This is a genomic window from Embleya sp. NPDC056575 (genome assembly GCF_042793325.1).
GTDB lineage: Bacteria > Actinomycetota > Actinomycetes > Streptomycetales > Streptomycetaceae > Embleya.
In genome coordinates this window covers 1-44,183 of sequence record NZ_JBHTVA010000081.1, presented here as the reverse complement: position 1 = coordinate 44,183, position 44,183 = coordinate 1, and the positions used below count along the sequence as shown (strand labels likewise).

Annotated in this window: 44 protein-coding genes; 32 read left to right on the top strand and 12 right to left on the bottom strand. The window is 72.7% G+C overall.

The features are described from left to right. Positions 1–23 precede the first annotated feature (23 nt). Entirely contained in the window at positions 24–2,156 is a 2,133-nt protein-coding gene (locus ACFRCG_RS41000; RefSeq protein WP_380041162.1) for a prolyl oligopeptidase family serine peptidase, read from the bottom strand. Positions 2,157–2,368: 212 nt separating this feature from the next. On the opposite strand from ACFRCG_RS41000, the gene ACFRCG_RS40995 reads away from it, so the two are divergent. From ACFRCG_RS40995 to ACFRCG_RS40975, 5 genes are all read left to right on the top strand, one after another. Continuing rightward, positions 2,369–2,563, top strand: a complete 195-nt coding sequence (locus tag ACFRCG_RS40995; RefSeq protein ID WP_380000028.1) for a DUF2304 domain-containing protein — start codon at positions 2,369–2,371, stop codon at positions 2,561–2,563. 91 nt (positions 2,564–2,654) lie between these two features. Next, the gene (locus tag ACFRCG_RS40990; RefSeq protein ID WP_380041160.1) at positions 2,655–3,284 is read left to right on the top strand and encodes a class I SAM-dependent methyltransferase; all 630 of its coding nucleotides are present in this window, start codon (positions 2,655–2,657) and stop codon (positions 3,282–3,284) included. 46 nt (positions 3,285–3,330) lie between these two features. Next, positions 3,331–4,233 (top strand): N-acetyl-1-D-myo-inositol-2-amino-2-deoxy-alpha-D-glucopyranoside deacetylase, encoded by a 903-nt coding sequence (gene mshB / locus ACFRCG_RS40985; protein WP_380041158.1) that lies wholly within the window; start codon positions 3,331–3,333, stop codon positions 4,231–4,233. Between the two features lie 10 nt (positions 4,234–4,243). Beyond that, positions 4,244–4,636 carry a DUF6113 family protein gene (locus ACFRCG_RS40980; RefSeq protein WP_380041156.1) on the top strand — a complete coding sequence of 131 codons (393 nt, stop codon included), beginning with the start codon at positions 4,244–4,246 and terminating at the stop codon, positions 4,634–4,636. A 355-nt stretch (positions 4,637–4,991) separates the two neighbouring features. Continuing rightward, positions 4,992–7,853 carry a VanW family protein gene (locus ACFRCG_RS40975; protein ID WP_380041154.1) on the top strand — a complete coding sequence of 954 codons (2,862 nt, stop codon included), beginning with the start codon at positions 4,992–4,994 and terminating at the stop codon, positions 7,851–7,853. Between the two features lie 107 nt (positions 7,854–7,960). On the opposite strand, the gene ACFRCG_RS40970 is transcribed toward ACFRCG_RS40975, so the two are convergent. Beyond that, positions 7,961–8,680, bottom strand: coding sequence for a hypothetical protein (locus ACFRCG_RS40970; protein ID WP_380041152.1), 720 nt, complete (start codon positions 8,678–8,680; stop codon positions 7,961–7,963). Positions 8,681–8,807: 127 nt separating this feature from the next. Here ACFRCG_RS40970 and ACFRCG_RS40965 point away from each other — a divergent pair, with 127 nt between their 5' ends. The 5 genes from ACFRCG_RS40965 to ACFRCG_RS40945 all read left to right on the top strand — a co-directional run bounded on the left by ACFRCG_RS40965 (position 8,808) and on the right by ACFRCG_RS40945 (position 14,192). After that, positions 8,808–9,758, top strand: a complete 951-nt coding sequence (locus ACFRCG_RS40965) for an ABC transporter ATP-binding protein (protein ID WP_380041150.1) — start codon at positions 8,808–8,810, stop codon at positions 9,756–9,758. 8 nt (positions 9,759–9,766) lie between these two features. Further along, positions 9,767–10,483, top strand: a complete 717-nt coding sequence (locus ACFRCG_RS40960) for an ABC transporter permease (protein ID WP_380041148.1) — start codon at positions 9,767–9,769, stop codon at positions 10,481–10,483. Between the two features lie 71 nt (positions 10,484–10,554). Continuing rightward, a complete protein-coding gene (locus ACFRCG_RS40955; RefSeq protein WP_380041146.1) occupies positions 10,555–11,772 on the top strand; it encodes a sensor histidine kinase in 1,218 nt (405 codons plus the stop codon). A 10-nt stretch (positions 11,773–11,782) separates the two neighbouring features. Beyond that, positions 11,783–12,388, top strand: coding sequence for a response regulator (locus ACFRCG_RS40950; RefSeq protein ID WP_380041144.1), 606 nt, complete (start codon positions 11,783–11,785; stop codon positions 12,386–12,388). A 211-nt stretch (positions 12,389–12,599) separates the two neighbouring features. Continuing rightward, entirely contained in the window at positions 12,600–14,192 is a 1,593-nt protein-coding gene (locus ACFRCG_RS40945) for a cellulose binding domain-containing protein (RefSeq protein WP_380041142.1), read from the top strand. Between the two features lie 219 nt (positions 14,193–14,411). On the opposite strand, the gene ACFRCG_RS40940 is transcribed toward ACFRCG_RS40945, so the two are convergent. Both ACFRCG_RS40940 and ACFRCG_RS40935 read right to left on the bottom strand, forming a co-directional pair. Next, positions 14,412–15,251, bottom strand: a complete 840-nt coding sequence (locus ACFRCG_RS40940; RefSeq protein WP_380041140.1) for a SirB1 family protein — start codon at positions 15,249–15,251, stop codon at positions 14,412–14,414. After that, positions 15,248–16,183, bottom strand: coding sequence for a GNAT family N-acetyltransferase (locus ACFRCG_RS40935; protein WP_380041138.1), 936 nt, complete (start codon positions 16,181–16,183; stop codon positions 15,248–15,250). The genes ACFRCG_RS40940 and ACFRCG_RS40935 overlap by 4 nt, the downstream gene beginning before the upstream one ends. Before the next feature lie 204 nt (positions 16,184–16,387). Between ACFRCG_RS40935 and fdxA the strand changes: the two genes are divergently transcribed. From fdxA to ACFRCG_RS40910, 5 genes are all read left to right on the top strand, one after another. Then, complete coding sequence (gene fdxA / locus ACFRCG_RS40930; protein ID WP_020556628.1) at positions 16,388–16,714, top strand: ferredoxin; 327 nt, start codon at positions 16,388–16,390, stop codon at positions 16,712–16,714. A gap of 87 nt (positions 16,715–16,801) precedes the next feature. Continuing rightward, positions 16,802–17,884, top strand: a complete 1,083-nt coding sequence (gene dapC, locus ACFRCG_RS40925) for a succinyldiaminopimelate transaminase (protein ID WP_380041170.1) — start codon at positions 16,802–16,804, stop codon at positions 17,882–17,884. 69 nt (positions 17,885–17,953) lie between these two features. Beyond that, positions 17,954–19,015, top strand: coding sequence for a succinyl-diaminopimelate desuccinylase (gene dapE / locus ACFRCG_RS40920; RefSeq protein WP_380041136.1), 1,062 nt, complete (start codon positions 17,954–17,956; stop codon positions 19,013–19,015). 55 nt (positions 19,016–19,070) lie between these two features. Next, positions 19,071–19,853 (top strand): TIGR00730 family Rossman fold protein, encoded by a 783-nt coding sequence (locus ACFRCG_RS40915; protein WP_380041134.1) that lies wholly within the window; start codon positions 19,071–19,073, stop codon positions 19,851–19,853. A 99-nt stretch (positions 19,854–19,952) separates the two neighbouring features. Further along, positions 19,953–21,359, top strand: coding sequence for an alkaline phosphatase PhoX (locus tag ACFRCG_RS40910; RefSeq protein WP_380041132.1), 1,407 nt, complete (start codon positions 19,953–19,955; stop codon positions 21,357–21,359). Between the two features lie 160 nt (positions 21,360–21,519). On the opposite strand, the gene folP is transcribed toward ACFRCG_RS40910, so the two are convergent. Further along, a complete protein-coding gene (folP, locus tag ACFRCG_RS40905) occupies positions 21,520–22,332 on the bottom strand; it encodes a dihydropteroate synthase (protein ID WP_380041168.1) in 813 nt (270 codons plus the stop codon). A gap of 202 nt (positions 22,333–22,534) precedes the next feature. Here folP and ACFRCG_RS40900 point away from each other — a divergent pair, with 202 nt between their 5' ends. Both ACFRCG_RS40900 and ACFRCG_RS40895 read left to right on the top strand, forming a co-directional pair. Then, positions 22,535–23,194, top strand: a complete 660-nt coding sequence (locus ACFRCG_RS40900; protein ID WP_380041130.1) for a DivIVA domain-containing protein — start codon at positions 22,535–22,537, stop codon at positions 23,192–23,194. After that, positions 23,191–23,784 carry a DNA-3-methyladenine glycosylase I gene (locus ACFRCG_RS40895; RefSeq protein WP_380041128.1) on the top strand — a complete coding sequence of 198 codons (594 nt, stop codon included), beginning with the start codon at positions 23,191–23,193 and terminating at the stop codon, positions 23,782–23,784. The genes ACFRCG_RS40900 and ACFRCG_RS40895 overlap by 4 nt, the downstream gene beginning before the upstream one ends. A gap of 53 nt (positions 23,785–23,837) precedes the next feature. On the opposite strand, the gene ACFRCG_RS40890 is transcribed toward ACFRCG_RS40895, so the two are convergent. Next, positions 23,838–24,635, bottom strand: coding sequence for an enoyl-CoA hydratase/isomerase family protein (locus tag ACFRCG_RS40890; protein WP_380041126.1), 798 nt, complete (start codon positions 24,633–24,635; stop codon positions 23,838–23,840). A 282-nt stretch (positions 24,636–24,917) separates the two neighbouring features. Between ACFRCG_RS40890 and ACFRCG_RS40885 the strand changes: the two genes are divergently transcribed. Then, complete coding sequence (locus tag ACFRCG_RS40885; protein WP_078976897.1) at positions 24,918–25,085, top strand: DUF3117 domain-containing protein; 168 nt, start codon at positions 24,918–24,920, stop codon at positions 25,083–25,085. Between the two features lie 125 nt (positions 25,086–25,210). Here ACFRCG_RS40885 and ACFRCG_RS40880 read toward each other — a convergent pair whose 3' ends face one another. Then, positions 25,211–25,846 carry an O-methyltransferase gene (locus ACFRCG_RS40880; RefSeq protein ID WP_078979442.1) on the bottom strand — a complete coding sequence of 212 codons (636 nt, stop codon included), beginning with the start codon at positions 25,844–25,846 and terminating at the stop codon, positions 25,211–25,213. A gap of 382 nt (positions 25,847–26,228) precedes the next feature. Between ACFRCG_RS40880 and sigE the strand changes: the two genes are divergently transcribed. The 5 genes from sigE (at position 26,229) to ACFRCG_RS40855 (ending at position 31,352) form a co-directional block, all read left to right on the top strand. Next, positions 26,229–26,846 carry an RNA polymerase sigma factor SigE gene (sigE, locus tag ACFRCG_RS40875; protein WP_101897113.1) on the top strand — a complete coding sequence of 206 codons (618 nt, stop codon included), beginning with the start codon at positions 26,229–26,231 and terminating at the stop codon, positions 26,844–26,846. A 104-nt stretch (positions 26,847–26,950) separates the two neighbouring features. Then, on the top strand, positions 26,951–27,571 hold the full coding sequence (locus tag ACFRCG_RS40870) for an anti-sigma factor family protein (RefSeq protein WP_380041124.1): 621 nt from the start codon (positions 26,951–26,953) through the stop codon (positions 27,569–27,571). A gap of 263 nt (positions 27,572–27,834) precedes the next feature. After that, positions 27,835–29,766, top strand: a complete 1,932-nt coding sequence (locus tag ACFRCG_RS40865) for a S1C family serine protease (RefSeq protein WP_380041122.1) — start codon at positions 27,835–27,837, stop codon at positions 29,764–29,766. A 239-nt stretch (positions 29,767–30,005) separates the two neighbouring features. Further along, positions 30,006–30,446: a Sec-independent protein translocase subunit TatB gene (locus ACFRCG_RS40860; RefSeq protein ID WP_380000034.1), complete on the top strand. Its 441-nt coding sequence runs from the start codon at positions 30,006–30,008 to the stop codon at positions 30,444–30,446. Positions 30,447–30,707: 261 nt separating this feature from the next. After that, the gene (locus tag ACFRCG_RS40855; RefSeq protein ID WP_379999780.1) at positions 30,708–31,352 is read left to right on the top strand and encodes a hypothetical protein; all 645 of its coding nucleotides are present in this window, start codon (positions 30,708–30,710) and stop codon (positions 31,350–31,352) included. Positions 31,353–31,461: 109 nt separating this feature from the next. On the opposite strand, the gene ACFRCG_RS40850 is transcribed toward ACFRCG_RS40855, so the two are convergent. Further along, the gene (locus ACFRCG_RS40850) at positions 31,462–32,610 is read right to left on the bottom strand and encodes an Mrp/NBP35 family ATP-binding protein (RefSeq protein ID WP_380041120.1); all 1,149 of its coding nucleotides are present in this window, start codon (positions 32,608–32,610) and stop codon (positions 31,462–31,464) included. Positions 32,611–32,708: 98 nt separating this feature from the next. Here ACFRCG_RS40850 and ACFRCG_RS40845 point away from each other — a divergent pair, with 98 nt between their 5' ends. The 3 genes from ACFRCG_RS40845 (at position 32,709) to ACFRCG_RS40835 (ending at position 35,398) form a co-directional block, all read left to right on the top strand. Further along, positions 32,709–33,587 carry an amidohydrolase family protein gene (locus ACFRCG_RS40845; RefSeq protein WP_380041166.1) on the top strand — a complete coding sequence of 293 codons (879 nt, stop codon included), beginning with the start codon at positions 32,709–32,711 and terminating at the stop codon, positions 33,585–33,587. 65 nt (positions 33,588–33,652) lie between these two features. After that, on the top strand, positions 33,653–34,129 hold the full coding sequence (locus ACFRCG_RS40840) for a macro domain-containing protein (protein WP_380041118.1): 477 nt from the start codon (positions 33,653–33,655) through the stop codon (positions 34,127–34,129). 18 nt (positions 34,130–34,147) lie between these two features. Then, positions 34,148–35,398, top strand: coding sequence for a benzoate/H(+) symporter BenE family transporter (locus tag ACFRCG_RS40835; RefSeq protein WP_380041116.1), 1,251 nt, complete (start codon positions 34,148–34,150; stop codon positions 35,396–35,398). On the opposite strand, the gene ACFRCG_RS40830 is transcribed toward ACFRCG_RS40835, so the two are convergent. From ACFRCG_RS40830 to ACFRCG_RS40820, 3 genes are all read right to left on the bottom strand, one after another. Further along, complete coding sequence (locus tag ACFRCG_RS40830; protein WP_380041114.1) at positions 35,373–35,954, bottom strand: TetR/AcrR family transcriptional regulator; 582 nt, start codon at positions 35,952–35,954, stop codon at positions 35,373–35,375. The two genes, ACFRCG_RS40835 and ACFRCG_RS40830, sit on opposite strands and share 26 nt — an antisense overlap. A gap of 72 nt (positions 35,955–36,026) precedes the next feature. After that, positions 36,027–36,605 carry a DUF1003 domain-containing protein gene (locus tag ACFRCG_RS40825; protein WP_380041112.1) on the bottom strand — a complete coding sequence of 193 codons (579 nt, stop codon included), beginning with the start codon at positions 36,603–36,605 and terminating at the stop codon, positions 36,027–36,029. Then, positions 36,595–37,869 carry a magnesium transporter MgtE N-terminal domain-containing protein gene (locus ACFRCG_RS40820; RefSeq protein ID WP_379999795.1) on the bottom strand — a complete coding sequence of 425 codons (1,275 nt, stop codon included), beginning with the start codon at positions 37,867–37,869 and terminating at the stop codon, positions 36,595–36,597. The genes ACFRCG_RS40825 and ACFRCG_RS40820 overlap by 11 nt, the downstream gene beginning before the upstream one ends. A gap of 153 nt (positions 37,870–38,022) precedes the next feature. Here ACFRCG_RS40820 and ACFRCG_RS40815 point away from each other — a divergent pair, with 153 nt between their 5' ends. After that, a complete protein-coding gene (locus tag ACFRCG_RS40815; protein ID WP_380041110.1) occupies positions 38,023–38,802 on the top strand; it encodes a hypothetical protein in 780 nt (259 codons plus the stop codon). A gap of 123 nt (positions 38,803–38,925) precedes the next feature. Further along, complete coding sequence (locus tag ACFRCG_RS40810) at positions 38,926–39,876, top strand: hypothetical protein (protein WP_380041108.1); 951 nt, start codon at positions 38,926–38,928, stop codon at positions 39,874–39,876. Positions 39,877–39,903: 27 nt separating this feature from the next. Here ACFRCG_RS40810 and ACFRCG_RS40805 read toward each other — a convergent pair whose 3' ends face one another. Continuing rightward, positions 39,904–40,461, bottom strand: a complete 558-nt coding sequence (locus ACFRCG_RS40805; RefSeq protein ID WP_380041106.1) for a hypothetical protein — start codon at positions 40,459–40,461, stop codon at positions 39,904–39,906. 115 nt (positions 40,462–40,576) lie between these two features. Between ACFRCG_RS40805 and ACFRCG_RS40800 the strand changes: the two genes are divergently transcribed. The 4 genes from ACFRCG_RS40800 to gltX all read left to right on the top strand — a co-directional run bounded on the left by ACFRCG_RS40800 (position 40,577) and on the right by gltX (position 44,131). Next, positions 40,577–41,545 (top strand): HpcH/HpaI aldolase/citrate lyase family protein, encoded by a 969-nt coding sequence (locus tag ACFRCG_RS40800; RefSeq protein ID WP_380041104.1) that lies wholly within the window; start codon positions 40,577–40,579, stop codon positions 41,543–41,545. A 214-nt stretch (positions 41,546–41,759) separates the two neighbouring features. Next, complete coding sequence (locus tag ACFRCG_RS40795; RefSeq protein ID WP_379999804.1) at positions 41,760–42,101, top strand: STAS domain-containing protein; 342 nt, start codon at positions 41,760–41,762, stop codon at positions 42,099–42,101. A 181-nt stretch (positions 42,102–42,282) separates the two neighbouring features. Beyond that, positions 42,283–42,654 carry an ATP-binding protein gene (locus ACFRCG_RS40790; protein ID WP_380041102.1) on the top strand — a complete coding sequence of 124 codons (372 nt, stop codon included), beginning with the start codon at positions 42,283–42,285 and terminating at the stop codon, positions 42,652–42,654. Positions 42,655–42,763: 109 nt separating this feature from the next. Further along, complete coding sequence (gltX, locus tag ACFRCG_RS40785; RefSeq protein WP_380041164.1) at positions 42,764–44,131, top strand: glutamate--tRNA ligase; 1,368 nt, start codon at positions 42,764–42,766, stop codon at positions 44,129–44,131. Positions 44,132–44,183: the final 52 nt, after the last annotated feature.

The following is a 44,183-nucleotide window of genomic DNA, read 5'->3' as shown; positions in this document are numbered from 1 at the left end:
GGCGTCGTCGTGTGCGGCGGGCGTCAGTCGCTCGCGGGCCGGGCGAGCGAGCGGTGCAGGAACTCGACCTGGAACAGCAGCAGGTTCTCCGCGACCTGCTCCTGCGGGGTCATGTGGGTGACCCCGGACAGCGGCAGCACCTCGTGCGGATAGCCGGCCGCGAGCAGCGCGCCGCTCAGCCGCAGCGTGTGCGCCGCGACCACGTTGTCGTCGGCGAGGCCGTGCACCAGCATCAGCGCCCGTCGGGTCGAGGACACCTCGCCCAGCCGGGAGCCGGACACCAGCGAACCGCGCCGGTACGCCTCGACCTGCTCGGCGGGCATGCCGTAGTAGCGCTCGGTGTAGTGCGTGTCGTAGAGCGCCATGTCGGTCACCGGCGCGCCGGCGACCGCCGCGTGGAACACGTCGGGGCGGCGCAGCACGGCGAGCGCGGCCAGGTAGCCGCCGTAGGACCAGCCGCGGATGCCCACCCGCGTGGTGTCCAGCCACGGCCGCTCGGCGGCGACCGCCTCCAGGGCGTCCACCTGGTCCTGGAGGCTGATCGGGCCGAGGTCGAGGTGGACCGACTTCTCCCACTCGGGGGAGTGGCCCGGGGTGCCCCGGCCGTCGGCGACCAGCACCGCGAAGCCCTGGTCGGCGAACCACTGCGAGGTCAGGTGCGGGTTGCGCGCGGCGAGCACGCGCGGGCCGTGCGGGCCGCCGTACGGGTCCATCAGGATCGGCAGCCGCTCGCCGGACGCGGGGTCGAACCCGGTCGGCAGGATCAGCGCGCACGGGATGCCGCGGGCGCCGGCGCGGAGCAGTTCGACCCGGGGGGTGAGCACCGGGGTGGCCGCGTGCGAGGTGACCGCGGCGATCTCGGCGCCGCCGCGCAGCACCGCGACCCGGGCGCCGAAGCGCTCCGGCGTGGCGGAGACCAGGACCGTGGTGTCGCCGGCGCGCACCGCGGTGTGCACGCCGGGTTCGGCGCTCACCCGGGTGACCCCGTCGGGGGCGACCCGGTACACGTGGATCTCACCGATCTCCGGCGCGCTCGCGTCGGTGCCGGCCGACGCGGTGATCAGCACGTCCTCATCGGCCACGTCCAGGATCGAGCGCACGAACAGGCGCCGGTCGGTCAGCTCCTTGTCGGCGACCACCACACGCCGCGCACCGTCGGCGTCGACGAGGCGGACCAGCCGGCCGTCGGGCGTCCACGCGGGCACGCCCGGAACCAGGTCGATCCACACGTCGTCGTGCTCGCGGTGCAGCTCGCGGGTGGTCCCGGCGGCCACGTCGACGGCGAGGGTGAGCAGCACCTTCTGGTCGCGCGGTTGCAGGCTCAGGAGCGGGTCGCCACCGGCCGACCAGTGCACGCTCGCCAGGTAGGGGTAGGCGTCGTGGTCCCAGGTCAGCTCCGTCCGGGCGCCGTCGAGGCCGATCAGCCACGCGGTGACCTCGGCGTTGGCGGTGCCGGCCGCCGGGTAGGCCACCTCGCTCGGCGCCGCGGCCGGGTTGGCCGGGTCGCTGATCCACCAGCGGTCCACGGGCGCGTTGTCCACGCGCGCGGCGATCAGCGCGGAGCCGTCGGGGGCCCACCAGTAGCCCCGGAAGCGGTTCATCTCCTCGGCGGCGATGAACTCGGCGAGGCCCCAGGTGACGTCGTCGCCGTCGGGCTCGGCGAGCGCGCGATCGCCGGAGCCGTCGGCGCCCACCACCCGCAGCGTGCCGGCGGACACGTAGGCGATCCACTCGCCGGTGGGCGAGGGTCGCGGGTCGATCACCGGACCGGGCACGGCCAGCTCGCGCGGCGCCTCGCCGGCGGACAGCGACACGGCGAACAGCCGGCCCGAAAGGGTGAATACCGCCAGATCCCCCGCACTGTCGAGCGCGTAGCCGACGATGCCGGCCGCCCCCTCGCGACTGCGCTCGCGCCGGGCCCGCTCCTCGGCGGACAGGTCCTCGGCCGCGCCGCCGAGCAGCGTCGCGGGGTCGGCCACCAGGCGCTCGTCGCCGGTGTCCGGATCCAGGATCCACAGGCAGGTGGTGGAGTCGTCGGCGGCTTTGGACCGCAGGAATGTGATCCGGCCGTCGGCGAAGCCGAAGCTGCGTGGAGCGCCTTGGGTGAAGCGCTGCGTGCGGGCGTATTGCCGGGGAAATGTGATCTCCGAGCTCATGTGCCACAGCGTACGGGGACGTACGCACACGGGGAGGGGAGACCGGGGGAGAGTGGGACGGCCGTACGAACACCACCTCGCGCCCGCTGAACGAGTGAACGCGGTTCGTGACCGTTGGCTTACATTCGGTGTGTAGACATGTCCCTTTGGGCCCACAGGCCGGCTTCCCCGAGCACGAACTGCGGGTCCCTGCGCACAGGAGGTGCGTGACTGTGGTGGTGTCCGTCTCCGCCGTGCTGCTGCTCGGTGTCACCGTCGTCTTCTTCGTCCGGAAGTCGTCGCTCAAGCCGATGCACGCGATCATCTGTGCCCTGCTCGGCTTCTACCTCTCCGCGACGTCGATGGCCCCCTCGATCCGCGACGCGGGCACGAGCTTCGCGGGAGTGGTGAACGGGATTCATTTCTGACGGGTGCCGTTCGGGCGTGAGCCGCCGTCGGTGTGGGCCGTGAGGTCGCTGCCGGGTCGGCTGTGGGCCGGGGTTTGTAGGCTGGTCTGTCATGACCAATCGATGGCTGGCCAATACCGGTGGCACCCGAGGGCCCGAATACGCCGAGCGGTTTCGCCGGCTCGCGGCCGAGGGGCGTGACCTGCACGGCGAGGCCCGGTTCTGCGACGACCTGCTGCCCGAGCCCGCCCGCGTTCTCGACGCGGGATGCGGCACCGGGCGGGTGGCGATCGAGCTGGCCCGGCAGGGCCACGAGGTGGTCGGCGTCGACCTGGACGCGTCGATGCTGGCCGAGGCCGAGGCCGCGGCGCCCGGTCTGACCTGGGTGCTCGACGATCTGGCCGACCTGGACCCGCTGCGGCTCGGCGGGCGCGGGAGCTTCGACCTGGTCGTGGCCGCGGGCAACGTGATGATCTTCCTGACCCCCGGCAGCGAGGCCGAGGTGGTGCGCGCGCTGGCCGCGATGTTGCGCCCGGGCGGGATCCTGGTCAGCGGATTCAGCCTCGCGGGCGGCCCGGACGGGGTCGGGGCCACGATCACCGCCGCCGAGTACGAGGACGTGTGCGCGGCGGCCGGCCTGGTGCGCCGCACCCGCTACGCCGGATGGGACCGCGAGCCCTGGGTGCCCGGCGGCGACTACCTGGTCGCGGTGCACGCGGCGCCGCCCGGGCGCGGGGCCTGAACGGGCGGTCCCGGGGGTGTCCGCAGGCGCGCGTAGGCTGTCGCGCATGACCGAACGCACTGCCGAGAGCCCGCTGCGACTGCTGCTCGTCCATGCCCACCCGGACGACGAAGTGATCAACAACGGCGCGTCCATGGCGCGGTACGCGGCCGAGGGTGTGCACGTCACGCTCGTCACCTGCACCCTCGGCGAGGAGGGCGAGATCCTGGTGCCCGAGCTGGCCCATCTGGCGGCCGACCGCGAGGACGGGCTCGGGCCGCACCGGATGACCGAGATCGCCGACTCGATGAAGGCGCTGGGCGTCTTCGACCAGCGGTTCCTGGGCGGTCCGGGTCGCTACCGCGACTCCGGGATGATGGGTGTGCCGAGCAACGCGCGGCCCGACTGCTTCTGGCAGGCCGACGTGGAGGAGGCCGCCGCGCACCTGGTGCCGGTGATCCGCGAGGTGCGGCCGCAGGTGCTCGCCACCTACGACGAGCGCGGCGGCTACGGCCACCCCGACCACATCCAGGCCCACCGGGTGGCGCTGCGCGCGGCCGAGTTGGCCGCCGACCCGACCCACGCCGAGGGTGAGGGCGAGTCGTGGACGATCGCGAAGATCTACTACAACGTGATGCCCCGGTCGATTCTCAAGGCCGGCATCCAGCGCATGATCGAGGCCGGGCAGGACGTACCGTTCACCGCGGTCGAGGTGGACGAGTTGCCGTTCGCGGTCGACGACGACCAGGTCACCACCGCGGTGGACGCGGGCGCCCACCTGGAGGCCAAGTTCGAGGCGCTGCGCGCCTATCCCACCCAGGTCTCGGTGGAGGACGGCTTCTTCGCGCTGTCCAACAACATCGGCCAGAGCATCATGGCGGTCGAGCACTATCGACTGGTCCGCGGCGACCTCGGGCCCACCGGCCCGGACGGCCGCGAGGACGACCTGTTCGCCGGACTGCGCCCGTAAGGTAGCCCTCGTGCCAGAGAAAGCCGGCCGCGTCGCGGCATACGTCGTGCTGTTCCTGCTCGGCGCGGTGATCGCCTTCATCGGGGCGTTCACCCAGGCGGCCTACCCGCCCGCCGGGTTGATCGTCTCGCTCGCGGGGAGCGGCGGCCTGTTCGTCGCCGGCGGCTCGCTGCTGAAGGCCAAGGCCGGGGCCGCGGTGCCGGTCGGCGCCTGGATGCTCACCGTGTTGTGGCTGGCGAGTTGGACCAAGCCCGAGGGCGACTGGGTCTTCGTCAGCGGCTTCCTCTCGTACATCTACCTCCTGGGTGGCACCATCATCGGTGTCGCCGCCGCCACCTACCCCTGGGGCGGCATCAAACCCGTCCTTCTTTCGGGTGAATCGGTGAAGACACGGACGAGGTGAACCCCTTGCGCCGCCATGCTTGCCGACGGCGCGTGCCGAGAGGCACACGACGGTGCGGGGTAACGGTGTGGCAGGAGCGCAGTATTGTGTGTGCCGAGGTGCGGTACGTGTCATGCCCTGTCCGTGGGGCCGTCGCGGCCGACTCCTCCGGCCCGTCGTACCGGGCAACCTCGGTGGCCGAGTTCGCCCACGTGCCTTCGGCGGGGAGTACCAGATCCCTCGAAGGCCGTGTCACGACCCGCACGCGGCGGGTGTCAACGCACCGCCGTCGCACTTTCCCGGATACCGTCCGATCCCGGGCGGGGGCGGCCGTGCGCCGCCACGCAACCTTCAGCTGTCGGAGAGCTCGTTCTTCGTGAGTAACGACCAGCCCCCCACGCCCGACGACCCGGGCGCGCAGCCGCGCCGCGACGATCACGATGGTGATCCGCATCCGTTCTTCGGACGCGGGCGGCCGTCGTCGGCGGCGCCCGCCGCCCGCGAGCGATCCGCCGCGCCCGCGTCGTCTCCGCATCCGTCCCCCGATCCGTTCGGGGACGACGACGAGTTCGCGTCGTGGTTCGACGACGAACCGCCCCGGCCCGCGCCCGTCGCGGGGCCGCCGGGAGGTTCGTCGTGGCCCAGCGCGGACGACGACGTGCCGCCCGTCGCGCAGCCGCCCCGGCAGCCGGCCGCGCCGCCGGGACCGGGCGGCCTGCCGCAGCGGGTCCCCGGCGCCTCCGGAGCCAGGAGCCTGACCACCGAGGGCACCGGTGCGCCCGGACCCGTGCCGTTCGCGGACGCGCCGGTCACGCCGTATGTGCCGGGACAGCCCGGACCGGCGCCGGCGCACGAGCAACAACGGCCGCTACCGCCGAACACCGCCTACGGCGTCGCGGGCGAGCATGGCGCGGGAGCGTCGGGGCCGGGCCCGGACGAGGCCGGCCGCGGGGTGCCCACCGAGGGCCGGCCGGTCGTGCACCCGATCGATCCGGGCGTCTCGGACGCGGCCCGGTCGGCGCCCGAGGGCGGCGCGCTGCCGAACCGGGTGGGCCGGCGTCGGCTGATCGCCGGCTTCGGCACTCCGGAGGCCGGCCCCGCGCCGACCCCGCCGGCCGGGGGCGGCACGGACGCCGAAATGCCTGCGGACTCGGGCGACTCGGGCGATTCGGGCGACCAGACGATGACCACCCGGGTCAGCATCAAGATCCCGGGGTCGCGGCCGATCCCGCCGGTGGTGCTGCGCGGTCAGGCCCCGCTGCCCTCGCAGGAGGCGCCGCGGTGGACCCTGGACGGCGACTCGGACGGGCCGTACGAATACCGCACGATGCAGGAACAGGACGCCGCCGACCACGGGTTCCCGCAGTACGGCACGACCGACGCGGCCGGGACCGCCGCGGAGCACCCGGCCGGCGCCGAGGAGCGGACCGACGAGGCGCGCCCGGCCCCGGCCCCGCCCCGACGGCGCAAGCCGAAGGCGCTGATCGCGTGCGCGGCCGGGATCGCGGTCCTCGGCGGGGTGTACGGCGCGTCGCTGGCCTACGCCGGCGGCGGGGTGCCGCGCGGCACCTCGGTGCTCGGCGTCAACATCGGCGGCCAGTCCCGCGACGAGGCGGTGCGTACGCTCGAACAAAAGCTCGGCGACCGCACCACCAAGCCGATAACGCTCGACCTCGGCGGCAAGGAACTGCGGCTGGAACCGGCCGCGTCCGGGCTGCTCCTGGACGCGCGCGCGACCGTCAGCGAGGCGAGCAAGGGCGGCATGAACCCGCTCACCTCGGTGCCCGCGATGTTCGGCAAGACCCGGGAGACCCAGCCGCGCACCGTGGTGGACCCGGTCAAGCTGGGCGCCGCGCTGGAGGCGCTGGCCGCCGAGGCCGGCGGTGCGCAGGTCGACGGCGGGATCTCGTTCGCGAGCGGCCAGGCCACCGCGGTGCCGCCGGCCAAGGGCAAGGTGCTGGACACCCCCGCCGCGATCAAGCTGGTCGAGGCGGCCTTCCTGCACGGCGGCGGTCCGGTCGCGTTGCCGACCAAGGCCGCCGATCCCAAGGTCACCCAGGCCGAAGTGGACCGGGCGATGCGCGAGTTCGCGGTGCCCGCGATGTCGGGGCCGGTGACCCTGACGGCCGGTACCAAGTCCTTCAAGCTGAACCCGCCGGCGCTGGCCAAGTACCTCACCATGGTCCCGGACGCCGCCGGGAAGCTGCAGCCCAGGATCGACGCGAACGGTCTCCAGGAGGAACTGGGCCAGACCTTCTCCTCGGTCGGCGAGAAGCCGAAGAACGCCACCTTCAAGGTCGAGGGCAAGCTCGCGGCCGGCGCCAAGGTCACCGTCGTGCCGTCCGTGTCCGGCAAGGGCGTCTCCGGCGCCACGGCGGCCGACGCGGTGTTGTCCGTGCTGACCAAGTCCGGCACGGCGCGCACCGCGAAGGTCAACCTCGGCCCGGTCGAGCCCGCGCTGACCACGGAGGCGGCGAACAAGCTGGGCATCACCGAGGTGATGTCGACCTACACCACGAACTACCCGTACGCCGCGTACCGGTTGACCAACATCCACCGGGCCGCCGATCTGATCACCGGATCGGTGATCAAGCCGGGCGACACCTGGAGCCTGAACAAGACGGTCGGCGAGCGCACCGCGGAGAACGGCTTCGCCAAGGGCACGATCATCAACAACGGGCGCTTCCAGACCGACTTCGGCGGCGGCGTCTCGCAGGTGGCCACGACCACGTTCAACGCGGTGTTCTTCGCCGGGCTCAAGGACGTGATGCACCGCCCGCACAGCTTCTGGATCGACCGCTACCCGGCCGGTCGCGAGGCCACGGTGGCCTGGCCGTCGCTGGACCTGAAGTTCCAGAACGACTCGGGGAAGAACGTCTACCTGGAGTCCACGTACACCGACTCCACGGTGACCGTGACGCTGTTCGGCACCCGCAAGTACGACGACATCAAGGCCGAGCCCGGCAGCAAGTACGACGTGATCAAGCCCAAGTCGGTGGTGGACAAGTCGGCGGGCTGCGTGGAGCAGGCCGCGTCGGACGGGTTCAAGATCGACGTGACCCGGGTGTTCATCCAGGGCGGCAAGGAAACCGCCCGGGAGAAGTTCCACACCAAGTACGACCCGGCCGACAAGATCACCTGTGACAAGACCGGCGGCGCGGGCGAGGGCGAGGGCCAGGGCCGCACGGCCGACTCACCCCCGCCGGGCGCGATGCCGGTACGGATGTCGGACGACTAGGCCTAGCGGCTGCCGGGGCGGCGCGCGTATGAGGCGGGGCCGGATCGCACGACAGGCGATCCGGCCCCGCCTTCGCCGTGTCGGCCCCGCCCCGCGACGCCCTCGCCTCACGGCCCGGAGCGGCCCACGTCCCGCGACAGGTCGAGGGCCAGGAACCGGTCGACGTGTGCCAGCGCCTCGAAACGCGCCCCCGGCGCCACCTTCTCGTCGCGGGCCAGTTCGACCAGGAGCCGGACCGCCGTGCGGGTGTCCAGGTCGGCGTCGAGCGCCGCGTGGATCGGCCCGATCGCCTCGGCCGGCATCGGCGCGGACGGGGACTCGGCGCACGTGGCGGTCCGGGCGCGCAGTTCGGCGAGGACGGCCGTCGCGTCGGCCGCCCCGTGATACCCGGCGTGGTCCGCGCGCAGCGGCTCGTCGGCGGCCAGCGAGAGCAGGATCAGCCGCAACACGAGCGGATCCTCGGGGTGCGGGACCGGTCGGCGGGGCGCGGCGTCGACCACCGCGGCCGGATGCAGCACGTGCACCCGGGCGCGCGGCCCCTCGTCGCCGTCCTCGCCGAAGTACAGGTCGATCGCGCCGTCGGGTTGCCCCGGGGCGGGCAGCGGCATGTTGTACCGGCCGTAGCCCGCCGCGTCCGCCACCCGCGCGCGATAGGGCAGGTGGTGGACGGTCACGGTCAGGTGGTGTCGGCCGGCGACCCGGCGGAAGGTGTCGGCGATGATCGCCGCGCGCAGCGAACGGCTCGGGTAGGCCACTCGCACCCGCCTGCCGATCGAGGTGGTCACGAGTTCGGACTTGCCGGTCTGGGAGTCGGTCAGTCGCACCATGGCGGCCACGCTAGCGCCCGGGGGCGGCGGTTCGCGGGGGTTGGACACGGCACCCATGACATCTGTCATGCCCTGATCAGGAGGTTTCCCACTTCGCCGGCCGCGGGTGGTCGGCCAGGCTGGGCGCATGACGATCACGGCTGGGAAACAGACGACCGCGCCGGCCGTCGCGCTCGGCGGGGTGAGCAAGTGCTTCGGTGAACTGCGCGCCGTGGACGGGCTCGACCTCGAACTGCGCCAGGGGGAGACCGTCGCGCTGCTCGGGCCCAACGGTGCCGGCAAGTCGACCACGCTCGACCTGTTGCTCGGGCTGAGCCGGCCCACCGAGGGCACGGTCGCGCTGTTCGGCGGCGATCCGCGCGAAGCGATCCGGCGCGGTCGGGTCGGCGCGATGCTGCAAAGCGGCGGCCTGATGCCGGACGTGACCGTCGGCGAGATGATCGGCCTGGCCCGCGACCTGCATCCGCGCCCGCTGCCGCGTGCGGACGTGCTGCGTCGCGCCGGCATCGAGGACCTGGTCGACAAGAACGTCGACAAGCTCTCCGGCGGCCAGGCCCAGCGGGTGCGCTTCGCGATGGCGATCGCGGGTGAGGTGGACCTGATCGTCCTGGACGAGCCCACCACCGGGATGGACGTGGACAGCCGGCAGCGGTTTTGGGTCAGCATGCGCGAGCAGGCCGAACTGGGCCGCACCGTGTTGTTCGCGACGCACTACCTGGAGGAGGCGGACAACGTCGCCGACCGGGTGCTCGTGCTGCACCGGGGGCGGCTGCTCGCCGACGCCAGCGCCGCGCAGATCAAGGCCCGGGCCGGGCTGCGCCGGATCGCCTTCGACCTGGACCGGGCGGTCGAGCGGGACGAGGCCGTGCTGCGCGCCCTGCCCGGCGTCGCGCACATCGAACTGAGCGGCCACACCGTGCGCATCCGCAGCGGCGACGCCGACGAGACGGTGGCCGCGATCTACGCCGCCGGCCTGCGTCCGCGCGGCCTGGAGGTCGCCGGTCTCGGTCTGGAGCAGGCGTTCCTGGCGATCACCCAGCAGGCGGACGAGGCGGAAGGAAAGGGCATCCCGGCATGAGGACGTTGATGAGACTCGAAGTGCTGAGGATGTTGCGCAACCGGCGCTACCTGCTCTTCACGCTGGCGTATCCGGTCGCGATGTACCTGATCTTCGGCAGCCAGTCGGGAGACGTGGACGGTACCGACGTGTCCGCGTACGTGATGGTGTCGATGGCCTCGTTCGGCGCGGTCGGCGCGGTGCTCAGCGCCGGTGTGCAGCGGATCGCGGCGGAGCGGCAGAGCGGCTGGACCCGGCAGTTGCGGCTGACCACGCTCACCGGGCGGCAGTACGTGATCTCCAAGCTCGTCTCGGCGGCGGTGGTCGGTCTGCCCGCGATCGTGCTCGTGCTGGGCACCGGCTTCCTGCGCGGGGTGCGACTGGACGCGTGGCAGTGGGGCGTGATCGTGATCGCGCTGTGGTTCGGCTCGTTCGTGTTCGCCGTGCTCGGGATCGGGCTCGGCTACCTGGTCGCCCCCGACTCCGCGCAGCCGCTGTTCATGCTGGTCTACCTGGGCATGGCGGTGCTGGGTGGCATGTGGGTCCCGCTGAGCGGGTTTCCGCAGATCCTCCAGGACATCGGCCACGTGATGCCGACGTATCGCTACGGGCAATTGGGCTGGGAGGTGCTGGCCGGGCATCGGCCCCGCGTCGCCGACGTGGTGGTGCTCGCGGTGTACCTGGCCGCGTTCACCGCGCTGGCCGCCTGGCGCTACCGTCGCGACGAGCAGAAGGTGGCGGCCTGATCCGGGGCCGCTCGCCCGACGGGACGGTCCCGAGGCGTGGTGGGACCTGTTCCCGAGAAGGAGCGCGTGACATGCGGTGGTCGGACCCGACACGGCAGGACTCGACGCGTGGGCGGGCCATCCGGATGTCGTGGTCGTTGCTCTGGTTGTTCTTCCTGACCCCGGTGGTGCACGACCTGGCCACCGAGGGGTACGGGCCGGTACGTCTGACGGTGGGCTCGATCGGGCTGCTCGTGGTGGTGGTCTGCTACGTCGCGCTGGTGTTCGGCGGGGTCGGCTGGTTCGGCCTGTTCGGTCGGGTGGAGGCGGTGCTGCGCCGGGCGCTCGACACCGAGCGGGCCCAGTTGGGGGCCTGCCTGCTGCTGTGGGCGGTCTCGGTCGGGCTGATCCTGACCTTCGACGACGCCTGGCTCGGCCTGATGGTCTACGTCGCGGTGTCGGTCGGGGCCGGGCTGCGCTTCCCGTGGTCGATGTGGGGGATCCTGGGCTGCGCGGCCTCCGGGCTCGGGCTCGGTGTGCTGCTCGGCGCGGCCGGCAACGACCTGCTGGTCCTGGCGTTCGTCACGGTGCTCACCGGCGGGGTGATGATCGGGGTGCGCCGACTCCTGGAGACCCTGGTCGAACTGCGCGAGGCCCGGGAGATCGTGGCCCGGCTCTCGGCCAGCGAGGAACGCCTGCGGATGGCCCGCGACCTGCACGACGTGCTCGGCCACTCGTTGTCGCTGATCACCCTCAAGAGCGAACTCGCCGGCCGCTTCCTCCCCGAGCACGTGGACCGCGCGGCCGAACAGGTCGCCGACATCGAGCGGGTCGGCCGGCAGGCGCTGGTGGACGTGCGCGAGGCGGTGAGCGGCTACCGGCGGCCGACCTTCGCGGTCGAGCTGGCGGGCGCCCGGATCGCGGCGCGCGCGGTGGGCATCGAGCTGACCGTGGTGCCCGAGCAGTGGCCGGAGTGCCCGGACCCGGAGGCGGAGGCGGTGCTCGCCTGGGCGTTGCGCGAGGCGGTCACCAACACGATGCGGCACAGCGGCGCGCGGCGCTGCACGGTGCGCCTGGACACCGGCGCGACGTGGCGACTGGACATCCGCGACGACGGGCGCGGCGCGACGGGTGGTGAGGGCAACGGGCTGACCGGGCTGCGCGAGCGATTCGCCCTGGCCCACGGCACCATCGAGGTCGGCGGCGGGGAGCACGGGCGCGGGTTCGGGTTGACCGCTTCGGTCCCGGTGCTTCCCGGAAAGACCGCCGAGCGCCGGATTGCCCCCGGAGCACCGGAAGCGACCCGCTAACGTTCGGCCCGTGATCAACGTACTGCTCGCCGAGGACCAGGCCATGGTGCGCGAGGCGCTCGCCGCGCTGCTCGGCCTGGAGGAGGACATCCGGGTCGTCGCCCAGGTCGCGCGCGGGGACGAGGTGGTCGAGGCGGTGCGGGCGAGCGGCGCCGATGTGGCGCTGCTCGACATCGAGATGCCGGGACGGGACGGTCTGGCCGCCGCCGCCGAGTTGCGCCGGGCGCTGCCCGGTTGCCGGATCGTCATCCTGACCACGTTCGGCCGCCCCGGCTATCTGCGCCGGGCGATGGAGGCGGGCGCGGACGCGTTCCTGGTCAAGGACGCACCCGCCGCGCAACTGGCCGACGCCGTACGCCGGGTGCTGCGCGGCGAGCGGGTGATCGACCCCACGCTCGCGGCCACCGCGCTCTCGGTCGGCGCCGACCCGCTGACCGAGCGCGAGCGAGACGTGCTGCGCGCGGCGTCGGGCGGCTCGACGGTGTCCGAGATCGCCACCGTGCTGCGCCTGTCCGAGGGCACCGTGCGCAACCACCTGTCCTCGTGCATCGGCAAGACGCACGCCCGCAACCGGGCGGACGCGGTGCGCATCGCGCACGACAACGGCTGGCTCTGACCGGCGCCGGTACGGGTGTCCGGATCGCGCGGTCGCCCCGGTGACGTACGGGTCGCCGACGGAATGTGGGACCGGCATCCCCCGTTGTGGGACAACGGATCCTTCCCGCCGGTCGCCCCGGAAGGATCGATGGGACCGGGGCCCGAAGGCCGGTAGAGTCCTCGTGCCCGGCGGCCCGAGTGCCGTCGGAGAGGATGTCGGAGGAATGGGCATGGGGTCGCACCGGGCAGGCGGTCCCGAACCGGGCACCCGTCGTCCCCGTCGGGAACGCATCCGCTGGGCCGTCGCGAGCGCCGTGCTCGCCGCGTTGCCGGCCGCCTTGGTGGTGGCGCTGTCCGGGGACTCGTCCGACGCCGACCACCTGCTCAGCGCCGACTACGTGCGCACCGGATCCTGGCCCAGCGGCTACAGCGGCCAGTACGTGCTGCGCAACGCCGGCTCCGACACGGTCGAGGGCTGGACCCTGCGCTTCGACCTGCCAGCGGGAACGCGGATCGCCACCGTATGGAACGGCCGGCTCGAACCGGCGGCCGGCCGCTACACGGTGCGCAACGAGAACTGGAACCGGGCGCTGCGGCCGGGCGAGAGCATCGTGGTCGGCTTCGAGGTCCGCCGGGACGGGGTCGGCGTGCCGACCGCGACCGAGCCGGTCCGCGCCGACGGGCCGACCGCCTGCACGATCAACGACAAGCCGTGCGGCGGGTCGGCCGGGACCGGACCGGACGAGCGGGCCACCCCGCCCGGCTCGACGCCGGCCGCGAGCCCGTCCGCCGGCCTCGACCGGCACACCGGCACCCCGACGCCGACCGGCACCGGCCGGGGCGGCGGGACGACGTCGCCCCCCGCGGCCCCGCCGGTGACCACGTCCCCGACCGACGCCACGCCGCGGTCGGGCACGATCGAACACCTCGCGCCCTACCTGGACATGACTCTCGACCCCACCCGGGCCGGATCGTCCGGCGTGCGCGACCGCACCCTCGCCTACGTCGTGGACGGCGGTGGTTGCCGGCCGATGTGGGGCGGGGTGACGCGCCTCGACGACCCCGCGACCACCGCCCGGATCGCCGCGCTGCGCGAGGCCAGCGGATCGATCAGGGTCGCCTTCGGCGGCGCCGGCGGCACCGACCTCGCGGTGTCCTGCGGCAGCCCGGAGGAGTTGGTGGCCGCCTACCGGCAGGTCCTGGACGCCACCGGGACCGACGCGATGGATCTGGACATCGAGGGCCGCGCGCTGGTTCGCCCCGATGTGGTGCAGCGGCGCAACGCGGCGCTGCGGCTGCTCCAGGAGGACGCGCGGCGGGCGGATCGCCGGGTGGACGTCGGCTACTCGCTGCCGGTGCATCCGCTCCAGGGCCTGGGCGACGAGGCCAAGGCGCTGCTGCGGGACGCCGCCGCGCGGCAGGTCGACGTCTCCTACGTGAACATCAAGGCGATGAACTACGGCGCCGGGGTCGCGCCCCGGCCGCAGGGACGGATGGGCCGCTTCGCCGCCGACGCCGCGCACGCGCTCCAGGCGCAGATCCGCGAGGTGTGGCCGCACCTGACCCAGGAACAGGCCTGGCGGCGGGTGTCGGTGACGGTGATGATCGGCCGCAACGACGTGCCGGGGGAGGTGTTCACCTTGGAGGACGCGCGCCGGTTCGCCGACTTCGCGCGGCAGAACCACCTCGGACGGGTCGCGTGGTGGTCCGCCGCGCGGGATCGACCGTGCGCCGACGGCACCGCGACCGAGGCCGGCGCGGACCCCACGTGCAGCGGGACGGCGCAGGAGCCGGAGGCGTTCCTGCGCGCACTCGGCGGCTGAGCGCGCGGGCGGGGCCGGGGCGTGGCGCCGGCCACCGGCCCGGTGCGGTCGCACGGCACGCGGGGCCGGTCCGCGCGCCGGGTGGGGCGTGGCCGATTCCGGTGGGTCGGGTCGGGTGGGTTGCCGCCGGGCGCCGGTGCACCGAAGAGGCAACCTTATGGTTGTTCGATGCGAGGGCCTTCTCGACGCGGCGAGGAGTCCCGCCGGACGGGCGCAGGGCTAGTTCAGCCGGGCCCGGGCCGCCTTCGCCTCGGTGAGCATGCCGTCCGCGGCCTTGGGGTCGATATGCTTGACCAGTTCGGCGTACTCCTCCAACTGCCGCGCGCCGGCCGCGAATTGGCCGGTCCGGGCGAGCAGTGTGCCGCGCTCGTGGCGCAGCGCCGCCGGGTGGCGCGGGAGCAGCAGGGACAGCTCGACCGCCCACAGCCGGGTCCAGGCACCCTCGATGCCGCGCTCGGGCTGCGCCGCCCAGGCGCGGATGTTGTTCAACATCCGGAGCAGGATCGCGGTCGGCCGCGCCGGTTGCAGCAGCGTCGGATCGCCGGGCCGGCCCCCCGCCTCCGCGGCCAGACGGCGGGCCCGGGACACCGACAGCGGCACCCCGCCGTGGAAGGGGTCGGCCAGCTCGAACTCGCCGTCGGGATCCCCGATCCCGACCACGAAATGTCCCGGCAACGCGACGCCGTACACCGGCAGCCCGGCCCGGCGGCCGACGTCGATCCACACCACCGACAGCAGGATCGGCAACCCGCGCCGGCGGCGCAGCACCTCGTGCAGCAGCGACGAGCGCAGGTCGGCGTAGTCGGACTGCTGCCCGAGGAACCGGGCCCGCCCGCCGAGCACCCGCGCCAGCGCCGCGGCGGCCCCCGGCGGGTCGAAGCCGGGCCCCGCCTCGGCCCGCACCGCCGCCGCGAGCCGCTCCAACTCGGCGATCCCCACGGCCGGATCGAACGCCGGATCGACCTCGACGCCCATCAGCAGCGCGGCCTCGGCCAGGTCCACCTCGTCGGCCCGCACGACCGCCGCGAACCGGTCGCGGGGACTCCCGGGAGCGCTCACGTGGCGGCCGGGGAGCGGCGGTAGTGGTAGCCGTGGTGGTCGGTGTAGCCGAGCGCGTCGTAGAGCTCGCGCGCCGCCCGGTTGTCCGACTCCACCTGGAGCCAGCCGGTGACCGCGCCGCCCGCGAGCGCCCGGTCGGTCAGCGCCTTGACGATCGCCCGCGCGTGGCCGCGTCTGCGGTGCGCCGGGTCCACCTCCAGGCCGGCGAAGCCCGCGTAGCGGCCGAGCACGCACACCCGGCCGATGGCGACCGGCCGGCCCGACTCCGGGTCGGACACGGTCGCGAACAGCGTCCCCGGCGGCCCCTGGAGCACGTGTCGCTCGGCGCCGCCGGCGTGTCGCGCGACCCGGTGGTAGAGCGAGACCCACCCGTCGGTGAGGGTGGTCCCGACCTCGACCCGGCCCGCGTCCACGTCGCGCAGCACGTCGGCCGCGCGCACCAGGCGCCCGGTGCGCATCAACGCGTCGCCCTCGGCCGGCCACCCGGCGGCGTCGAGGAAACGGTCGAACGGGTCCTCGTGCGCGACCTGGAACAGCGTCGGCAGGTCGCGCGCCGAATACCAGGCATTCACCCGATCGAGTGCCTCCGGGAAGGGCATGTCGGGCTCGCCCAGGACCAGCACCGAGTTGGCCCGCCGGGTGAATCCGCCGGCCGCGCGCAGCAGCCACTCGCCGAAGGCGGCGACCTCGAGCGCGGGCCAGGACCGACTGGCCACGTCCTGCAGGCGGGCCGGGGTGAGCCGCCGTACGGGTGGCGGGACCACCTTGGCGGCGACGATGCTCGCTTCCGCCACCCGGGCGATACTGCCGTCCCTGCGGGTGATTGTCAGCACACCGTCGCGCCAGTCCACGAGGTCGCCCACGACGTCGGAATAGCTCGCCTCGGCGTCCTCGGGCGGCAGTTCGCGGCGCACCGACACGCGTCTGCCCACATCCCGCGGTGTGATCCTCTTCACCTGTCCGGCATCCCCGATCCGTGCTGACCTCGTCCGCCCACGTCTGCTGACATGTTCCCGGCCCACAGGTAAGGGCCACCTGCTAGGAGTAGGCCCCGGCCCACCGCGATACTAGTTGCGGGCACCGACGTTGCCGCGCTCCCGCGCACCCTGTACCGCCCGCATGAGGAGGAACCCGACGTGACCTACGTCATCGCGCAGCCCTGCGTCGACCTTAAGGACAAGGCATGCATCGAGGAGTGCCCCGTCGACTGCATCTACGAGGGTGAGCGTGCGCTGTACATCCACCCCGACGAATGCGTCGACTGTGGAGCCTGCGAGCCGGTCTGCCCGGTCGAGGCGATTTTCTACGAGGACGACACCCCGGAGCAGTGGAAGGACTACTACAAGGCGAACGTGGAGTTCTTCGACGACCTCGGCTCCCCGGGCGGCGCCTCGAAGATGGGTCTGATCGCCAAGGACCACCCGCTCATCGCCGCGTTGCCGCCGCAGGCGACCGGCGAGTAGAGCGTCGTGACCGCTTCGCACAACGGTGCGCGGCCGCTTCCCGACCCCGCCGAAGCGCGGGGCCGGGAAGCACGTCGCGTCACCGACCTGCTCCCCGTCTTCCCCTGGGACCGGCTCGAGCCGTTCGGCGCGAGCGCGCGGGCCCATCCCGACGGCGTGGTCGACCTGTCGGTGGGCACCCCCGTCGACCCCACGCCGGAGCTGATCCGCGCCGCACTGTGCGCCGCCGCCGACGCGCCGGGCTACCCGACCGTGTTCGGCAAGCCGGAGCTGCGCGAGTCGATCGCCGGGTGGTTGCGCCGACGACTCGGCGTCACCGGGGCGAGCGCGGACGCCGTGCTCCCGGTGATGGGTACGAAGGAACTGGTCGCGGCACTGCCCAACCAGCTCGGGCTCGGCCCGGGCGACATCGTCGCGCACCCGGCGCTGGCTTACCCCACCTACGACGTGGGCGCGCGACTGGCCGGGGCCACCCCGCTTCCGGTGGTGGACGGCACCCTGCCCGATCCCGCCGGGGTGCGGATGATCTGGCTGAACTCGCCGGGCAACCCGCACGGCGCGGTGCGCACGCTCGAGGAGACCCGCGCGATCGTGGCGTGGGCCCGTGAGCACGACGTGCTGGTCGTCTCCGACGAGTGCTACATCGAGCTGTGCTGGGACACCCAGGCGGTGTCCGTGCTGCACCCCGACGTGTGCGGCGACTCGCACCGCGGTCTGCTCGCGGTGCACTCGTTGTCCAAGCGCAGCAACCTGGCCGGCTACCGTGCCGGGTTCGTCACGGGTGACCCCGCGGTGATCCGCGAACTGCTCGCGGTGCGCAAACACTCGGGACACATCGTGTCCGGCCCGGTGCAGGCGGCGATGACCGTCGCCTTCGCCGACGACGAGCACGTGGCCGCGCAGAAGGCGCGCTACGCGGCCCGGCGCGCGGCGCTGCGCGGCGCCCTGGAGTCGGCGGGCTTCCGGATCGAGCACTCGCAGGCGAGCCTGTACCTGTGGGCCACGCGCGACGAGGACTGCTGGCAGACCGTGGCGTGGTTCGCCGAGCGCGGCATCCTGGTCGCGCCGGGCGACTTCTACGGGCCGCTGGGCGATCGGCATGTGCGGCTCGCGTTCACCGCGACCGACGAGCGGATCGCGGCGGGCGTGAAGCGGCTGCACGAGGTCTGAGCGGGCGGTCGTGGCCGCCCGGAGCCGAGGGCCGCGTTCGGGGACGGGGACGGGGATAGGCTTCCCGGCATGACCGTGAAGCTCGATCTGTCCCAGGACGCGGCATCGCTCACCGCGCAACTCGTCGACATCCCGTCGGTCAGCGGCGACGAGCGGGTGCTCGCCGACGCGGTGGAGGAGGCGCTGCGCGCCTTCCCGCACCTGACCGTGTACCGCGACGGCGACTCGGTCGTCGCCCGCACCGAACTCGGGCGCGCCGAGCGCATCCTGATCGCGGGGCACCTGGACACCGTGCCGATCGCGGACAACGTGCCGTCCCGGATCGAGGGTCCGCTGATGTACGGGTGCGGCACCTCCGACATGAAGAGCGGTGTCGCGGTGCAACTGCGCCTCGCCGCGCACCTGCCCGAGCCCAATCGCGACGTGACCTACGTGTTCTACGACTGCGAGGAGGTGGAGGCCGCCCGCAACGGGCTGCTGCGGCTGGCGAACAACCACCCCGAGTGGCTGGTCGCCGACTTCGCGGTGCTGATGGAGCCCACCGGCGGCGCGGTGGAGGGCGGTTGCCAGGGCACGTTGCGGGTCGACGTGACCACCACCGGCACCCGCGCCCACTCGGCCCGCTCGTGGCTGGGCGACAACGCGATCCACGCGGCGGCGCCGATCCTGGCCCGGTTGCAGGCGTACGAGGGCGCGCGGGTGGAGATCGACGGCCTCGAATACCGCGAGGGGCTGAACGCGGTGAAGATCGAGGGCGGCGTCGCGGGCAACGTGATCCCGGACGTGTGCGCGGTGACGGTCAACTTCCGCTTCGCGCCCAACCGCAGTGTCGAGCAGGCGCTGGCGCACGTGTGCGACGTGTTCGCCGGGTTCGACGTGGTGCTCACCGACGAGGCCGCGGGCGCCCTGCCCGGCCTGGACCGGCCCGCCGCGGCGGCGTTCGTGGCGGCGATCGGGACCCCGCCGCGGGCCAAGTTCGGCTGGACCGACGTCGCGCGCTTCTCCGCGCTCGGCATTCCGGCGGTGAACTACGGGCCGGGCGATCCGAACCTGGCGCACAAGCGGGACGAGCATGTGGAGATCGCGCTGATCGGGGACAGCGAGGAGCGGCTGCGGCGCTGGCTCGGCTGACCCGGGCACGCGGAAAATGCGATCGGGCCCCGGCTCGGCGTGACAGGGTGGCCGGATGGACGCGCGATTCGCTCCGGAGGAGCCACCCGAGTTCGCCTCGCCCAGCGAGGTGGAGGAACAACATCCCGGCATGGGGCACCTCGGCACCGAGGCGTGGCGGGTACTGCGGATCCAGACCGAGTTCGTGGACGGTTTCGGCATGCTCGCCGACCTGGGCCGCGCGGTCAGCGTGTTCGGCTCGGCCCGGACCAAACCGGGCTCGGCCGAGTACCGCATCGGCGAGCGGGTCGGGCGGGCCCTGGCGGAGGCCGGCTACGCGGTGATCACCGGCGGCGGCCCCGGCGCGATGGAGGCGGCCAACAAGGGCGCCCGGGACGCCGGCGGACAGTCGGTGGGCGTCGGCATCAAGCTGCCGTTCGAGTCCGGGCTGAACCCGTACGTGGATCGCGGAATCACCTTCCGCTACTTCTTCGCGCGCAAGACGATGTTCGTCAAGTACGCGCAGGGCTTCATCGTGCTGCCCGGCGGGATCGGCACGCTGGACGAGTTGTTCGAGGCGCTCACCCTGGTGCAGACCGGCAAGGTCACCCACTTCCCGGTGGTGCTGATCGGCCGCGACTACTGGACCGGACTGGTCGACTGGGTGCGCGACGTGGTGATCGCCCAGGGCAAGGCGTCGCCGGCCGACCTGGACCTGATCCGGATCACCGACGACGTGGACGAGGCGGTGCGGATCATCCGCGACGCCGATCTGGAGTGCTCGAAACTGGAGGCCGAGGCACGCGCGGACAAGGCCGCCGCCGAAGGACGCGCCGCCGGCGGGTCGATTGCCACCTGACGGGCATGCGGGATCCCCGTCGTGTTCACTCGGACGACACCGACGGGCGAAAGCGTAGGGGCGTCCCGATATCTCCCGCCTGTCACAGGAGAAAACCAGATGTCGCTGTCCCGTAGGGGTTTCCTCGGTCGCACCGCCACCACCGGTGCCGGTGTCGCCCTCATCGGCAGCACCGGCATGCTGCTGGCGCCGAACGCCTCGGCCTCGTCCCGCCCCGGCGACCGCCGCCCGCCGGCCCAGGTCGGCTACGGCCCGCTGGTGGACGACCCCGCCGGGCGCCTGGCGCTGCCCAAGGGTTTCTCGTACCAGATAGTCACCGAGGCCGGTGTCACCAAGCTGGAGTCGGGCGAGGCCACCCCGAGCAACCACGACGGCACCGGCGCGTTCAAGCTGCGCGGCGGCGGCACCGTCCTGGTGAACAACCACGAGCTCGGCGGTTCGCTCAAGGACACCCCGCTGCCGGTGCCGCACCTCGCGGGCCTGGTCTACGACGAGGGCCTGCCCGGCGGCTGCACGGTGGTCGAGGTGAACCGTTACGGCAGGCGCATCCGCGAGTACGTCGGCGTGGCCGGCACCGCGACCAACTGCGCGGGCGGGGTGACCCCCTGGGACACCTGGCTGACCTGCGAGGAGACCGAGCAGCTGGCCGGTCAGGGCACCGCCACCAAGGACCACGGCTACGTCTTCGAGGTCGACCCCTACGACCGCCGCGCCAACCGCGACCCGAAGCCGATCAAGGCGCTCGGCCGGTTCGCCCACGAGGCGGTCGCGGTGGACCCGCGCCGCGGCCACCTGTACCTGACCGAGGACGCGAGCAACCCGAACGGACTGCTCTACCGCTGGGAGCCGCCGCGCCACTGGGACGGCGGGCGCGGCCGGCTGCGCAAGCTGGCCGACGACGCGGGCACCCTCGCGGCGATGCGCTGCGTGGACGCGAGCGGCAAGCACGTGGACGACCTCTCCCGGGCGACCGAGGTGGGCACCACCTACGCGGTGAACTGGGTGGCCGTGCCGGAGCGCGACGCGCGCACCACCTCGATCCGCAAGCAGTTCCAGAACACCGACATCACCCGCGGTCGCAAGATCGAGGGCATCTGGTGGGGCGACGGCGGCGCGTACGTGGTCACCAGCTTCGCCCGCAAGGAGAGCCCGGGCACCCCGCACGACGGGCAGATCTGGTTCTACGACCCGCGCCGCGCGCGGCTGACCCTGAAGCTGCGCTTCGGCGTCAACACCACGCCGGACGTGGACGGTCCGTTCGACGGCCCGGACAACATCAGCGTGTCGCCGCACGGCGGCGTGATCATCGCCGAGGACGGCGAGGGCGTGCAGCACCTGCTCGGCGCGACCGACGACGGCAAGACCTACCCGGTCGCCCGCAACGACGTGGACGGCGACAGCGAGTTCACCGGCCCGGTCTTCTCCGAGGACGGCCGCACGCTGTTCGCGAACGTGCAGACCCCGGGCACCATGTACGCCATCCAGGGCCCCTGGAAGCGCTGCTGAGGCACCGAGTCGCCGGCCGCCGCCGTCGTCGAAGCCCACTTTTCGGCGTCCGCGCCCACCTTCGCGGTGGGGGCGGGCGCCGAAAGGCGTTCTCCGGGGGTTGAAGACGCGCTGGGGGCGGGGTCTTCGATCGGGGGCTCGAAGACCCGCCCCGGGCCCGTCAGGCCAGGGCGCGACGGGCCACGGCGGGCTGCCGGGTGCCGTGGATCGAGGACACCATGTCGAGCACCTCGCGGGTCTCCGCCACCTGGTGCGCGCGGTACACCCGGGCCCCGAGCCACGCGCTGACCGCGGTGGTGGCCAAGGTGCCCAGCAGCCGCTCGTTCACCGGCTTGTCCAGCGTCTCGCCGACGAAGTCCTTGTTGGACAGCGAGACCAGGACCGGCCACCCGGTGTCGACCATCTCGCCGAGCCGGCGGGTGGCCTCCAACGAGTGCCGGGTGTTCTTGCCGAAGTCGTGCCCCGGGTCGATCAGGATCGCGTCCCGGCGTACGCCGAGCCTCGCCGCGCGCTCGGCCAGGCCCACCGTGACGTCCAGGATGTCGGCCATCACGTCGACGTAGCCGATCCGGTGCGGCCGGGTGCGCGGCCGCGCCCGGCCGGCGTGCGTGCACACGATGCCCGCGTCGAACTTCGCGGCCACCTCGGCCAGCTTGGGATCCACCCCGCCCCAGGCGTCGTTGAGCAGGTCGGCGCCCGCGTCGCAGACCGCCTCGGCGACCTCGTGGCGCCACGTGTCCACGCTGATCACCACGTCCGGGTGGCGGCGGCGCACCTCGGCCACGAAGGCCACCGTCCGGCGGATCTCCTCCGTGACGTCCACCTCGGCCCCCGGACCGGCCTTCACGCCCCCGATGTCCACGATTCCCGCGCCCTCGTCGATCGCGCGGGCGACCGCGTCCAGGGCCGGTCGATCGTCGAACGTCGCGCCCTTGTCGAAAAACGAGTCCGGTGTCCGGTTGATGATCGCCATGATCACCAACTCGTCCCCCTCGAACTCCCGTCGTCCCAGCCTCAGCGTCGTCACCCCGTCGACCTCCGCCCACACCCTGCACGTGCCACCTGACCCCCTGATCGTGGCACGATCGTCCCGTGCGACGAGCCGGGGGCTTCCCGAAACGGCCCGGAGCCGACACCGTTCCAGCGCCTGCACCACCGTCGAAGGGGAGCCGTCCGTGTTCTGGATCCAGCTTGTCGTGGTGATCGGGGTGGTCCTCGTCATCGCCGCGGTCGTGCTCGGGGCGGGTGGCTCCCTTCCCGACGCCTACCGCGAACAGCCCGAGCTGCGGATGCCCGGCGACCGCCCGCTCACGAGCGCCGACGTCGACCACATTCGCTTCCCGGTGGTCTTCCGGGGCTACCGGATGAGCGAGGTGGACCTGGTTCTGGATCGGCTGACCGGCGAACTCGCGGCGCGCGACGCGCGCATCCTGGAACTGGAGTACAAGATCGCCGGCACCACGCCGGTCGGCGTCGCGTCGGCGATGCCGGGCGTGGCCGCCGCCGGGGCGAGCGCGTTCGGCGCGAGCGGGCACGCGCCGTCGCCGCGCGGATCGGGCACCACGCTGTCGCTGGAGAAGCCGGAGCGGGCCGGGGCCGCGGGCTCGACGCCGGTCGAGGCCGAGGCCGTCGAACCGGGGGTCGAACCGGCCGCCGACGCGGACGAGACGCCGGAGTCGAGCCCGGACGAGACGCCGAGGTCGAACACGGACACGTCGGCCGCCGAGGCGGCGCCCGAGGCCGCTGCGGACGAGGCGAAGGACGAGGCCGAGGGCGAGCCGAAGGGCGACGAGGCGAGCAGGGGCGACGAGGCGAAGGGCGGCCCGAAGTCGTGACCGCCGCCACCGCCCCCGTCGTCGGTGGTCCGGTCCCGGGGCCGGACGGACTGCCGCGCTGCCCGTGGGGCGCCACCGGTCCCGAGGACTACCGGGAGTACCACGACACCGAATGGGGCGTCGCGGTGCACGGTGACGACCGGCTGTTCGAGCGGCTGTGCCTGGAGGCGTTCCAGTCCGGTCTGTCGTGGTTGACCATCCTGCGTCGGCGCGAGGGTTTCCGGGCCGCCTTCGCCGACTTCTCCATCGCGCGCGTGGCGGCCTTCGACGACACGGACCGCGCGCGGCTGCTCGCCGACGAGGGCATCATCCGCAATCGGGCCAAGATCGACGCCGCGATCGCCAACGCACACGCGGCACAGGCCCTCCAGGGGGGCCTGGACGCCCTCGTGTGGTCCTTCGCACCTTCCGGCCGCCGGAAGGCCCCCGAGGCCCTCTCGGACGTCCCGGCGGTCACCGACGAGTCCACCGCCCTGGCCAAGGAACTCAAGCGCAAGGGTTTCCGCTTCGTCGGCCCGACCACGGCCTACGCGATGATGCAGGCCTGCGGCCTGGTCAACGACCACCTCAGGACCTGCGTCTCCCGCTGACCCGCCCCCGCCCACCCCGGCGGGCCGCGTGCGCCCCGCCGGGCGGTGGGGGGTCAGCGGCCGAGGAAGGTGGGCTTCTCCTTGGCGACGAAGGCGGCCACCGCGATCCGGTGGTCCTCGGAGGAGCCCGCTCGCAGTTGCAGTTCGTCCTCCTTGGCCAGGGTGTCGACCAGGGAGTGGGAGGCGCCGTAGGCGACCGATTCCTTCAGGGCCGCCAGGGCCACGGTCGGGCCCTCGGCCAGGCGGTGGGCCAGATCGCGGGCGGTGTCGAGGACCTCCTCGGCCGGGACCACCCGGTGGGCCAGGCCCAGCTCCAGCGCCTCGGCGGCCTTGATCGTGCGGGGCAGCATCAGCAGCTCGATCGCCCGGGCCTGGCCGACCAGGCGCGGCAGCGTCCAGGACGCGCCCGAGTCGGCGGTCAGCGCGACCCCCGCGAAGGCGGTGTTGAAGCCGGCCGTGTCCGCCATGATCCGGAAGTCGCAGGCCCAGGCGATCGCCGCGCCGGCCCCGGCGGCGACCCCGTTGACCGCCGCGATCACCGGCTTGGCCATCGTCGCCAGCGCCGTCACGAGCGGGTTGTAGTGCTCGCGTACGGTCGCGAAGGTGGCGTCGGGGCCGGTCTCCAGCTGTCGGATGTGCGCCTTCAGGTCCTGGCCGGCGCAAAACGCCCGACCGCTTCCGGTCAACAGCACCGCCCGGACGGCCGGATCCTCGGCGGCGCGCAGGACCGCGTCGCGCAACGCGATCTTGGTCGGCTCGTCGAGCGAGTTCATCGCCTCGGGCCGGTTCAGCGTGACGGTCGCGACTCCGTCGGCGAGGTCGTACCGCACAATCTCGGCCTTGTCGGTCATGACTTGCCTCCACATCACATACATCGCCGCAGGTGGGATGTGCACAGCATGCCGGAAGCCGGATCCGGCCCCCGTCCCGCCCCTGACGGACCGTCAGCCGCAATTCCGAGCCGGGACGGACCATCCCATTCCGCGCCGTACGGACGGGGTCGGAGAGGTCGACGGGACCCGATGTTGCTCACCCCACCGTTCGATGCGGGATAATGGTCCCTGATCAATGCTCTCGAAGACCGGTGGCCGGTTTGAGCACCGGTGCGTCGATATGCAGGAAGGGGAACGAGCATGGCGGCCATGAAGCCGCGGACGGGCGACGGCCCGCTCGAGGTGACCAAGGAAGGGCGGGGCATCGTCATGCGCGTTCCGCTTGAGGGCGGTGGACGGCTCGTGGTCGAGCTGTCGGCCGATGAGGCCGGCGCCCTGAGCGAGGCGCTGAAGAACGCCGTGGGCTGACCCCCTGGGGCGACGCCCTCGACGAAAGTCGTGATGCGACGGCCCCGGCACGGACATGGAGACTCATGTTCGTACCGGGGCCGTCGGCATGTGCCCGGTCGGGCCGCGTGTCGGGCCGGTCGGGCTCAGCCCCGACGGGCCGCGCACAGCAGGCCGTCGCCGACCGGGAGCAGTGCCGGCACCAGCGACTCGTGCTCGCGGATCACCCGCAACACGTCGCGCACGGCGGCGGTCTCCGCGTCGCGGTGCGCCGGATCGGCCACCCGGTCGCGCAGCAGCGCGTTGTCGAAGCAGACCACGCCGCCGGGCCGCAACAACCGCAGCGCCTCGGCGAGGTAGTCCAGGTATTCGAGCTTGTCCCCGTCGCAGAACACCAGGTCGTAGCCGCCGTCGGCGAGCCGGGGCAGCACCTCCAGGGCCCGGCCCGGAATGAACCTGGCGCGCCCGCTGGGAAAACCCGCCTCGGTGAACGTCTCCTTGGCGAGCCGCTGGTTCTCGGGGTCGGCGTCGACGGTGGTGAGCACCCCGTCGGAGCGCATGCCGCGCAGCAGGTAGAGGCCGGACACCCCGGTCCCGGTCCCGATCTCGGCGACCGCCTTGGCCTCGACCGCGGCGGCGAGGAAGCGCAGCGCGGCGCCGCCGCCGGGACCTATCGGGAGCACGCCGACTTCCCGGGCGCGGGCGCGGGCGCCCGCGAGGACGGCGTCCTCGCCGACGTACTCTTCCGCGAACGCCCAGCTCGCCTGGCGATTGCCGGAAATGGCTTCCTCCTCTGTCCCGGCCGCCCGTTCGCGATCGGGACGGGTCGGCCACCTGAGCGCAAGGGTATTACCGAGGAGTCCTCCCGCCGCCCGGGGAGCGCCGCCCGATCGCCCGCTCCCGCCGCGGACCGCCCCTGGCGAGCCGGTCCCGAGTGCCCGACACGGGAACCCCGCATGGATGTGGTTCGTTGGCCCCCACGGAAGACAGGTGAACACGAGGCTCGTGGTCTCGCGGCACCGGAGGTTGGGTCGGACCGGGGCTCGGCGCCCTTATCCGGGCTTAACAGGCAGGACGCTTATGGTGGTTGCGCTACTCGGAAGAGGAGGTGTGGCAGTGGTCGACCGTCGCGGGGAACAATCCTGTACTCGCGAGCCGTCGCCGATGCCGGATCACGTGGCCGAAGCCGCAAACGCAACCAGCAGCCCAGCCCAGGCCGAATGGGTCCCGCCGACGTGGGAGGACATCGTCCGCACCCACTCCGCGCGGGTGTATCGGCTCGCCTACCGCCTCAGTGGCAACCCGCACGACGCGGACGACATCACCCAAGAGGTGTTCGTCCGAGTGTTCCGATCGTTGTCGAGCTACACGCCCGGCACGTTCGAGGGTTGGCTGCACCGCATCACCACGAACCTTTTCCTCGACATGGTGCGGCGCCGTCAGCGCATCCGCTTCGAGGGTCTGGGCGACGACGCGGGCGAACGCCTCGCCGGTCGTGAGCTCTCGCCCGCGCAGGCATACGACGACGCCCACCTGGACGCGGACGTGCAGCAGGCGCTGGACGCGCTCGCGCCGGAGTTCCGCGCCGCGGTCGTACTGTGTGACATCGAGGGCCTGTCGTACGAGGAGATCGCCACCACGCTCGGAGTGAAACTCGGGACCGTGCGCAGCCGCATCCACCGCGGCCGGTCCCAGCTCCGTGCGGCGCTGCGGCATCGTGCTCCCCGGAACAAGGCAGGCCAGGAGACGGCTGCGGAGGTCCGGACCACGGTGCGGAGATGAGGGACCGTGAGCAGTGAGCCCGGCGACCGCTTGGGCAGGGGGGTAGTGAGTGCCACACGGCTGGGGCGCGCCGCGACCCGATGTGGGGCATGCGAGGTGGGCACATGAACCACCCCGAGGACAAGCTCGCCGCCTATGTGGACGGCGAACTGGGCCATGAGGCCCGCGAGAAGGTGCTGGCGCACCTCGCCGAATGCGCGGACTGTCGCGTGGAGGCCGAGGAGCAGCGCCAGGTGAAGCAGTTGCTCGGCAACGCGCGTCAGCCCGGTCCCTCCGAGGACCTGATGGCGCGGTTGTTCGCGCTCGGGGAATCCGCCGAGGAGCCGCCCGCGCCGCCCGCGGGCGGCGATCGATTCATGTTCCCGGCCGCCGGGCGACCGACGGGCTCGACCCGCGCACGTTCGCGGTCGACCGGCCCGCGGGCGGGCCGGCCCGGCAACATGCCCGAGCGGGTGCGCCCGCCGGTGAGCCGGCGTCGGCTGACGTTCGCGGCGGCCGGCGCGTTCTCGATGATGGCCGTCGCGCTGAGCAGTGCCTTCGTGCCGGGCGGGACCAGCGGCGGCACCGAGGGCCGACCCGCGGCCCCGGCCGTCGAGCGCTACCTGGTGGAGCAGGCCGCGAGCACCAGCGCGCTGCCTGCGGGCAAGTCGGTCAAACGCTCCGAGCCGGTGCTCGCGGGGGCGTCCCTGACGGTGCCGGTCCCCACGATCGAGGCCCGGCACTAGTCCGGCGGACCCGTCAGGATCCGTTGGACAGGGTCCGGCTGCCGCGCCGCAGGCCCGTATCCCCGGTCCCGGGCGCCGATGCGTCGGGTCCGGGGCGCCCGCGCGGATCCGCGCGGGCGCGGTGCTTTCGGGCGGGTTCGCGTGCGGGATGTGACGGGTATCCGCTGCCGCCGGGACGCCGGCGAGCGGCACGCGCAAGACTGTGGCCGGGCCGGAGAAGCAGCGGATGCCCCGGCACACCGGGAGCGGTAGGAAGGCACACGATGAGCGACGCATACGGCCGTGGGGGAGCGGAGCCGCCGCGAGGCGACGACGCGCCGGCCGGACCGGCACCCGAGCACGACCCCGGCGCGGAGCCGGCGGCCTTCCCGCCCGGCGGTCCGCGGGTGTCGACGGACCACGGAGAGGACACCCCCGGCGGCGCGGCCGCGGGCCCCGCGGCTTCCGGCCGGGCGGCGGACGAGGAGCCGCCCACCGAGGTCCGACCGGTGTCGCCGGTGGAGGACTCCGCCGGGGACGACGCGCGGGCCGCGGACACGGGCGCCGAGCCGGGGCGCGCGGACGCGGCCGACGGTGCCGCCGAGCCGGCACACCGGGGCGCGACCACCGAAGGCTTCGCCGCGCCCGGCGGCTCGCACGCGGCCGATGCCGAGCCCGCCGCGTTTCCCGCGCGGACGTCGTTGGCCAAGGAGCCGCCGCCGGCCGATCCCGCCGCCGAGCCCGATGCGTTCGGGGTGCCGACGCCCGATGTCCGGGACGCGGTGACCGCCGAGGTGCCCGTGGTGCACGGCAACGCCGAGTTGCCGGCCGCGGACGACCCCGGCTACGACCCGTTCGCCCCGCCGCCGCAACCGCCGCCCGCCGGGCCGCCCCCGCAGCAGCCGACCGGGCAGTGGCCGGGATATCCGGCGCAGCCCGGGCAGCCCGGTGCCCACGGTGTGCCGGCCGGCTTCGCGCATCCGGGCTACGGGCCCTACGGGCCGTACCCCTCGTACGCCCCGCAGACCGGCTACGCGCCCTATCAGGCCGTGCCGTACGGCTATGCGGTCCCCGGTGACATGACCGGGGCGGGCGGGCCCACCGAGGACCTGGGTCGGCGCTACGGGCGTCGGCTGGTGGTGTGGGCCGCGGCGCTCGCGCTCGTCGCCGGGTTGATCGGCGGCGGCATCGGGGCCTGGATCGCCGATCGGCACGACACCAGGATCCGCCTGGGCGACCCGCCGCAGAGCGGTCCGGCCCGGGGCAAGGACACCATCGCCGGCCTCGCGGATCGCACGCTGCCCGGCGTGGTGTACATCCACGCCAAGACCGGTCGCGGCGAGGCCACCGGCACCGGCTTCGTGCTGGACACCGCCGGCGACATCCTGACCAACAACCACGTCGTGGACTCGGCCGCGTCCGGCGGCACGATCACGGTGACGTTCAACGACGGGCAGCGCACCACCGCGACCCTGGTCGGCCGGGACGCCGGCTACGACCTCGCGGTGATCCGGGTGTCCGGCGTCCAGGGGCTGCACCCGCTGCCGCTGGGCAACTCCGACGCCGTACAGGTCGGCGACCCGGTGATCGCGATCGGTGCGCCGTTCAACCTGGAGGGCACCGTCACCTCCGGGATCATCAGCGCCAAGGACCGCGCGGTCAGCGCCGGCTCCTCCGGCAGCGACGTCTCCTACATCAGCGCGTTGCAGACCGACGCGCCGATCAACCCCGGCAACTCCGGCGGGCCGCTGATCGACGCGTCGGGTTCGGTGATCGGGATCAACTCGGCGATCCGCTCGGCCGGCGGCGGTGGCCAGGGCAATCCGTTCGGGGCGCAGCAGGAGGCGGGCAGCATCGGCCTCGGCTTCGCGATCCCGATCAACCAGGCGCGCCGGGTCGCGCAGCAGTTGATCGACACCGGCAAGGCCTCGCATCCGGTGATCGGCGTCTCGCTCGACGTCGCCTACACGGGCGACGGCGCCCGGATCGCGTCGGAGGACGTCAAGGGCACGCCGCCGGTGCGTCCGGGCGGACCCGCCGAGCAGGCCGGGCTCAAGCCGGGCGACGTGATCAAGGCGATCGACGGCCGCCGGGTGCACGACGCGAACGAGTTGATCGTGGCGATCCGGTCCAAGGCGCCGGGCGGCGTGGTCAAGCTCACCATCGAGCGCGACGGCGCGGAGCGCTCGGTCGACATGACCCTCCAGGCGGGCTGACCCGAGGGGCCGGCCGACCCCGAGGGGCCGGCCGGCCGCCAAGCAGGATGACCCGGACATGACGTACACATGGCCGGGTGATCACAACTTTTGCCAATAGGCGCCAAGCGACCGGTTCGGTGCCGCCCGCGACCTTCCGTTCGGGGGGTCGACGACTACTCTGAGGGGGTTCGGTCACCCGACCGAACCCCCTCGCGCAATCTCGTGGAGTCCAGGTGTTCGACGTCGGTGCACCCGAGATGGTCGCGCTCGTCATCCTCGCGATCGTCATCTTCGGTCCCGAGAAGCTGCCGAAGATGATCGGCGACGTGGCGCGCACCATTCGCAAGTTCCGCGAGTTCTCCTCCGGGGCCCGCGCGGACCTGAAGAAGGAACTGGGTCCGGAGTTCCAGGACATGCACCTGGAGGACCTGAACCCGAAGACCTTCGTCCGCAAGAACCTGATGGGCGACGGCGACGACGATCTGGGCATCCGGGAGTTGCGCGACTCGCTCGGCAAGGACTTCGACGACATCAAGGGTCTGGCGAGCGGCAACCTCTTCGAGCCGGACGTGCCCGACACCTCGCACCGCCCGTCGGCCGGGCAGTCGTCCGCGCCGAAGACCTCGCTGCACAAGAACGGCGGCGCCGCCCGGGTCGAGCCCGGCGAGCGTCCGCCGTACGACGCCGACGCCACCTGAGGGTCGACCCCTCCCGTCCCCGCCCGGGGATCCGCGGCCCGGATTCGGGCCGATCGGCGCCGAGGACGGCGTTGAAGCACCCGCGCGTTCGGGCACTATGGAGCCCGAGTACACGGGCGGTGTGTGGTCGGTGACTCGGCGGATACATGTATCGCACGGCTCGTCCACCCGGCATCGCTCGGGGGAGTGGCCGCCCGACATGGCAGACCGAGGCAGCCGGCGCGGCGCCGTCGCGCCGCGCGAGAGGACCTGAGGCGGAGCATGGACACAATCAGCCACGCGGGCGAGGCGTTGCCCGCCGAAGGGGCCGGCAGGCCCGATCTGCTGGCGGAATACCTGAGCTCGGACTTTCCCTGGTACGGCCTGGACGAGGGCTGGAACGGGCGGCGTTGGTTGTCCTCGGTGTGCCGGGGGCGGGGCACGATCGAGTACGGCACGCTGGGCCACGGCGACCTGCCCAGCCGCCGGCCCGGTGACCCCACGCCCCGCCGGTTCGTGTCCGTGGTGACCGTCCCGCAGCGGCCCAAGCGGCCGGCCGGCGACGGCACGGGACAGATGGAGGCCACGTCGAAGGCGAGCGCGGCGTCACTCGCAGGGGTGGCGTTGCTCGCGGACAGTTGGCCGTGGCAGTTGGACCGCGCGACCCGTGCGGAGTGGCTGGATCAGCAGACGAACATCGCGTGGGACCTGTCCGACAATCTGCCCGGGCCGGGGTGGACGGACCTGGCGATCCCGGTCGACGGGGTGCCGGCGCGTTTCCGCTACCGGGAGTCGGCGTACGGCTGGGTGCTCGCGGGGGAGAGCGCCGGGGTGTACCTGGGGGTGTACGGCCGGGGCGCGAGCGCGTACGGCCTGGGCCTGTCCCGCTCGGTGGATCTGCGTACCTACGCGACGCCGGACGCGTGAGCGCCCCGGCGCCGGCCCCGGGGTCACGGCCGCGCCGTGACGGGCGGGCGTGTCCCCGGGATCGGCGCGCCGAGACCCCGACCGGTGCCGGGGCCCGCCGCGGCACGCCTCAGAAGTTGCGCAGCGGGGTCAGGCCGAGTTGGAGGCCGGAGAGGCCGCGCTCGCGACCGCCGAGCTTCGCCGCGACCGCGCCGAGCGCGACGGCGGCGGGCGAGTCGGGCGCGTCGACGACGACCGGGCGGCCGGTGTCGCCGCCCTCGCGCAGCCGGGTGTCGATCGGGATCGAGCCGAGCAGCGGGACCTTCGTGCCGGTGGCCGCGGACAGGCCGTCGGCGACGCGCTGTCCGCCGCCGGAGCCGAACACGTCGACCATCTCGCCGCAGTGCGGGCAGGGCAGCCCGGCCATGTTCTCGATCACGCCGGCGATCGTCTGTCGGGTCTCGACCGCGATCGTGCCGGCCCGCTCGGCGACCTCGGCGGCGGCCTGCTGCGGCGTGGTCACCACCAGGATCTCCGCGTTGGGCACCAACTGGGCGACCGAGATGGCGATGTCGCCGGTGCCCGGCGGGAGGTCCAGGAGCAGGACGTCGAGGTCGCCCCAGTAGACGTCGGCCAGGAACTGCTGGAGCGCGCGGTGCAACATCGGCCCGCGCCAGACCACCGGCGCGTTGCCGGGGGTGAACATGCCGATCGAGATGACCTTCACGCCCAGCGCCGACGGCGGCATGATCATGTTCTCGACCTGGGTGGGCTTGCCCTCGGCGCCCAGCATCCGCGGCACCGAGTGGCCGTAGATGTCCGCGTCCACCACGCCGACCTTCAGGCCCTGTCCGACCATCGCCGCGGCCAGGTTCACCGTGACCGAGGACTTGCCGACGCCGCCCTTGCCGGAGGCCACCGCGTAGACCCGGGTCAGCGAGCCGGGCTTGGCGAACGGCACCTCGCGCTCCGCCTGCCCGCCGCGCAACCGGTTTGCCAGCTCCTTGCGCTGCGTGTCGCTCATCACGTCGAGTTCGACGCCGACCGAGGTCACCCCGGGCAGCGCGGCCACGGCGGTCTCCACCCGGCTGATGATCGTCTCGCGCATCGGACAGCCGCTGACCGTCAGATAGACCGCGACCTCGACCCGACCGTCGGCCAGGATGTCGACGGATTTGACCATGCCCAGTTCGGTGATGGGCCGGTGGATCTCGGGGTCCTGGACGGTCGCCAGGGCATCCTGGACGTCGTCCGCCGAGGGCAGGGTTGCAGAAGCCATACCGTGAGCTTACGACCCTCGCGCCGGAATCCTTTGCGAGCATCGGGATCCGGGCCCGGAGCGGGGGCTGCGAACCGACGGGGAGGTGCCGCGTGACGATATCGGCCGAGCGGACGCGAGTGGCGCGGTTCCGCCGGGCCCTGGGCCTGGCGACGCTGATCGACGTGCACACGCACTTCATGCCCAAGCAGGTGCTCGACAAGGTGTGGGCGTACTTCGACGCGGCCGGTCCGCTGATCGGCCGGCCGTGGCCGATCACCTACCGCCTGGACGAGGACGGGCGGGTCGCCACGCTGCGCGACTTCGGCGTCTCGGCGTTCACCTCGATGTTGTATCCGCACAAGCCCGCGATGGCCGCGTGGCTGAACGCGTGGTCGCGCGAGTTCGCCGCGCGCACCCCCGACTGTCTGCATACGGCGACGTTCTTCGCCGAACCCGACGCGGCCAAGTACGTGCGCGAGGCGATCGACGCGGGCGCGGTGGTGTTCAAGGCGCACGTCCAGGTCGGCGGCTGGGATCCGACCGATCCGCTCCTGGACGACGTGTGGGGCACGCTCGCCGACGCCGGGGTGCCGGTGGTCGCGCACTGCGGGTCCGGGCCGGTGCCCGGGGCGCACACCGGGCCGGAGCCGATCGCCCGGGTGCTGGCCCGGCATCCGCGGCTGGCGCTGATCGTCGCGCACATGGGGATGCCGGAGTACGGCGCGTTCCTGGACCTGGCGGCGCGCTACCCGAGGGTGCACCTGGACACCACGATGGCGTTCACCGAATTCGTCGAGGAGGCCGCCCCGTTCCCGCCGGCCGACCGGCCCCGGCTGCTCGACGCGGCGGATCGCATCCTGTGGGGCAGCGACTTTCCGAACATCCCCTACGGCTACGCCGACGCGCTCGCCGCGCTCACCCGGGTCGACCTCGGCGACGACTGGCTGCGCGGGGTCTGCCACGACAACGCGGCGCGGTTGTTCGGGCTCGCGTAGCGCGTGTCCTTCGTCCGTCCGTAAACCGATACCGGCGCGTCGGTGCGGCCGGCTACCGTGCCGGGGTGGAGACGATCGGGTACGTCCGGGGTGATGCCACCACGCCGCTGGGCAAGGGCGTCAAGGTGATCGCGCACGTGTGCAACGACCGGGGCGGCTGGGGCAGGGGCTTCGTGCTCGCGCTGTCCAGGCGGTGGCCGGAGCCGGAGGCCGACTACCGGCGGTGGTACCGCGAGCGGGCGGGCAACGACTTCGGGCTCGGCGCGGTGCGGCTGGTCCGGGTGGACACCTACCTGTGGGTGGCCAACCTGATCGGTCAACACGGCACCCGTACCGGCAGCAAGGGCCCGCCGGTGCGCTACGACGCGATCGACCGGGCCCTGGGCACCCTCGGCGAGCGGGCGCTCGAACTCGGCGCGTCGGTCCACATGCCGCGAATTGGCTGTGGTCTGGCCGGGGGCGCGTGGGGCAGGGTGGAGCCGCTCATCCTCGAACGGTTGAGCGGGCGCGGTGTCCCGGTCACCGTCTACGACCACGACTGACCACGAGGCGGGCACGCGGTGACCATCCGAACCACGACGGACACCGATGTGGGCGCCGAGGCCGCGGCGCCCGCGCGCCGGCCCAACCTTTGGCGCGACGCCTCCCTCTCGGCGGTGCTCGCCGGCCTGATCGCGGTGCTGGTCTCCTACTCGGGGCCGCTGGTGATCGTGCTGTCCGCCGCGGCCGGCGCGGGGCTGAGCCCGGCGCGGACCGGCTCGTGGGTGTGGGCGCTGTCCATCGGCAGCGGGCTGACCTGCCTGGGCCTGAGCCTGTACACCCGGATGCCGATCGTCACCGCGTGGTCCACCCCGGGGGCCGCGCTCCTGGTGACCAGCCTGGGCTCGTACGCGTATCCCGAGGCGATCGGCGCGTTCGTGGTCACCGGCGTGCTGATCACCGTGATCGGGGTGACCGGCGTGTTCGGCCGCCTGATGCGCAAGGTGCCCGGCGCGGTGGTGTCCGCGATGCTCGCCGGGATCCTGTTCTCGTTCGGCACCGGGGTGTTCACCTCGGTGCGCACCGCGCCGTGGATCGGCGGCGGGGTCCTGCTCGGCTACCTGGTGGCCAAGCGCTTCGTGCCGCGCTACGCGGTACTGGTCTCGCTCGTGGTCGGGGTGGGCTGCGCGGCGGCGGGATCGCGGTTGCACGTACACGTGGACTCGTTCGAGATCGCCAGGCCGGTGTGGACCACGCCGCACCTGTCCGTACCCGCGCTGATCGGGATCACCGTGCCGCTCCTGGTGGCCACGCTCGCCTCGCAGAACGCGCCCGGGATGGGGGTGCTGGCGGCCTCCGGCTACCGGCCCGACGACCGGGTGCTGATCGGCTCCACCGGCGCGGTGTCCACGCTGCTCGCGCCGTTCGGGTCGCACGCGATCAACCTGGCCGCGATCACCGCGGCGATCTGTACCGGGCCCGAGGCGCATCGCGACCCCCGCAGGCGTTATGTCGCGGGGGTCGCGTGTGGCGTGTTCTACCTGGTCGTCGGGATGTTCGGGTCGACCCTGGTCGCGGTGTTCGCGGGCCTGCCCAAGGAACTGGTCGCCGCGGTCGCGGGCGTCGCGCTGTTCGGCGCGCTGGCGAGCGGGCTGACCGGCGCGATGGCCGACGACGAGCACCGGGAGGCGGCGCTGATCACCTTCCTGGCCACGGCGTCCGGGGTGACCATCGGGGGCATCGGCTCCGCGTTCTGGGGGTTGATCGCGGGGGTCCTGGCCCACGTGGTGCTCTCGTCGGGGTGGTTCAGCCGGCCGAGGGCACGCCCATGAGCACGCGCATGCCCTCGGCGAGGTCGCGTCCGGTGGGCGCGGTGTCCGGAGCGAACATCCACTGGCTGACCACGCCCACCAACAACGCCTGACACAACGATCCGACCGTGCGGGTCAGGTGTTCGTCGCCCTCCTCGGGCACCCCGAGGAAGATCGAGGCGAGGCCGCTGCGCCCCGCGTCCTGCGCCGCGCCGAGCACCTTGTGGATCTCCGGCAGCTCGTCGAGGTGGGCCAGGACCTCGAAGTTGGCCGCCCACATCATCCGGTGCGACTCCATCAGGTCGATCACCCGCGCCCAGATCGCCTCGAACCGCTCCAGCGGCACGGTCTCGGCGCCGACCGCCTCGGTCAGCGCGGCGGACAACTCGTCGCCCCACCCCTCGATCGACTCCAGGAGCGCCTGCTGCATCAGCGCGTCCTTGGATCCGTAGTGGTATCCGATCGAGCCCAGGTTGGTCCCCGACGCGGCGACGATGTCGCGCGCGGTGGTGCGCATGTAGCCCTTCTCGTACAGGCAACGTTTGGCTCCGGCCAGCAGGTCTTCGCGATGTCCCATGACCCGATGGTAGCGCCGTTCTAGACGAATGTCTTATACGAGCGACTAATACATTTGTATAAGACGGTCGGGCTACTCGGACTCCGGCGGGCGGGCCGCCCGACCCAGGTGCGCGTCGGTGACCTCGCGGCCCATCAGCCAGCCGTCCGTCTCCCGACGCTCGTCCAACTCCTTGAGCATGGACTGCAGTTCCGAGCGCAGGAAGTCGCGCGTGGCCACCTCGCCGAGGGCGATCCGCAGCGCCGCGACCTCGCGGGTCAGGTACTCGGTGTCGGCGATGTTGCGCTCGTTGCGGGCCCGGTCCTGCTCCAGGTTGACCCGGTCCCGGTCGTCCTGGCGATTTTGCGCGAGCAGGATCAGCGGCGCCGCGTACGACGCCTGGAGGGACAGCGCCAGGGTCAGGAAGATGAACGGATACTCGTCGAACCGCAGCGCCGGCGGCACGAAGATGTTCCAGCCGATCCACACGATCACCGTGGCGGTCATGTAGACCAGGAACCGGCCGGTGCCCAGGAAGCGGGCGATCCGCTCGGAGAACCGGCCGAACGCCTCCGGGTCGTACGCGGGCAGCAGCGGACGCCGCCGCGGATCGCGTGGTTGATCCAGCCGCGGACGACGCCGCTTGTCGGCGCTCGTGCTCTCACGTGCCACGGCGGACACCCCCGTCTCCGTGTATCGCGCCCTCGCGCCAGTCCTCGGGCAGCAGGTGGTCGAGCACGTCGTCGACGGTGACCGCGCCGAGCAGGTGGTCGTCCTCGTCCACCACGGGCGCGGCGACCATGTTGTAGGCGGCCAGGAAGCTGGTCACCTCGGCGAGCGGGGTGTCCGGCCGCAGCGGCATCAGGTCGGTGTCCAGGACCGCGCCGACCAGGGTGAACGGCGGATCGCGCAGCAGCCGCTGGAAGTGCACCGTGCCCAGATACTTGCCGGTCGGCGTCTCGGTCGGCGGCCGGCACACGTAGACCTGGCTGGCCAGCGCCGGCGACAGGTCGGCGTTGCGCACCTGCGCCAGCGCCTCGGCGATGGTCGCGCCCGGCTCCAGCACGATCGGCTCGGTGGTCATCATGCCGCCGGCGGTGTCCTCGACGTAGGTCAGCAGCCGGCGCACGTCCTCCGCCTCCTCCGGCTCCATCAGACCCAGCAGGCGCTCCGCGGTGTCCTCGGGCAGCTCGGAGATCAGGTCGGCCGCGTCGTCGGGGTCCATCGCCTCCAGCACGTCGGCCGCGCGCTCCTCCTGGAGCTGGCCCAGGATCTCCACCTGGTCGTCCTCGGGCAACTCCTCCAGCACGTCGGCGAGCCGGTCGTCGTCCAGCGCCGCGGCCACCTCGGCACGGCGCTTGGCGGACAGGTTGTGCAGCACGTTGGCCAGGTCGGCGGGACGCAACTGCTCGAACGTGGCGAGCAGGTTGGCCGCGCCCTGCTGGTCCTCGGGGCGCTCGAAGCCGACCACCGCGTTCCAGTCGACGGTGATCGTCTCGCCGCGCCTGCGGCGCAGCGCCGAGGTGCCGCCCTTTTGCACGAAGAGCTTGGAGATCAGCCAGTCGCGCCCGCGCCCGAGCGCCATCGCCACGTCCAGGACGGTGACCGACTCGTCGTTCTCGGCCAGCGTCACCCGCCGGTCCAGCATCTCGGCGAGCACCAGCGTCTCGCTCGGGCGTTGCTCGAAACGGCGCATGTTGACCAGCCCGGTGGTGATCACCTCACCGGTCTCCACGCTGGTCACCCGGGTCATCGGGACGAAGATCCGGCGTCGGGTGGCCACCTCGACGACCAGGCCGAGCACACGCGGGGGCAGTTGGGCGGTGCGCAGCATGACGACGACGTCGCGCAGCCGGCCGACGTGGTCGCCGTTGGGATCGAACACGGCCACGCCCGCGAGGTGCGAGATGAACACCCGCCCGGATGACGCACCCATGCCGTGGTCCCTCCGTCGCCGATGTCCGCCGCGGATGTGCCGCGCCGCGGATGTGTGTGCCCGCTCGTGCCGGGGGCATCCCGGTCGGCCAGGCTACCGGTGAAGGTGGGCACGACCACGACACCTCACGCCCGGCTCAGTACAGTGCCGCCCGTGCGCTTGCCTCAGACGAAGACCACGATCGCCCTCCTGACCGCCTGCGTCCTCGCCGGCACGGCGTGTTCGAAGGCGGACACCGGGCTCGGTTCGGAGTCCGCGGACGCCATCACCGGCAAGGCCAAGGCGGCGGCGGCCGGGACCGGAGCGGTGCACGTGCAGGGGGTGTGGAAGATCCAGACCCAGCAGTTCAGGATCGACCTGCGACTCAAGCGCGACGGCGGGGTGGGCACCGTGGTCACCGCCGACAGCACCATCGAACTGCTGCGCGTCGGCCAGGATCTGTACGTCCGCGGCGACGCCCGGCTGTACCAGGGCCGGGACGGGCGCGGCGGGGCGGACGTCGAGCAGTCGGCGCAGGCGTTGCGGGACAAGTTCGTCAAGGTGCCCGCCTCCGACCCCAGTTACGCGCGACTGTCCGGCTTCACCCGGATGCAGGACATGATCACCGATCTGATCCGGCTCAACGGCAAACTCAAGAAGGACGGCCGGGAAAAGGTGCGGGGCGTCGAAACGCTCAAGGTGGTGGCCGACCGCGGGCGCGGCGGCGAGTTGCGGGTGGCGCTGACCGGGACGCCGTACCCGCTCAAGTACATTCCGTCGCCGAGCGGCGGAGCGCTCGAACTGTTCGAGTACGACCAGGACTTCCCGTTGGTGCTGCCCCATGCCGACGAGGTGCTGGACTACGGCACGTTGACCGACGGCAAGGACCCGTCGGGCAAGCCGACCGGCAAGCCCACGGACAAGCCCGGCGGGCCGGTGCCGGGCACCGACTGAGCCCGGCCGCGCGGGCTCCGGGATACCGTTTCCGAGAGCACGACGCGGGAGCACGACGACGCGGACGGGCGTCGAGGCGGTCGGCGAAACCTACGACAGATCGAACGACGAGGGAACCAGGCGATGGATCACGTGCGACGCGGCTTCGTGGTGGCGACGGCGGCGGTATCGGTCACGGTGCTGGTCGCCGGGTGCAGTCCGGGACGGCCCGCGCACCGCTCGTGGCAGGCGCCGGTGGACGAGCCGACGGCGGGCGCGCCGCTGGGCAACCAGGTGGACGGGCTCGACCCGGCGGCGATCCTGCAGCGGGCGCAGGCCGCGACGGCCGCGGCCAAGTCGGTACACGTGAAGGGGGAGTTGGCCGTCCCGGGCACGGCGGGCAAGCCGGCCAAGCCGTTCAGCGTGGACATGCGCTTCACCAGCACCGGCAGCGCGGGCCAGATCGTCGAGGACAACACGACCGCGTACATCACCCGGCTGCAGAACCAGGTCTGGTTCCGGGGCGACGCGAAGTTCTGGTCCAAGGTCGACGGCGCCGGCTCCGAGGTGGCCAACCACGACAAGTTCGTCCAGGTGCCCTCCGGCGACAAGAAGTACAGCGGCATCGTCGAGAACACCTACGTCGAGCGGCTGACCACCAAGCTGATGGGCAAGCCGGGCAAGCTGGAGAAGGGCGCGGTCAAGCAGGTCAACGGACATCGGGCGATCGCCCTGGAGAACCGCACGCCGGGCGCGGGCGGCGTCATCTGGGTGGCCACCGAGGGCGCTCCGTATCTGCTGCGCATGGAGTCCGCCGCCGACGCGCGCCAGGCCGGCGCGTTCGACTTCCTCGCCTACGGCGAGCGGGTCGACCTGCACGCGCCGGACCCCAAGGAAGTGGTGGACAAGGACCTGACCACGCCGGGGCGCTCGACGAGCGGCAGCAACGGCTCCACCGGCGGCTCCACCGGGCGTCCGTCGACCGGCGCGCCCCCCACGGGCTCGTCGGGCGCCACCCGCCGACCCGACATCGGGCGCACGCCCAAGCCGCCGGTGCCGACGGGGCTGAGGAACGACCCGGTGCTGTTCTCCTGAGTCGCGCTCGATCCGTCGGCGCGGGCTTCAGGCGCGCCGGCGCAGCCGGCCGATCGACCAGTTGAGCGGGGACGCGCCCCGGGTCACCGCGGGTGAGCCGATCGGCACCGCGCGGCCGGCGTCGTGGGGCAGCGCCCGGGCGGACCCGGTGGGGGTGAGCCGGACCAGGTCGCACTCCCGGGCCCAGCGCGCGGGCTGCTCCTCGCCGTCGGGCGCGTTCAACCGGGCGGCGTGCAGGGCGAGTACGGCCGGCTCGTAGCTCGGGTCGCCGGGCGCGACCACGGCGACCCGAGCGGTCCAGCCCGGCAACCGGCCGCCCTTGTCCTTGCTGCGCACGTCCACCAACACGGTCGCGGCGGCGGTCAGGCCAGGCACGAACTGCTCCACCGCGCCGGGTTCGCGGGCGGTCACCAGCCACGAGGCGCCGTCGAGCCACACGTGCCAGACGGGGCGGGCCGGGGCGGGGGCGACGGTGAGCCACAGGAGGCCGGACTTCTTCGCGGCCTCTTCGAGCAGTGCGGCTTCTGCGGGCGGTGCCGCCGCCTCGGGCGGGGCGCCTTCGGGCGTGCCGTCGGTGTCCGTCATGCGCCACAGCGTCCCACAACGCGCGGGCCCCGAACGTGCGCCACCTCATAGTCCCTTTCGGGTGACCCGTCGGTAACCTGACCGCACGATCCGCAGCACTGGGAGGACCAGAGACATGGCCGCCACATCGCGTAGCTTGCGTTCCCGCCGTTCCTGTATGGCCGTACCCGGCAGCAACCCGCGCTTCATCGAGAAGGCGCAGGGGCTCCCGGTCGACCAGGTGTTCCTCGACCTGGAGGACGCCTGCGCCCCGCTCGCGAAGGAGGGCGCGCGGCACACCATCGTCGACGCGCTGAACAACGGCGACTGGGGGGACCGGATCCGCGTCGTGCGGGTCAACGACTGGACCACCCACTGGACCTACCGCGACGTGGTCACCGTGGTCGAGGGCGCGGGAGCCAACCTCGACGCGATCATGCTGCCCAAGGTGCAGGACGCGGGCCAGGTCAAGGCGCTGGACCTGCTGCTCACCCAGATCGAGAAGACGGTCGGCCTCGAGGTCGGCCGGATCGGCATCGAGGCGCAGATCGAGAACGCCCGCGGCCTGGTCAACGTGGACGAGATCGCCGCCGCGTCGCCCCGCGTGGAGACGATCATCTTCGGCCCGGCCGACTTCATGGCGTCGATCAACATGAAGTCCCTGGTGGTCGGCGAGCAGCCGCCGGGCTACGACACGGGCGACGCGTACCACTACATCCTGATGCGCATCCTGATGGCCGCGCGGGCCAACGACCTCCAGGCGATCGACGGCCCCTACCTCCAGATCAAGGACGTCGAGGGCTTTCGTCGGGTGGCCGGTCGCTCGGCCGCGCTGGGCTTCGACGGCAAGTGGGTGCTGCACCCCGGCCAGATCGACGCCGCGAACGAGCTGTACCAGCCCACCCAGGCCGACTACGACCACGCCGAAATGATTCTCGACGCCTACGACTGGTGCACCTCCGCCGAGGGCGGGATGAAGGGCGCCGCGATGCTCGGCGACGAGATGATCGACGAGGCCTCGCGCAAGATGGCCCTGGTGATCTCGGCCAAGGGCCGCGCCGCCGGGATGCGGCGCACGCAAAAGTTCGAGCCGCCGAAGGGCTGACGCCGGATCGGTACGACGGCGAGGGGCGGGTTCCGGGCAGCCGGACCCGCCTCTCGGCGCATGCCCGGCGGCCCGGATCGCACCGCCGGATCGGCTCCGCGCCCGGGTCGGCGCGGGCGTGGATCGGCGTCCGACCTCCACCGGGGCGGGGCGGTCGTCTATCGTGTGCCCGGGCCGGAGTACTTCGGCGGGCAAAGGGCAGCAGGAGGCTGGCATGCAGGGTGGCTTGACGGTGTCCGTGCACACCCAGGGCACCTCTTCGATCGTCACGGTCGCCGGTGAGATCGATGTGGACAGCGCCGCCGCGGTGCGGGACCGTCTGTTCGAGTGTGTCGAGCAGGGCAGTGTGCGTTTGGTGATCGACTGCTCCGAGCTCGACTTTTGTGATTCGACCGGGTTGAACGCGTTCCTCGCCGCTCGACTGCGTGCGCAGGCCGCGGGCGGAGCGGTGCACCTCGTGGGCGTTCAACCCGCCGTTGCGCGGGTATTCGAGATCACCGGTGCGGTACAGGGGTTCACTTTCCACGAGACCCTGGCAGAGGCGGTCGGAGAGTAGCCCGTGACTTCTGGTGTCCTCCAGCGGGATGCGGGCAACTATCACCGCGAGCAGCGTGAGCGAGGTGAGCCAATAGATGTGCGCCATGCGATCGCAGGCGCCCGGCGACGGGGAGGCCTGTTTCTCCACCCCACCGCTTCGTCAGGTGCGGAGACTTCCGTTCGAGGGTGCGGCGGGGGCGGTGGCGCGGTCGCGGACGTTCATCCGCAACACGCTCCACGCGTACGGATGGAGCGGCTCCGAGGACGAGCAGGTGCTCCTGACCTCCGACGACGTGCTGCTCGTCGCGGTCGAGTTGGTCACCAACGCGTGCCTGCACGCGGGCGGCCCGGTGGAGCTGCGGGTCGTGCGGACCAGCGAGTTGCTGCGGATCGAGGTGGACGACCGCAGTGAGGAGCCGCCGCAGCCGAGGTCACCGCACTCCGGAACGCGACCGGGGGGTCACGGACTGCACATCATCCGCCGGTTGACGCTGGACTGGGGCGTGGTCGTGCACCGGGAGCAGGGCAAGACGGTCTGGGTGGACATGCCCGTACCCGAGGCGATGCGCTGAGCCGACGGGCCGGGGGCGTACCGGGCCGAGGCCGGTCCGGGCGGCCGATACCCTGGAGCACATGTCTGCCTCTTCGGTTCGTGTTCGCTTCGCTCCCTCTCCCACCGGCATGTTCCACGTCGGTGGCGCTCGTTCCGCGCTGTACAACTGGGCCGTGGCGCACAAGGCCGGCGGCGTGTTCGTGTTGCGGATCGAGGACACCGACGAGGCGCGCAACCGGCCGGAGTGGACCGACGGCATCCTGAGCGCGCTCGCGGCGATCGGGATCAGCCCGGCCGACCCGGCCTTCGAGGGCCCCTACTTCCAGTCGCGGAACACGACGCTGCACCGCGAGTCGGCGGTCCGGCTGTTCGAGGCGGGCCGCGCGTACTACTGCGACTGCACCCGCGAGGACCTGGAGGCCCGGACCGGCTCCAAGCACCTGGGCTACGACGGCTTCTGCCGCGATCGCGGCCTGGCGGCGGGCGACGGGCGCGCGCTGCGCTTTCGTACCCCGGACGAGGGCGTCACGGTGGTGGCCGACCTGGTGCGCGGCGTCACCGAGTTCCCGAACGCCTCGCTCGAGGACTTCGTGATCGCCCGGGGCAACGGCTCGGCGGTGTTCCTGCTGGCGAACGTGGTCGACGACGTCGACCAGAAGATCACCATGGTGATCCGCGGCGAGGAGCACCTGTCCAACGCGGCCAAGCAGCAGCTCCTGTGGGAGGCGCTGGGCGCGACCCCGCCGCAGTGGGCGCACCTGCCGGTGATCGTGAACGAGAAGCGGCAGAAGTTGTCCAAGCGCCGGGACAAGGTGGCGCTCGAGTCCTACCTGGACGAGGGCTACCTGCCCGACGCGCTGGTGAACTACCTGTTCCTGCTCGGGTGGGGCCCCAAGGACGACATCGAGATCCGGCCGTACGCCGAGCTGGAGCAGCTGTTCGACCTGCGCGATGTGAACAAGTCGTCGGCCTTCTTCGACGTGAAGAAGTTGTCCTCCTTCAACGCGGACTACATCCGCGCGCTGGACGCGGACGCCTTCGTGCGGGCCTGCGAGCCGTGGCTGCTCGGGTCGAAGGCGCCGTGGGCGAAGGAGGCGTACGACCCGGCCGTGTTCGCCGAGGTGGCGCCGCTGGTGCAGACCCGGATCACGGTGCTGGACGAGGTGCCGATGTACGTCGACTTCCTGTTCCTGGCCGAGCCGGCCGACGACGAGGCGGCCTGGGCCAAGGCGATGAAGCCGGGCGCGGCCGACGTGCTCACCAGCGCCCGCGACGAACTCTCCCGGGCCGAGTGGAACGTCGACGCGCTCAAGGCCGCGGTCGAGGCCGCCGGCGCCGCCCACGGCCTCAAGCTCTCCAAGTCCCAGGCCCCGGTCCGCGTCGCCGTCACCGGCCGCACGATCGGCCTCCCGCTGTTCGAATCCCTCCAGGTCCTCGGCCGCGACCGGGTCCTGGCCCGCGTCGACCGCGCCCTGAAGCGCCTGGCCGAGCAGTAGCGGCTCCGGCGATACGACGGCGGCCCGCACACCAATCACCGGTGTGCGGGCC

Bases quoted from the DNA above. Each gene is read 5' to 3' on its own strand.
- ACFRCG_RS41000 (WP_380041162.1), bottom strand. From the start codon at position 2,156: ATGAGCTCGGAGATCACATTTCCCCGGCAATACGCCCGCACGCAGCGC.
- ACFRCG_RS40990 (WP_380041160.1), top strand. From the start codon at position 2,655: ATGACCAATCGATGGCTGGCCAATACCGGTGGCACCCGAGGGCCCGAA.
- mshB (WP_380041158.1), top strand. From the start codon at position 3,331: ATGACCGAACGCACTGCCGAGAGCCCGCTGCGACTGCTGCTCGTCCAT.
- ACFRCG_RS40970 (WP_380041152.1), bottom strand. From the start codon at position 8,680: ATGGTGCGACTGACCGACTCCCAGACCGGCAAGTCCGAACTCGTGACC.
- ACFRCG_RS40965 (WP_380041150.1), top strand. From the start codon at position 8,808: ATGACGATCACGGCTGGGAAACAGACGACCGCGCCGGCCGTCGCGCTC.
- ACFRCG_RS40960 (WP_380041148.1), top strand. From the start codon at position 9,767: ATGAGACTCGAAGTGCTGAGGATGTTGCGCAACCGGCGCTACCTGCTC.
- ACFRCG_RS40955 (WP_380041146.1), top strand. From the start codon at position 10,555: ATGCGGTGGTCGGACCCGACACGGCAGGACTCGACGCGTGGGCGGGCC.
- ACFRCG_RS40945 (WP_380041142.1), top strand. From the start codon at position 12,600: ATGGGGTCGCACCGGGCAGGCGGTCCCGAACCGGGCACCCGTCGTCCC.
- dapE (WP_380041136.1), top strand. From the start codon at position 17,954: ATGACCGTGAAGCTCGATCTGTCCCAGGACGCGGCATCGCTCACCGCG.
- ACFRCG_RS40915 (WP_380041134.1), top strand. From the start codon at position 19,071: ATGGACGCGCGATTCGCTCCGGAGGAGCCACCCGAGTTCGCCTCGCCC.
- ACFRCG_RS40910 (WP_380041132.1), top strand. From the start codon at position 19,953: ATGTCGCTGTCCCGTAGGGGTTTCCTCGGTCGCACCGCCACCACCGGT.
- folP (WP_380041168.1), bottom strand. From the start codon at position 22,332: ATGGCGATCATCAACCGGACACCGGACTCGTTTTTCGACAAGGGCGCG.
- ACFRCG_RS40890 (WP_380041126.1), bottom strand. From the start codon at position 24,635: ATGACCGACAAGGCCGAGATTGTGCGGTACGACCTCGCCGACGGAGTC.
- ACFRCG_RS40885 (WP_078976897.1), top strand. From the start codon at position 24,918: ATGGCGGCCATGAAGCCGCGGACGGGCGACGGCCCGCTCGAGGTGACC.
- sigE (WP_101897113.1), top strand. From the start codon at position 26,229: ATGCCGGATCACGTGGCCGAAGCCGCAAACGCAACCAGCAGCCCAGCC.
- ACFRCG_RS40870 (WP_380041124.1), top strand. From the start codon at position 26,951: ATGAACCACCCCGAGGACAAGCTCGCCGCCTATGTGGACGGCGAACTG.
- ACFRCG_RS40865 (WP_380041122.1), top strand. From the start codon at position 27,835: ATGAGCGACGCATACGGCCGTGGGGGAGCGGAGCCGCCGCGAGGCGAC.
- ACFRCG_RS40860 (WP_380000034.1), top strand. From the start codon at position 30,006: ATGGTCGCGCTCGTCATCCTCGCGATCGTCATCTTCGGTCCCGAGAAG.
- ACFRCG_RS40855 (WP_379999780.1), top strand. From the start codon at position 30,708: ATGGACACAATCAGCCACGCGGGCGAGGCGTTGCCCGCCGAAGGGGCC.
- ACFRCG_RS40850 (WP_380041120.1), bottom strand. From the start codon at position 32,610: ATGGCTTCTGCAACCCTGCCCTCGGCGGACGACGTCCAGGATGCCCTG.
- ACFRCG_RS40830 (WP_380041114.1), bottom strand. From the start codon at position 35,954: ATGGGACATCGCGAAGACCTGCTGGCCGGAGCCAAACGTTGCCTGTAC.
- ACFRCG_RS40820 (WP_379999795.1), bottom strand. From the start codon at position 37,869: ATGGGTGCGTCATCCGGGCGGGTGTTCATCTCGCACCTCGCGGGCGTG.
- ACFRCG_RS40810 (WP_380041108.1), top strand. From the start codon at position 38,926: ATGGATCACGTGCGACGCGGCTTCGTGGTGGCGACGGCGGCGGTATCG.
- ACFRCG_RS40805 (WP_380041106.1), bottom strand. From the start codon at position 40,461: ATGACGGACACCGACGGCACGCCCGAAGGCGCCCCGCCCGAGGCGGCG.
- ACFRCG_RS40800 (WP_380041104.1), top strand. From the start codon at position 40,577: ATGGCCGCCACATCGCGTAGCTTGCGTTCCCGCCGTTCCTGTATGGCC.
- ACFRCG_RS40795 (WP_379999804.1), top strand. From the start codon at position 41,760: ATGCAGGGTGGCTTGACGGTGTCCGTGCACACCCAGGGCACCTCTTCG.
- gltX (WP_380041164.1), top strand. From the start codon at position 42,764: ATGTTCCACGTCGGTGGCGCTCGTTCCGCGCTGTACAACTGGGCCGTG.